General features: G+C 66.6%; 49 protein-coding genes and 1 pseudogene (2 of these 50 cut by a window edge). 21 read left to right on the top strand and 29 right to left on the bottom strand.

Features of this window, described 5'->3' with window-relative positions; translation table 11 throughout:
* Positions 1 to 1,331, top strand: the 3' portion of a protein-coding gene (locus IT182_10060; protein MCC6163680.1) for an RNA-directed DNA polymerase. It extends 250 nt beyond the left edge of the window; only the last 1,331 of its 1,581 coding nucleotides appear in the window; the start codon falls outside the window, past its left edge; it ends in the stop codon at positions 1,329 to 1,331.
* A gap of 13 nt (positions 1,332 to 1,344) precedes the next feature.
* Positions 1,345 to 1,848: a hypothetical protein gene (locus tag IT182_10055; protein ID MCC6163679.1), complete on the top strand. Its 504-nt coding sequence runs from the start codon at positions 1,345 to 1,347 to the stop codon at positions 1,846 to 1,848.
* Positions 1,849 to 2,223: 375 nt separating this feature from the next.
* Here the strand turns inward: IT182_10055 and IT182_10050 are convergent, their stop codons facing one another.
* From IT182_10050 to IT182_10020, 7 genes are read right to left on the bottom strand one after another with little or no spacing between them, the layout of a single operon-like run.
* Entirely contained in the window at positions 2,224 to 3,291 is a 1,068-nt protein-coding gene (locus IT182_10050) for a macro domain-containing protein (protein MCC6163678.1), read from the bottom strand.
* Positions 3,291 to 3,941, bottom strand: coding sequence for a DUF4433 domain-containing protein (locus tag IT182_10045; protein ID MCC6163677.1), 651 nt, complete (start codon positions 3,939 to 3,941; stop codon positions 3,291 to 3,293). The genes IT182_10050 and IT182_10045 overlap by 1 nt, the downstream gene beginning before the upstream one ends.
* The gene (locus IT182_10040) at positions 3,941 to 6,910 is read right to left on the bottom strand and encodes an HsdR family type I site-specific deoxyribonuclease (GenBank protein ID MCC6163676.1); all 2,970 of its coding nucleotides are present in this window, start codon (positions 6,908 to 6,910) and stop codon (positions 3,941 to 3,943) included. Before IT182_10040 ends, IT182_10045 begins: the two co-directional genes overlap by 1 nt.
* A complete protein-coding gene (locus tag IT182_10035) occupies positions 6,907 to 8,076 on the bottom strand; it encodes a restriction endonuclease subunit S (GenBank protein MCC6163675.1) in 1,170 nt (389 codons plus the stop codon). The genes IT182_10040 and IT182_10035 overlap by 4 nt, the downstream gene beginning before the upstream one ends.
* On the bottom strand, positions 8,066 to 9,583 hold the full coding sequence (locus IT182_10030; protein MCC6163674.1) for an SAM-dependent DNA methyltransferase: 1,518 nt from the start codon (positions 9,581 to 9,583) through the stop codon (positions 8,066 to 8,068). The genes IT182_10035 and IT182_10030 overlap by 11 nt, the downstream gene beginning before the upstream one ends.
* Positions 9,580 to 11,070: an SAM-dependent DNA methyltransferase gene (locus tag IT182_10025; GenBank protein MCC6163673.1), complete on the bottom strand. Its 1,491-nt coding sequence runs from the start codon at positions 11,068 to 11,070 to the stop codon at positions 9,580 to 9,582. The genes IT182_10030 and IT182_10025 overlap by 4 nt, the downstream gene beginning before the upstream one ends.
* A 3-nt stretch (positions 11,071 to 11,073) precedes the next feature.
* Positions 11,074 to 11,382, bottom strand: coding sequence for a winged helix-turn-helix transcriptional regulator (locus tag IT182_10020; protein MCC6163672.1), 309 nt, complete (start codon positions 11,380 to 11,382; stop codon positions 11,074 to 11,076).
* Between the two features lie 113 nt (positions 11,383 to 11,495).
* Between IT182_10020 and IT182_10015 the strand changes: the two genes are divergently transcribed.
* From IT182_10015 to IT182_10000, 4 genes are all read left to right on the top strand, one after another.
* Complete coding sequence (locus tag IT182_10015) at positions 11,496 to 12,458, top strand: hypothetical protein (GenBank protein MCC6163671.1); 963 nt, start codon at positions 11,496 to 11,498, stop codon at positions 12,456 to 12,458.
* Between the two features lie 226 nt (positions 12,459 to 12,684).
* On the top strand, positions 12,685 to 13,650 hold the full coding sequence (locus IT182_10010; GenBank protein MCC6163670.1) for a hypothetical protein: 966 nt from the start codon (positions 12,685 to 12,687) through the stop codon (positions 13,648 to 13,650).
* Positions 13,651 to 14,134: 484 nt separating this feature from the next.
* Positions 14,135 to 18,016, top strand: coding sequence for a PKD domain-containing protein (locus tag IT182_10005; GenBank protein MCC6163669.1), 3,882 nt, complete (start codon positions 14,135 to 14,137; stop codon positions 18,014 to 18,016).
* Positions 18,017 to 18,188: 172 nt separating this feature from the next.
* A complete protein-coding gene (locus IT182_10000; protein ID MCC6163668.1) occupies positions 18,189 to 18,389 on the top strand; it encodes a helix-turn-helix transcriptional regulator in 201 nt (66 codons plus the stop codon).
* Between the two features lie 251 nt (positions 18,390 to 18,640).
* Here the strand turns inward: IT182_10000 and IT182_09995 are convergent, their stop codons facing one another.
* The 5 genes from IT182_09995 to IT182_09975 form a co-directional block, all read right to left on the bottom strand.
* A complete protein-coding gene (locus IT182_09995; GenBank protein MCC6163667.1) occupies positions 18,641 to 19,348 on the bottom strand; it encodes a hypothetical protein in 708 nt (235 codons plus the stop codon).
* Positions 19,341 to 19,868, bottom strand: a complete 528-nt coding sequence (locus IT182_09990; protein ID MCC6163666.1) for a hypothetical protein — start codon at positions 19,866 to 19,868, stop codon at positions 19,341 to 19,343. Before IT182_09990 ends, IT182_09995 begins: the two co-directional genes overlap by 8 nt.
* Before the next feature lie 560 nt (positions 19,869 to 20,428).
* The gene (locus IT182_09985; protein MCC6163665.1) at positions 20,429 to 22,033 is read right to left on the bottom strand and encodes a PD40 domain-containing protein; all 1,605 of its coding nucleotides are present in this window, start codon (positions 22,031 to 22,033) and stop codon (positions 20,429 to 20,431) included.
* Positions 22,034 to 22,290: 257 nt separating this feature from the next.
* On the bottom strand, positions 22,291 to 23,274 hold the full coding sequence (locus IT182_09980) for a serine/threonine protein kinase (protein ID MCC6163664.1): 984 nt from the start codon (positions 23,272 to 23,274) through the stop codon (positions 22,291 to 22,293).
* A complete protein-coding gene (locus IT182_09975; GenBank protein ID MCC6163663.1) occupies positions 23,264 to 23,842 on the bottom strand; it encodes a sigma-70 family RNA polymerase sigma factor in 579 nt (192 codons plus the stop codon). The genes IT182_09980 and IT182_09975 overlap by 11 nt, the downstream gene beginning before the upstream one ends.
* A gap of 93 nt (positions 23,843 to 23,935) precedes the next feature.
* Between IT182_09975 and IT182_09970 the strand changes: the two genes are divergently transcribed.
* The gene (locus IT182_09970; GenBank protein MCC6163662.1) at positions 23,936 to 24,442 is read left to right on the top strand and encodes an SgcJ/EcaC family oxidoreductase; all 507 of its coding nucleotides are present in this window, start codon (positions 23,936 to 23,938) and stop codon (positions 24,440 to 24,442) included.
* Positions 24,443 to 25,333: 891 nt separating this feature from the next.
* On the opposite strand, the gene IT182_09965 is transcribed toward IT182_09970, so the two are convergent.
* Both IT182_09965 and IT182_09960 read right to left on the bottom strand, forming a co-directional pair.
* The gene (locus tag IT182_09965) at positions 25,334 to 26,212 is read right to left on the bottom strand and encodes a nucleotidyl transferase AbiEii/AbiGii toxin family protein (GenBank protein ID MCC6163661.1); all 879 of its coding nucleotides are present in this window, start codon (positions 26,210 to 26,212) and stop codon (positions 25,334 to 25,336) included.
* Positions 26,209 to 27,033 carry a hypothetical protein gene (locus IT182_09960; GenBank protein MCC6163660.1) on the bottom strand — a complete coding sequence of 275 codons (825 nt, stop codon included), beginning with the start codon at positions 27,031 to 27,033 and terminating at the stop codon, positions 26,209 to 26,211. The genes IT182_09965 and IT182_09960 overlap by 4 nt, the downstream gene beginning before the upstream one ends.
* A gap of 421 nt (positions 27,034 to 27,454) precedes the next feature.
* Here IT182_09960 and IT182_09955 point away from each other — a divergent pair, with 421 nt between their 5' ends.
* From IT182_09955 to IT182_09940, 4 genes are all read left to right on the top strand, one after another.
* The gene (locus IT182_09955) at positions 27,455 to 27,745 is read left to right on the top strand and encodes a type II toxin-antitoxin system RelE/ParE family toxin (protein MCC6163659.1); all 291 of its coding nucleotides are present in this window, start codon (positions 27,455 to 27,457) and stop codon (positions 27,743 to 27,745) included.
* A 10-nt stretch (positions 27,746 to 27,755) separates the two neighbouring features.
* Positions 27,756 to 28,055, top strand: coding sequence for a HigA family addiction module antidote protein (locus IT182_09950; GenBank protein ID MCC6163658.1), 300 nt, complete (start codon positions 27,756 to 27,758; stop codon positions 28,053 to 28,055).
* A 516-nt stretch (positions 28,056 to 28,571) separates the two neighbouring features.
* Complete coding sequence (locus IT182_09945; GenBank protein ID MCC6163657.1) at positions 28,572 to 28,808, top strand: antitoxin; 237 nt, start codon at positions 28,572 to 28,574, stop codon at positions 28,806 to 28,808.
* The gene (locus IT182_09940; protein MCC6163656.1) at positions 28,805 to 29,239 is read left to right on the top strand and encodes a PIN domain-containing protein; all 435 of its coding nucleotides are present in this window, start codon (positions 28,805 to 28,807) and stop codon (positions 29,237 to 29,239) included. Before IT182_09945 ends, IT182_09940 begins: the two co-directional genes overlap by 4 nt.
* Before the next feature lie 72 nt (positions 29,240 to 29,311).
* On the opposite strand, the gene IT182_09935 is transcribed toward IT182_09940, so the two are convergent.
* The gene (locus IT182_09935; protein MCC6163655.1) at positions 29,312 to 29,917 is read right to left on the bottom strand and encodes a DUF4411 family protein; all 606 of its coding nucleotides are present in this window, start codon (positions 29,915 to 29,917) and stop codon (positions 29,312 to 29,314) included.
* A gap of 120 nt (positions 29,918 to 30,037) precedes the next feature.
* Between IT182_09935 and IT182_09930 the strand changes: the two genes are divergently transcribed.
* From IT182_09930 to IT182_09920, 3 genes are all read left to right on the top strand, one after another.
* Positions 30,038 to 30,610 carry a sigma-70 family RNA polymerase sigma factor gene (locus IT182_09930; protein MCC6163654.1) on the top strand — a complete coding sequence of 191 codons (573 nt, stop codon included), beginning with the start codon at positions 30,038 to 30,040 and terminating at the stop codon, positions 30,608 to 30,610.
* Positions 30,577 to 33,465, top strand: coding sequence for a serine/threonine-protein kinase (locus tag IT182_09925; protein MCC6163653.1), 2,889 nt, complete (start codon positions 30,577 to 30,579; stop codon positions 33,463 to 33,465). Before IT182_09930 ends, IT182_09925 begins: the two co-directional genes overlap by 34 nt.
* A gap of 102 nt (positions 33,466 to 33,567) precedes the next feature.
* Positions 33,568 to 34,557, top strand: a complete 990-nt coding sequence (locus IT182_09920) for a PD40 domain-containing protein (GenBank protein MCC6163652.1) — start codon at positions 33,568 to 33,570, stop codon at positions 34,555 to 34,557.
* Between the two features lie 71 nt (positions 34,558 to 34,628).
* On the opposite strand, the gene cueR is transcribed toward IT182_09920, so the two are convergent.
* The 5 genes from cueR to IT182_09895 all read right to left on the bottom strand — a co-directional run bounded on the left by cueR (position 34,629) and on the right by IT182_09895 (position 38,880).
* Positions 34,629 to 35,042 (bottom strand): Cu(I)-responsive transcriptional regulator, encoded by a 414-nt coding sequence (gene cueR / locus IT182_09915; protein ID MCC6163651.1) that lies wholly within the window; start codon positions 35,040 to 35,042, stop codon positions 34,629 to 34,631.
* A complete protein-coding gene (locus IT182_09910; protein ID MCC6163650.1) occupies positions 35,039 to 37,372 on the bottom strand; it encodes a copper-translocating P-type ATPase in 2,334 nt (777 codons plus the stop codon). Before IT182_09910 ends, cueR begins: the two co-directional genes overlap by 4 nt.
* A 125-nt stretch (positions 37,373 to 37,497) precedes the next feature.
* The gene (locus tag IT182_09905) at positions 37,498 to 38,076 is read right to left on the bottom strand and encodes a hypothetical protein (protein MCC6163649.1); all 579 of its coding nucleotides are present in this window, start codon (positions 38,074 to 38,076) and stop codon (positions 37,498 to 37,500) included.
* Positions 38,063 to 38,329, bottom strand: coding sequence for a hypothetical protein (locus tag IT182_09900; GenBank protein ID MCC6163648.1), 267 nt, complete (start codon positions 38,327 to 38,329; stop codon positions 38,063 to 38,065). Before IT182_09900 ends, IT182_09905 begins: the two co-directional genes overlap by 14 nt.
* A 44-nt stretch (positions 38,330 to 38,373) precedes the next feature.
* Positions 38,374 to 38,880, bottom strand: coding sequence for a hypothetical protein (locus IT182_09895; GenBank protein MCC6163647.1), 507 nt, complete (start codon positions 38,878 to 38,880; stop codon positions 38,374 to 38,376).
* Positions 38,881 to 39,141: 261 nt separating this feature from the next.
* Between IT182_09895 and IT182_09890 the strand changes: the two genes are divergently transcribed.
* Entirely contained in the window at positions 39,142 to 39,645 is a 504-nt protein-coding gene (locus IT182_09890) for an N-acetyltransferase (protein ID MCC6163646.1), read from the top strand.
* Between the two features lie 52 nt (positions 39,646 to 39,697).
* On the opposite strand, the gene IT182_09885 is transcribed toward IT182_09890, so the two are convergent.
* Complete coding sequence (locus tag IT182_09885) at positions 39,698 to 41,233, bottom strand: aminotransferase class V-fold PLP-dependent enzyme (GenBank protein MCC6163645.1); 1,536 nt, start codon at positions 41,231 to 41,233, stop codon at positions 39,698 to 39,700.
* Here IT182_09885 and IT182_09880 point away from each other — a divergent pair.
* Both IT182_09880 and IT182_09875 read left to right on the top strand, forming a co-directional pair.
* On the top strand, positions 41,218 to 42,702 hold the full coding sequence (locus IT182_09880) for a transcriptional regulator (protein ID MCC6163644.1): 1,485 nt from the start codon (positions 41,218 to 41,220) through the stop codon (positions 42,700 to 42,702). The genes IT182_09885 and IT182_09880 overlap by 16 nt on opposite strands.
* Before the next feature lie 146 nt (positions 42,703 to 42,848).
* Positions 42,849 to 43,364, top strand: coding sequence for a YjbQ family protein (locus IT182_09875; GenBank protein MCC6163643.1), 516 nt, complete (start codon positions 42,849 to 42,851; stop codon positions 43,362 to 43,364).
* A 112-nt stretch (positions 43,365 to 43,476) separates the two neighbouring features.
* Here IT182_09875 and IT182_09870 read toward each other — a convergent pair whose 3' ends face one another.
* Together IT182_09870 and IT182_09865 are read right to left on the bottom strand one after the other, a co-directional pair.
* Positions 43,477 to 44,634 carry a hypothetical protein gene (locus IT182_09870; protein ID MCC6163642.1) on the bottom strand — a complete coding sequence of 386 codons (1,158 nt, stop codon included), beginning with the start codon at positions 44,632 to 44,634 and terminating at the stop codon, positions 43,477 to 43,479.
* 159 nt (positions 44,635 to 44,793) lie between these two features.
* Positions 44,794 to 45,078, bottom strand: coding sequence for a M23 family metallopeptidase (locus IT182_09865; GenBank protein MCC6163641.1), 285 nt, complete (start codon positions 45,076 to 45,078; stop codon positions 44,794 to 44,796).
* Between the two features lie 740 nt (positions 45,079 to 45,818).
* Between IT182_09865 and IT182_09860 the strand changes: the two are divergent.
* From IT182_09860 to IT182_09850, 3 genes and pseudogenes are all read left to right on the top strand, one after another.
* Positions 45,819 to 46,064: pseudogene (locus IT182_09860) on the top strand (ankyrin repeat domain-containing protein).
* Positions 46,065 to 46,315: 251 nt separating this feature from the next.
* The gene (locus IT182_09855) at positions 46,316 to 47,923 is read left to right on the top strand and encodes an FAD-dependent oxidoreductase (protein MCC6163640.1); all 1,608 of its coding nucleotides are present in this window, start codon (positions 46,316 to 46,318) and stop codon (positions 47,921 to 47,923) included.
* A 16-nt stretch (positions 47,924 to 47,939) separates the two neighbouring features.
* The gene (locus IT182_09850) at positions 47,940 to 49,472 is read left to right on the top strand and encodes an FHA domain-containing protein (GenBank protein ID MCC6163639.1); all 1,533 of its coding nucleotides are present in this window, start codon (positions 47,940 to 47,942) and stop codon (positions 49,470 to 49,472) included.
* A gap of 82 nt (positions 49,473 to 49,554) precedes the next feature.
* Here IT182_09850 and IT182_09845 read toward each other — a convergent pair whose 3' ends face one another.
* From IT182_09845 to IT182_09820, 6 genes are all read right to left on the bottom strand, one after another.
* Entirely contained in the window at positions 49,555 to 50,904 is a 1,350-nt protein-coding gene (locus IT182_09845) for an ATP-binding cassette domain-containing protein (GenBank protein MCC6163638.1), read from the bottom strand.
* 17 nt (positions 50,905 to 50,921) lie between these two features.
* The gene (locus tag IT182_09840) at positions 50,922 to 52,067 is read right to left on the bottom strand and encodes an FtsX-like permease family protein (GenBank protein ID MCC6163637.1); all 1,146 of its coding nucleotides are present in this window, start codon (positions 52,065 to 52,067) and stop codon (positions 50,922 to 50,924) included.
* Positions 52,064 to 53,086, bottom strand: coding sequence for an HlyD family efflux transporter periplasmic adaptor subunit (locus IT182_09835; protein ID MCC6163636.1), 1,023 nt, complete (start codon positions 53,084 to 53,086; stop codon positions 52,064 to 52,066). Before IT182_09835 ends, IT182_09840 begins: the two co-directional genes overlap by 4 nt.
* A 60-nt stretch (positions 53,087 to 53,146) precedes the next feature.
* Positions 53,147 to 54,412 (bottom strand): SDR family NAD(P)-dependent oxidoreductase, encoded by a 1,266-nt coding sequence (locus IT182_09830; protein MCC6163635.1) that lies wholly within the window; start codon positions 54,410 to 54,412, stop codon positions 53,147 to 53,149.
* 14 nt (positions 54,413 to 54,426) lie between these two features.
* Positions 54,427 to 56,247 carry a patatin-like phospholipase family protein gene (locus IT182_09825; GenBank protein ID MCC6163634.1) on the bottom strand — a complete coding sequence of 607 codons (1,821 nt, stop codon included), beginning with the start codon at positions 56,245 to 56,247 and terminating at the stop codon, positions 54,427 to 54,429.
* A gap of 423 nt (positions 56,248 to 56,670) precedes the next feature.
* Positions 56,671 to 56,967 (bottom strand): antibiotic biosynthesis monooxygenase, encoded by a 297-nt coding sequence (locus IT182_09820; GenBank protein ID MCC6163633.1) that lies wholly within the window; start codon positions 56,965 to 56,967, stop codon positions 56,671 to 56,673.
* 159 nt (positions 56,968 to 57,126) lie between these two features.
* Between IT182_09820 and IT182_09815 the strand changes: the two genes are divergently transcribed.
* Positions 57,127 to 57,671: the start of a glycoside hydrolase family 3 C-terminal domain-containing protein gene (locus IT182_09815; protein ID MCC6163632.1), read on the top strand. Its footprint extends 1,603 nt past the window's final position; 545 of the gene's 2,148 nt are visible here — the first part of the coding sequence; its start codon is at positions 57,127 to 57,129; its stop codon lies off the right edge, out of view.

The following is a 57,671-nucleotide window of genomic DNA, read 5'->3' as shown; positions in this document are numbered from 1 at the left end:
CAGCCATCAGGGCTCTGACATGGACCCATCGCCTGTCGGCAAGCCGACCCTACGTGATGAAGTCCAGTCCTCGGGCGATCGTTCCCCGCTATCGTTACGCCGAGTTGCCGCGGCTGCGGGCCCTTCGGAGGCGAGCCGCCCGGTACCTGCTGAAGACGGACATCAGCCAGTTCTACCCGTCGCTCTATACCCACGCGGTTCCCTGGGCCTTGCACGGCAAGCAGCAGGCAAAGACCGCGCTGACGACGAAGAACAAGGGCGCGCACTTGCTCGGCAACAAGATCGATAAAGCGCTGAGCGCCATGAACGACGGCCAGACGCACGGCGTGCCGATCGGGCCAGATGCATCGCTGGTGGTCGCCGAAATGGTACTTGCGGCTGCCGACGACCTCCTGGTGACTCGATGCAAGGGGCTCATTCGCGGGTTCCGCTACGTCGACGACTACGAGCTTCCTTTCGCGACGCTCCGCGACGGCGAACAGGTGCTAGCGGATATCCAGGGCGTCCTTTCCGAGTACGAGCTGGCGCTCAACCCAAGGAAGACCGGGATACAGGAGCTGCCGCAAGCTCTGGATGGTCGCTGGGCGTCTGACGTGTCGCGCTTCCGGCTTCGAGACTCTGGCCATCCGACCGCCCAGCGCAACGATCTCGTAGCATTGTTCAGCCTTGCCTTCGACGCAGCGGCCTCATACCCAGAAGATTCCGTTCTCAAGTATGCAGTCGCGCGAGTCCGGTCGCTCGACGTGAGTGCGGGAGCTTGGCGGACGTTCCAGAATTGTCTACTTGGCGCCGCATCCGCAGATTCCTCGACGCTTCCAACGGTTCTCGGCACGCTCCACCAGGTCTCCGTGGCGACAGGGAATGCCGTCAGCAAGGTGCCACTGGCAGAGGTCTGCGAAAGTATCGTGCTGCGCCACGCTCCCCGTGGGCAAGGCAGCGAGGTGGCTTGGGCCCTCTGGGCGGTCTGCGCGTGGAAGCTCTCCTTGAGCGCCGATGCCCTCAACGCCGTCAGTGGCATGGACGACGACGTTGTGGCGCTGCTGGCCATGTACGCGGAGTCACAAGGCTTGTTCGGCCCTGGCGGCATCGACAAGACGAAGTGGTCCACGTTGGCGGCCGATCCGCAGGCTCTAGGCTCTGAACATTGGCTTCTTGCCTACGAAGCCAACCGGAATGGGTGGCTTCCCGCGCCGGCTGTAGCTACGGATCCAGCGTTCGCCGGGATGCACGCAGCTGGAGTTGCATTCTTCGACGGAGCCGAGTGCGTTCCCCGGTATCCTGCTGCTGCTTCGGCGCTCCCCGGAGGAGAACTGCCGGACTTCTACGCGTAGCGGAGTGGGCGGCATGAGCATCAAGAAGGTCAGGAAGGAAGACGGCGGATTGGAAGCCGAAGCAGCCCTCTTCGGTCCGGCGCTGTTCCTCGATATATGGGCCGTGCGTGAACTCTCCAACGACCGAAACGCTGAACTCCGAGCGCGACTGGTCGCTGCCATCCGCGCGCAGGGCAGCTCGCTGCTCACATCATCCGCGTGGTTCACGGAGTTGGACACCGTCCGAGGTGACGCCAGGACTCGCGCCGCCGCATTCTTCTCAGCTCTCGGCTCGAACTGGCTGCCGATCAACCCGGTGGTGTCGGTGGTGGCTGGGCGGGAGAGCAGAGACGAACTGGGGGCGTACCTGTCGATGGAGGCCTTGGAGGGCTTCGTGATGGAGAGATGTGGCGAGCTTCTGAGAGCGGACATCGACCCGCACAACCTCACTGACGACGAGTTCTTTGACCTGGGCCGCCCTTGGCGTGGACGGAACCTCAGTCGACGGATGCGCCAGACCCGCATCTCGCGCGCCTGAAGGTGGCAGCGAGGACGCGTGCCGAAGCGGATGCGGCTGAGCAGCGACGAGATCGATCAGCGTGCGACCGGCTTTACCCTGCCCTACCGCCAACGAGTGGACGCGTGTTGCGTGTTCACAACGCCGTTTGGCGGGAAGCTACTCGTCGAGCGCCCGGCCGCACGTGGCTGGACAACGATGGCTTCGACGTCGCCCACCTGATACCCGCAATGGCGATCGGCGGGTTCATCGCGGTAGACAGACAGTGGCAGGAGATCGGTGCATCTGCCGCGAGGGAGCTCACGCCTCCAGCGATTCGGCTGTACCGCCCCGGTCAACTACCGGAGCTGGTCGATGACTTGGAGCAGTGGTCCACGTGACAGCGTATGCTGGCCGCTAGAGTCGCGACGAGGCCAACCGCTCAATCGCCAGCCCGACGAGTCTGTTGTCGAAGAGCTTCCGCTTTCGCTGACCGGCTGCGCGACCGCCCGGCCACTCGACAAGGCTCTCACGGACCGAAGGCGTCGTCGGCTCCGCGCCATTCTGCAAGAGCCAATCTACGGTTGCGAGCAACTCCATGCCGAGCGGCGACTCGAAGCCGTCGATCAGCGCCGACGTTTGCTCAAGAGCCGGCAAGAAGGGCGCGGCCTCCGGCGTGGCCAAGAACGCTTCCAAGCGTTCCCGCTTGGCATCCTCGAACCAGATCAGGTCCAGTGGGCCGGCGTCACTGAGGCGTTTCTGGCAGTGCAGGTAGCTGCCGTCGAGGCCGTTCAGAAGGTGCCTGAGTCGATCGGCGTATGGCCCGTACCTGTTCGCCTGAAAATCGAGCTTCAGCGGATCCTCGATGCCCAAGCTCTTAATCCAGCGGTCGAGGAACCACGCAAGCTTCTGTACTTCAAGATTCGTGCACTCCAACCCGAGCACGGCGTACCTTCGCACCAGCTCCGCGATGAGTGCCCGGGCCGGTGTGAGGTCCTCCACCCCTTCGCGTTTGGCGGTGTTCTGGTACTCGTTCGTTGGCGCGAACACAAGGATGTCCACGTCGGGGACTTCAGCCGCGGCCGCCTCGATTTCGCGCTTCACGAGCTCCCAGTCGAGCCCACCGTTGCCGCAACCGAGGGGAGGCAGGGCGATAGACTTGATGTCCTTCTCGTGAATGACACGAACGAGGTCGCGCAGGCCCGTCCGGACCCATTCCAGCTTCGACGGGTGCCGCCAGTGCTTCTTGGTCGGGAAGTGGACAATCCACCGCGGGCCGACCAGGCGCTGGTTGGGTACCGCCAGCACGCTTCCGACCTTGATGCGCCCGGCCTTGGCCTCACGCTCGTACTCGGCAGACGCCTCTGGGTAGCCCTCCTTGAACATCAGGGCGATGCCTTTGCCCATCACGCCGACCTCGTTCACTGTGTTGACGAGTGCATCGGCGGGAGCCGCGAGCAGGTTGCCTTTCGCGTAGCGCAGCATCAGAAGAACCACCCCGGCCGGGAGACGACCGAGAGACTAGCACCATTATCCCGCACCAGGCCAAGAAGATGCGTGGCTTCCGCCGGACCGTGGCACACGACTCCGGTCACTGCGGCCAGGGGCACGTGGCCGTGCGCCAGCGCTTCGGCTTGGTACCGCTCGAACTTGCCAGGATCGTTGGGATCACGGGCGAAATCGCGCTGCTGCAAAATCGCCCAATCGATTCGATCGGCGAGTTCTGAAGGGCTGGACGAGAACTGCGCAGCTGCGAGATACGCATGCCTGTCGGTGAAGACGAAGCTCACGTCGTTGTCCGTCAGCGCCCGGAGCGACGACACGAGGATCACGATCTCCCGCATCGGCCGAGCAGTGATGCCGTTCCAGCCGGTCTTGATGTTGTACAGCATCGGCGAAAACGGCGTGAAGTAGAACGGGACGTAGTCGTGAAGGGTACCTCCAGGCGGAATCGGAACTGCCTTCGTCGTCCTCTTCGTGATGAGCTCCGGGTTACCGATCTGAATGAATCCTGGGTCGCAGACATCCGAGCTACCGCAGTGCAGGCCATTAGCCAGAATCCACGGCACGTTGTCGATGTGCGTGATTCGGAAGATGCGGGCCCGTTCGGGCGTCAACTCGAGCGTCCCGGACATCAGTAGTACTCCCTGATGTACCGGTACGCCCGGTCGAACAAGTCCTGATCTTGGTGCAGCCGGTACTTGAACAGCGTCTTCCTCAGCGCCAGCTTCACCTCGCGTTCGCCGGCGTGCGTGGCCTGCCATCCGGGGAAACGAACGACCCGCACGATCTCGTCGATGTCGCTGACGACGCGCTCGACGATGATGGGCGTGTCCTTGTGCTTGGCCTCCTCGAAGAGCTCGGTCAGTGCGGCCTTGCCCTCGGCCTCCCGATCGAGTGGCGGCGCGCTGCGTTCTGTTGAGACCACATCGCGCGCGAGCTTCAGCAACTCTTTGAGGAATTCGACGCTCGTCAGGAGTCCCTGCTCGTGGCGTGCCTTGAGCGCTTCGAGGCGCTCGCCCAGTTCCTTGAAGTGCGGGTCATTCCCTCGCTTGCGCAGCCAGCGCGAGATCTTGATCTCGATCTCCTTGCCCTTCTTGCCTGGGTCCGGTCCGCCCAGCACAGCCTCGAGCAGGTCCGCATCGAGCACCAGCGTCTCGAGGTCGTCGCGCACGGCATCCACGTGGACGTGCTCGTGGATCAATTCGATGGTCTTGGGTCCCAGCGCGTGCCAAAGCAGGCGGCCGGTGCCAGTGGACGGCTTGACCGACTCGTACACCTGTGTGAGCCACCGATAGTCCGCTTCCTGTGCCGTCAGCACAGGGTCCGGTGAGATGGCCTCCCACAGGCGAGCGAGGTAGCTGTAGTCGGCCGCGAACTGGTCGCGGACGTCGTTGTCTGGCAGGCACGCCTGCGCGGAGATGAGACCCTCGTAGCCTGTCACCGTCCGGTCCACGCCAGCGAAGTAGCCCAAGCATCTCTGGACGGCCTCGGGCAGCCGGCTCATCAGCTCGCTGATGTTCTTGATGACTCGTGTGATGCCTTCCTCGTCGAACTGAATCGCCTGCGCTACATCGTCGAACACGCCGAGGTAGTCGACGATGAGGCCGTGCGTCTTGCTCTCGCCGTAGGGCCGGTTCGTGCGGCAGATGGCCTGGAGCAGCGTGTGGTCGCGCAGCGGCTTGTCCAGGTACATCGTCTGGAGGATCGGGGCGTCAAAGCCAGTGAGGAGCTTCGAGGTGACGATGAGAACCTTGAGCGGATCGGCCGGGTCGCGAAAGCGGTCGAGCAGCTTCTCCTCAGCGTCCCGGTCCCGGCGCCAGGGGGAGTAATCGTCCTCCCCGCTGTTCACGGTCATGACGATGTCGGAGATCTCGGGCGGAAGGAACTCGTCGAGCGCCTTCTTGTAGGCGACGCAGCTCTCGCGGTCGAAGGTCACCACCTGCGCGCCAAAGCCGTTCGGTGCCACCTTCTCCTGAAAGTGCTTCGCGATGTCGGCGCAGATGCGCTGTACCCGCTCGGGCGCCTTCACGAGCACGGCCATCCGCGCGGCGGCCTTCGCCAACTGGTCGCGATCGAGGTCGCTCAGGCTGCCAGTCAGCTCCTTGAATGCCTCGTCGATGGCGGGCTTGTCGATGTGCAGTTCCAGCAGGCGTGGCTCGAAGTGCAGCGGCTTGGTGGCGCCGTCTCGGATCGACTCCTCGAACCCGTACCGGTTCATGTAGCCGGCAGCGTCTTCCTCCGCGCCGAATGCATAGAACGTGTTGCGGTCGGCACGATTGATTGGCGTGCCCGTGAGGCCGAACAGGAACGCGTTCGGCAGTGCCTCGCGCATCTTGCGCCCGAGGTCGCCTTCCTGCGTACGATGCGCCTCGTCCACCATCACGATGATGTTGCTGCGCTCGTTCAGTACGCCACCCGCCTCGGCGAACTTGAAGATCGTCGCGATGATGATCTTCCGGCTGTCCTGCGTGAGCAGCCGCTGCAGCTCGGCACGGCTGTCGCCTTTCACGAGGTTCGGCGTGTCGGCCGCGTGAAACGTGCTGGAGATCTGCGTGTCGAGGTCGATGCGATCAACCACGATGATGACGGTGGGGTTCTTGAGCGCCGAGTGGAGCCGGAGCTTCCGTGCGGCGAAGAGCATCAGCAACGACTTGCCCGAGCCCTGGAAGTGCCAGATGAGGCCCTTCTTCGGGTGCCCGGCCACCACACGCTCGACGATCTGGTTCGTGGCCTCGTACTGCTGATGGCGCGCGACGATCTTGATGCGCCGCTTCTTCTTGTCCGTGGCGTAGGCCGTGAAGTTTGCCAGCAGGTCCAGGACGACGTGCGGACGCAGCATCGAATCGACGGCGTCACGGATGCGCGTGAGCGCGGGCGTGTCGTGGTCGGCATCGATGCGCCAGGGGCCCCATAGGTCCAGCGGCAGGCCGATGGAGCCGTAGCGGAACTCCTTGCCCTCGGTGGCGATGGACACCACGTTGGGCACGAACAGCTCCGGCACGTTCCGTTCGTAGTCGTCGTGGATCTGCGTGGCGGCGTCGAACCAGCTCTGGCTCGCGCGCACGGGCGTCTTGGCCTCGATGACGACGAGCGGCACGCCGTTGACGATCAGCACGAGATCCGCCCGCTTCTCGGTGGCGCCGGCGCGGACGGTGTACTGCGTGGTGACGACGTACTGGTTCTGTTCGAGGTCGTCGAGGTCGATGAGGCGAATGGTGACGTGCTCGCCGTCCTTGCCAAACGGCATCGAGCGCTCGCCGGCGAGCCAGGCTGTGAACTCCTCGTTGGCCTTCACGAGCCCGTCGCCGCGGACACCCATCAGGATCGCCCGCAGTCGATACAGCACATCGTCCGCTCGGTCGGGTTGCGCCGCGATCTCGGGGTTGAGCCGAATCAGTGCGTCCCGGACCTGGCTCTCGACCAGCACCTCCTGCGGCAGCCGGCCCAAGTTCTGCGATGCGAGCAAATGCCAGCCCAGACCGGACAGCGCGCCGCGATGACGCGCGAGGCCGGTGCCGACCGCCGTATGGTGCGTGACGCCGCCGCACAGGCGATCGCGGATGAACGCTTCGACGGTGTTGGATTCATTGAAGGCAGTCATGCCCTACCAACCTGCTCCAGCAGTGAGCGCTTGAGAGTATGAACGCCCGCGCGTCGGCCTCTTGCCTCGTCGACTCCGCTGCCCACCAACATCGCTGTGTCAACAATTGCCCTTTGCATCGCAATCGGCGGAACTGACAGCGGGAACTGCTTCACGACCGTCGAGTTGATCGTGTTGAGGCCACTGGTGTTCTTTGCCTGAGCGCGGAAATAGCCTCGTCCCGGTCCTGAGTTGATGGCGAGGGCTAGGTATTCCGAATCGAGCGTATCGGAGCACCGGATTCGGATGAGGTGATTCTGATGGAACACGTCCCCATCGTTAGACCTCCACACGGCGGCTCGACCGATCTCATCGACGTTAGCGTGTCCTTCGACTACCAGCAGATCGCCTGGGTGAAGTCGATAGCTGTCATCTCCTGGCAGTCTCCCCGCGCACTTGACCTCAGAGAGATCAATCCGGCCACGGAGCACATTCGCGACGCGCAGGTAGGGAATGGTTTCGGCGGCCCCTCTTCGGGAGGGGCCGAGAGTCAGGCCATATTGGACCTGGGCGTGTTCTTGAAGCTGCGTCGAGCGCGCCATGGACTGCCATGCTGACAGTTCCTGCGCGATCAAGGCTTCCATGGCCCTTTCGCCAGTACTGGCAAGATGCCGATACGCTTCGTCGGTGGACTCGATGGCACTCAGTGCGGAGGCGATTCGCCGCTGCTCGTCGATGGGCGGCAGCGGGAACTCGAACCACGTCAGGTCGGAGAAGTTGATGTACGGATTGACCGAGCCCTTCGACTGCTTGATCGCGTGCTCGTGGAACGCTTCCGTCTGCATAACGAACGGTAGCAGTTCCGGTAGGAGCGCGCGCGGGTCTTTGGATTCGAGGACGAACGTGGTGTTGGCCGTGATTCCCTCGAAGTCCGCGACTGCGACCTTGCGCAGATAGGTCCGGCGCGAGCCGTAAAGCACGTGGCCTGGCTTGAACCGCATGTGAAACGCTGGCCCGAGGTAGCCGTCCCCGATCGTGCCCCAGCGCCGGATCCGGAGGTCGTCGGTGTCCATGTGCTCGCCGGCAACGTACCGTTCGAGACCGGAGTCCTCTGGATCGACGCGGTCGCTGACCTTCCTCACGACGTCGCCGAAGGCCACGCGGGTCCAACCGGCCTTAGCCGACATCGACCACCTCTTCACCCACAGCCGCGTCGAGCGCCTCGATCAGCTCGTCCACCTGCAGCCAGAACTCGCGTCCGCTTTCCTCGAAGGCCGCCCACGCGCTCGCCAAATCGCCCTTCTCATGTGACGCCTCTGGGCGCCCGGGGTTGACATAGCGCGGTATCGCGAGCGTTGCGCCGTTCGCGAGCACGTCGTCCACCGTCGCGACCGCCGCGAAACCCGGTTCGTCGGCAAACGCGCGATACGCGGCGAGGATGCGCTGCTGGTGTTCGGGCTTCAGGAAGCTCTGCGCCCGTTCACGCGCCACGTCATGGACGGCGTCGATGAAGAGGATCTTCCTTTTCCGCTTCTTCGCCTTCATTGTCCGGCAGATGACGATGCAGGCTTCCATGGGGGAGTTGTAGAAGAGATTCGGACCGAGCCCGAGGACGCACTCGACGAGGTCCGCTTCGACCAGCTTCTTCCGCATCTCCGCTTCCTCGTTCCGGAACAGGACGCCGTGCGGAAAAAGAATCGCGCAGCGCCCGGTCTTCGGGGCGAGGCTCTTCAGGATGTGCTGGAAGAACGCGTAGTCGGCGCGGCCCTGCGGCGGCGTGCCGAGGAAGTTGCGGCCCCAGGAGTCCACCTGCCAGGCCTCGCGGTTCCACTTCTTGATCGAGTACGGCGGGTTGGCGAGGACGACGTCGAACGTGCGCAGCCGGTCGCGGTCGGTGAACACCGGGTTGCTCAGCGTGTTGCCCGTGGCGATCTCGAAGTCTTCCACCCCGTGGAGCACGAGGTTCATGCGCGCGATGGACGCGGTGACGTGAATCAGCTCCTGGCCGAAGAGGCCCAGCGTGCGCGTGTCGCCGCCGCGGCGCTTCACCTCGGCGAGCGACGAGATCAGCATGCCGCCGGTGCCCACCGTTGGGTCGTAGATGCGCTCGCCGGGCTGTGGCTCGAGCATCTGTGTCATCAGGTGCACCACCGTGCGGTTCGTGTAGAACTCCTGCGCCGTGTGGCCGCTGTCGTCGGCGAACTGCTTGATCAGATACTCGTAGGCGTTGCCCAGTTCATCCTCGGGCACGGCCCTCAACCCGAGCGAATGCTGCGAGAAGTGCTCGATGAGGTTCTTGAGCGTCGAGTCTGGCATCTGCGCCTTGTCGGTCCACGACGCGGTGCCGAAGATGCCGGCGAGGCGCGTCGGGTTGGCCGCTTCGATGGCGCGGAAGGCCGTGACGAGCGCGCGGCCGACGTCGCGTGAGGCGCTCCGCACGTCGGCCCAGTGCGCGCCCGCTGGAATGCGGAAGCGGTCGTCTGCCGTGGCGCGTGCGTAGCCCTCGTCGCCCGTGTCGGCGAGCGCCGCCGCGTACTCCTCGTCCCACACGTCCGACAGGCGCTTGAAGAACAGCAGCGGGAAGACGTACTGCTTGTAGTCGCCGGCGTCGATGAGGCCGCGCAACAGGTTGGCGGCGCCCCAGAGGTACGATTCCAGCTCCTGCTGGCTGAGATGCTCCGTGGTGCGGCTCACGACAGCCAGCCTCCCTCGATGAGCACCTCGCGCAGCCGATCTTCGGCCGCTCGTGCCTCCGCGACGGCCTGCTTGAACGCCGCGACGGCGTCGGGCAACGACGGAGTGTCCTCCCCCACCGGCGGCATCACGTAGCGCGAGATGTTCAGCGTCCAGTCCTCGGCCTCGATGTCATCGAGGGTCACGATCTTCACGCGGTCCGGCACGTCCCGGAACGCACGAGACCAGCCAACGATCTCGGTGGCGTGCTCCGGGTCGAGGAAGTTCTGCGCCCGGCCCTTGCGGAACAGGCTCGACGCATCGGCAACAAGCACCTTGCGCTTGCGCGCGGCCGGCTTGGTGCGGCGCAGCACGACCACCGCCGGAGCGAGGCCCGTGCCGTAGAAGACGTTCGGAGCGAGGCCGATGACGGCCTCGATGAGATCCCGTTCGAGCAGCGCCTTCCGGATGCGGCCCTCTGCGTCCTTCCGGAACAGCGCGCCCTGCGGCAGCACCACCGCCATGCGTCCCGTGCGTGCGGCCATCGACGCCACCATGTGCTGCACCCACGCGAAGTCGCCGTAGCTCTCGGGTGGCAGGCCGAACGCGGCGCGGCCCCAGGGATCCGCCTCCCACAGATCGCGCCCCCACTCCTTGAGCGAGAACGGCGGATTCGCGATGACGCAGTCGAACGTGGCAAGGCCGCCGGTGCTCGAATCCGTGAACGCCGGGCTGCGCAGCGTGTCCTCGCGCACCACCTGGAAGTCCTCGATGCCGTGCAGCACGAGGTTCATGCGCGCGATGGACGCGGTGGTCAGGTTCTTCTCCTGGCCGTAGATCTTTCCGAAGAACGTGCGCGCGTCGCCGCCACCGCGCTGCACGTGCTCGATGGCGCCGAGCAGCATGCCGCCCGTACCGCACGCAGGGTCATAGATGCTTTCGCCCGCCTTCGGGTCGAGCAGCTCCACCATCATGCGGACGACGGAGCGCGGCGTGTAGAACTCGCCGGCCTTCTTGCGCTTGGTTACGTCGGCGAACTTGCCGATCAGGTATTCGTACGCATCACCGAGTGCGTCAGTGGTGACGGCCTTGTTGCCGAGCGAGACTTCCGACAGACCCTCGAGCAGGTCCTTCAGGATCTCGTCGGTGAGGATTTCCCGGTTGCCCCAGTCGGCGGCGCCGAACACGCGGTAGAGCGCGTCGGGATTCGCGCGTTCGATCTCGCGCATGGCGCGCGACAGCGCCGCGCCGACGTTGGCCGCTGTCTCTCGCACGTCGCGCCAGTGGCAACCCGCCGGGACGGTGAAGCGATGCACCTCAGGAAAATCCACGGGGTCCGCGTCGCCGAAGAGGGCCGCCGCGTCAGTCGTTTCCTCGTCCCAGACATCGGAGATGCGCTTGAAGAACAGGAGGGGCAGGATGTACGCCTTCCAGTCCGTGCGGTCGACGGCGCTGCCGCGGAGGATTTCGGCGCAGTTCCAGAGGTGCTGGCGGAGGTCGGGGCTCATGCTTCAACGCCCCTCGTCGGCCGCGCCGGTCTTGGCAAACAGCCCCTGCAGCTCCGGAAAGATCGGAGCTTCCCGATTGGCCTGGAAGTACACCTGATTCCCTCGCACCTCTCGCACGACGAGCCCGGCTGCAGTCAGCTGCTCCAACTCCCGCTGCGCAGCGCCGACGGCCGTGCCCGTGTGGCGCGCCAGCTCACGCAGGTAGAACGCGTCGTCCGCATGGCCGAGGAGCCAACCGAGGACACGCCGCCGCGTGCTGCCGAAGAGCACGGCGGCCGGGTCGCGCGATGGGACCGTGACGGCTGTTCTCAAGTCGGGTGCAAACGTATCCGAAACGGGAACGAAGGTCAACAGTTCGGCTAGAATCCGCGCGTTCGCGTTCTTTCTGGGTTTCCGAGAGCCTCCTGCTGGAGCCGTCAGCCAACATGCTGCAAATCGACTACGAATCCGAAGACTTCTCGACGGGGACCGGCGTGGCCAGCGGGACAGGAACCTTAAGCCTTACGTGGGACGATCTGCTGTGGGCTGCAATGACAGTCGGTCGGCCCAATCGGCAGTACGTGTTCCGGCACGGCACCGCCTCTTGGTACGAGGCGCTGTTCCGCCTGTCATTGGTGCGAATGTCCCTCGAACAGGCCGGACCCGCAGGCCGACGACTCCGAAGGACGCAGGCCGCGCGAACGCTCGACCCGTCAGAGAAGGGCGCCGTCAACTACTTCCTCGGCCTTGCGGTGGCGAAGCTGTTTGCCGACAAGTGCCTCGACGCGCCATGGCTGCTGCATTTAGACGTGTTTCGCCCTCAACTCAATGCGCAGCTCGCCGGGCGCTCTCGTCCGGACCTGGTTGGACAGACCAGAGCGGGAAACTGGATCGCGCTGGAATGCAAGGGCAGAATCAGTCAGCCGTCGGCGACCGCGAAGCAGCGCGCGAAGGAGCAGGCAGAGCGGGTCACGGCCATCAGCGGATCGGCTCCAACCGTCAACGCAGGTTGCATCGCGTTCTTCAGGAAGGACGTCCTGCAGTTCTTCTGGCGGGACCCAACACCAGATCCTATGCGAATCAGACACCCAGTCGTCGTCGACGTATCGGCCGACAGCTGGCGGTTCTACTACGAACCGATCCTGGCGCTTTTCAGTGAGATCGTGCCGACACGAGCGGTGGGCGAGGGTCTGGTAACGGTGATCGACGAGCGACTGGACGTCAGGGTGTCAATCGACGCGACCGTGCTTCGTCTACTGCGGGCGGGGCAGTGGGCCGAAGCGAGAGCCGTGGCCGCGGATGTAGCGCCGCAGCATGACGAACTTGCTCTCCGTGCTGATGGCCTGCGTGTAGCCGCCGGGCGGACTTGGCTGGAGCGGTTCGATGACGAGGGCGCAGATCGAAGGTAGCGTCAGGCGTTTGCATGTCTCAGGACTGTCACATTGGAGCCCTTTTCCGATGCCCAAACTTGCGAAACCACGCGCTGGATCGCCAGTCACGATCAAGAGTCGCCCGATAGCGTTCTCGTACTGGCCGACCTACCGCACCAATCGACGGTACGGGTTGCACTCGCACGTCTACGCCAGCAACCCGTGGGCGCTAATCCACATCAGTACTCGAGATCGATGTCCGCCCGTGGCGCGTGACGAGGCGTTGTCGTCCCTCGAGCAGGCAGAGTTCTTCTACCGGAGTGCCGTAGGCGTCCGAGAGTGGGCCGCGAAGCCACTGCCGCTCTACTACAGCTTCATGAATCTCGCGAAAGCGTTCGCGCTGACGCAGGGTGTTCGGACGACGTTCGATCGAGCGCAGCACGGCGTGAGCGAGCAGCTTCCTCCTGGCGGCAAGGAACTCCAGGACGCGTCTCTGGAGGTCCATCCATCCCCGGGGAATCGAGGTCCCAATCTGTTCGCGGATTTCGGAGCCGCTCTGGGTGCCTCCCCCATCGCGACCAAGACCAGCTACCAGGTGCCACTGCTCTTGCCGCAGATCGTGCCTGGCCATCGAATCTGGTGTGACGCGGCTGGTGCAGACGAACGGTTCTTCGCCATCGACTCGATTCCCTTCAACCATTCCGCCACGCCGAAGCAACTGTGGGCAACCTTCCGCATCTTGGAGGACGACCTCGACCGTGTTGGAAAGACGCGGAAGGAGTTACTGAAGGAAACACGCCTCAAAGGCGCGTTCAGGGAGATCGAAGGCTGTGACGACAACGTCAGCGGCAAGTTCGCGGTTCAGCTGGAGCAGATTGCCCCCATGCCGTACTCAGGCCGGACGGCCGACAAGCTCGCCGCCCTGGTCGCGACTCTGAGGCCATACATCTGGTCAACGGTGACATCGATTCGACCGTTCCGCCGGTACTACCTGTACGCCAGTCCAGTTGCTGAGCACGCCAGCCTGCTGCCACAGGCACTGAGCATCTACGCCATCGCCTACTATCTCGGCTCGATCACTCGATACCGACCACAGCACTTCGCGCGAATCCTGGCCGGGTCGTTTGGCGAGTTCATCCAAGAGTTCTTGACCAGCCAACCGTCTCAGTTCGTGTATCTGATGGCGTCTGACTTCGCCAAGCGAGACGTCGCTCGCGCACCGCTCGTGTGAGGTGGGCGAGAGGGCGTCTCCAGAATGTCTCCAAAACGGCAGTGAAAACGGGAGGAGTGGAGGGGACGGCAGTGCACGAATCGAAGCGCTGTAACCACTTGTGCCACAAGCGGTTAACACCAGAAGTCCAGCGCCATCAGCCCGTTGCGAAAAGGCCTCTCTCCGAATTCGAATCCCTGCCTCCCAGCCAGCCTAACTCCTTGTTGCTGAGAGACTTCCAGGTCTCTTGAATTGGCGATTCTCCGTCGCTGCCCAAATAGTGCCAAAGTCCTCCTCCGTGCGGGGCACTGACGCTCCATTGAGACTCCTGCGCGCGCCTCGAGAAGCGAGCGTCGTCCCTGACTCGCCGCGTCCGGAAGGAGGAAGCCGCCAAGCCGCCTCCTGATCTCGAGGCACGCGTGTAATCCATGGTGGTCCATCCGGATGGCGGCCGGCTACCAGCGGTTGCTGAAGCCAGGAGGGTGGCCTGCTATAGGCTTTAAGAATGAACTGCCCTTCACTGCGCGGCGTCGCACTGGCACTGTCGGTCCTGCTCGTCACCGCACAGGCTGTCCGCGCGCAGGACGTACGCATCGAGAGCGTCGCCCGCGCGCCCGAGACGTCCACTGTCTTCTTCACCGCCCATTTCTCGGGCGAGGTGGACCTCGGCCCCGCTGGCGAGATGCTCAGGCCGCGCATGGCGCGCCCAGGCGGGGGCATGTTCGATGCCGTGGGGCAGGAGCCCTACGAGATCGTCTGGACCTTCGGCGACGGGACGCCCCCTGTCAATACCGGCACGCGCCCGACCGTCTCGCACGTATTCGGGCAGCAGGGCGCCTACAGCGTCACCGTCGAGGTGAAGAACGCCCGTGGGACCATCAGCACGCGGACCCGCCAGATCATGATCGACAACGTCGCGCCGCGCATCGCGCCGCTCTCCATCGTCCGGCTCGATGATGCGCCCAGGACGCTGGAGTTGACCGGCCGGGTGACCGACACGCCGAAGGACACCCTCACCTGGCACTGGGACTTCGGTGACGGGACGACCGAGGTGGGTGAGGACCTCTGGCGCGTCCGGCACACCTGGCAGCAGGAAGGCACCTTCACGGTCGCCCTCGTCGTGGTCGACGGGGACGGAGGCCGGCACCAGATGTCGGCAGAGGTGACGGTGGGCGAGCGCCCTGTCGCTCGCACCCCGGAGACGACGCGTGCAGAGGCGCCCGTCACCCGCTTCGCCGGCACGACCTCAGGCGCCGTCGGGACAACGCTCGAAGCCACGGTCAAGCCCATTGCCGGACTCTATCTGCGGCAAGCGTCGCCCGGCGTCTGCCGGTTCGCCTTCTCGGCCTGGGACCCCACGACGCTGGCGTATGCCCTCTTTCGAGCGGACCTGCGCAACCTGCGCGACGGCGGCGCGAAGTACCGCGTGCAGCCGCAGTTCACCCTCCAGTTCCATGACACGCTGGAGCGCTATCGTGCGTCCGAGCAGGCGCTCTCGGTCAACACCATGGGCGCGGTGCTGAGTGGCCTGCGCGGGCTCGCGGAGATGGTCGGCGGCACGCCGGTGGAGGCCCGCGAGCGCATCGGCGTGGATCCCGCGGCGTCGGCGCCGTCGGCGCCGGACGAACGCCAGCCACCGGCTCGTTCACCGTTCGGCCTGGATGACGTCGCGAGCTTCCGATACGCCGCGGGTACGGTCGACCTCGTGATCCACACGCACGACCGCGTCGAGGCGACCTTCGACGTCGTGCTCGAGAACACCGACGACGACGCGTCAGGCCCCATGCAGGCGCTGACGTTCAAGGGCTCCTTCAGCCTCGACCTGCAGGCGGCACGCAGCCAGGGCATCGTCTCGTACGAGGGGTGCGCCAGCACGCCCTTCACCATCCGCAGCACCTCGCCGGATGACAACGCGCGGCACGAGCGCTCGGGCGCGGAGCCGCGCGTATCGTTCAGCGCGCCGTACGACCCGCGTACGCTGGATGACACGACCTTTCAGCTCGGCTACCGGGATCCCGCCGGGCTGTTCGTGCCGGTGCCCGCCCGCATCGCGCGCGGCGAACGCCTGGCCGTGCTGGTGTCGGGCGAGCCGCTGCTCAGCGGCGTCCGCTACGAGGCTCGTGTCAAGACGGGCCCGGACGGCGTGCGTGGTCGCAACGGCGAAGAGCTGGACGACCCGTCGGGCGAGGGCTACCACGCCTGGAGCTTCCACAGCCGGCTCGTCTTCCGTCACGACGACAGGACGTCGCTCTCTCACAACCTCTCGTGCCACGTCCTGCAGACCGTTCGCGACGCTCCGCTCATCAGGAACAAGCCGGCCGTCGCACGCATCTATGCCGACTGGGCGCAGCACCCGGCCGTGCACGCCGACGACCAGCTGCAGTCGTTCAACGGGCGCGTAACGCTGAAGGACGCGTCTGGCACGACACTGGCCTCGGTTACGCACGAGTTCGTGCGGCCGGATCTCTGGGCGTCCAGATCCCTCTCTCAGGCGAAGGCCGAGCACTCGGCGAACCTGTTCGGTTGGTCACCACAGGGGCACGAAGGGCGGCAGCTGCGGGTGGAGATTGCAGCCGAGACCGCACCCGGCGCCTGGGAGACCATCTACCACACGCGGTGTCCGGCCAATTACTGGAAGCCGGAACCCAAACTGAAGATCGACTACTACCAGATGGCGATTGGCGACTGGTTTCCCTGGCCGCCCGAATCCACCATCAGGACCCTGCACACCATCTACTCGAAGGGGGAGCAATTCGCGCTCCAGGTGTTCCCGTTGCAGTCCATCCAGGGACGCTACCGCGGGACGATGGTGATGGGGCCCAGCATGCACGCGCAACTGCTTGGCGCGCGTCTCTTGTTCGAGGGCGAGCCGATTGCGCAGAACGCCGCCAACATCCTCGCGTCGGAACTGACCATGTCGTACGCGACGCTGCACGCGACGGACGCCGACCTCGTCCTTGGCTTCGGCCCGAGTCCGTTCTTGAGCGGGGGCAGGGCGGACGTGTTGCTGACGCAGGGCGCGCCAGGCGCCATCCGGAGCCTGTTCGACGATGACCCGGCGCTGCGCGATCGCTACATCTACGCGTGGGTGCACGAGGTGGGCCACTACCTGTTGCTCGACCACATCCCCTACTACACGACGACCGCGGAGTATCAGGCGCTCGACAAGATGCGCGAGTCGCCCGTCTTCCAGTACGACGGCATCGAAGGGTTCCGCATCCTGCCTCCGGGGTGGACGGGCTGGAACAAGTCGTCCACCGAAGGCAACGGCGAAGGACCGCGCATCGTTCCGCTGATGTTCCCGGCGACCGTGCCGTATCGGAACACGTTCATCGCCACGCACCATTACCACAAGATCCAGCAGCTCATCGAACGCAACAACCTGTTCGCGGCACGGCGTGTCGCAGCGCAGTCGCCCGTCCTGTTCGCCTCGACATCCCTCCAGTCGATTCCCGCACAGGCGCGCGCCGACGGCCCCAGACGGGTGGGGCTGGCGGGGCATGTCGACCAGACCAGGGCCTCGGCATGGCTCGGTCCCCTCGTCAGCGGTACGGCGCTGCCAGAGCCACAGACCGGAGGCGATTACGAGCTGTCGCTGCTCGATGGCTCCGGTTCCGTCGTGGGGACGACACGATTCGACGTCGCCGCATCCGCGCACGGAGAGGCGACCGGCGTCTTCCGGGCCACCTTGCCCTGGTCGGACACGGCGCGCAGTCTCGTGCTGTCGAAGGACGGCGCCGTGCTCGCACGCCGTGAGCGTTCGGCGCACCCGCCGATCGTGACGATCACGTCGCCGACGCCGGCTCAGCGTGTTGACGGCGACATCGTGCTGACCTGGGAGGCGACCGACGCCGACGACGAGCCGTTGCAGGCCACGGTGCTCTACAGCAGCGACGGCGGAGAAGCCGGATGGAGCACGCTGGCGATGTGGCTCGACAGCGCGAGCTTCACGGTGGACACGGCGCGCCTCGAACCCGGGCCGAACCCGACCTTCCGCGTGGTGGTCAACGACGGCTTCGACGAGGCCGATGCGCGAGTGTCGGTGCGCATCGAGGGGCGCCTGGCCGCGCTTGCCACCGTGCCTCTCGACGACGCGGCCGGAGACACGCGCCCGTCGATGCAGGTGCTCTTCAATACGGACGTGGCGCCGGACACCGTGGAGCGCGCCCGCGTGACGTGGCGTCCGGAGGCACCGTCCCGCGGGTCCAACGGGGTGACCGGCAGCGTCCACTACGACGTCGATGCGCGACGGATGACGCTGAAGCCGACCGCTGACCTCGTCCCAGGTGTGCGCTATGTGGCGACCCTGGACGGTCCCCTTGTCAGCCGACACGGGCACCCGCTGGCAGCGCCGGTGACGTGGACGGTCGAGGTCGGCGGGCGATAGGACGCCCAACCGTGCGCTGCACCGACTACCACTGAGACATCGACATGCTCCCGACCCATCGTCCACCGACGCACCCCGGTGAGATGCTCCTGAAGGAGTTCCTGGAGCCGCTGGGCGTGCCCAGGTCGAGGCCGCATCAGCGGGAACGCGTGAGCTGGAAAAGAATCTCGACATGAACAACCGCATCCGCGTCCTGCGCGCCGAAAAGCGCTGGAGTCAGGCGGAACTCGCCGAGCGCGTCCAGGTTTCGCGCAACTCCATCAACGCGGTGGAGAACGGTAAGTTCGATCCGTCCCTGCCGCTCGCTTTCCGCATCGCCGACGCGTTCGGGCTCAAGATAGAGGACGTGTTCCTCAGGGAGGACCCGCCATGACCTCCACCGACTGGGCGAGGCGGCCAAGCGGATGAACGTTCCCCCAGCGGCACCGCCGGAGCGGCGGCAGAAAGATTCACGGTCCTATGCGCGTTCAACGCTGCATCGAGCGCCAACCACACCTCACGCCGCCTGGACGAGGTAGTTGCGGAAATCGTCCCTGCCTCCCAGCCAATCCTGTTCCAGAACCGAGACCCCACACTCTGTAGAACGAGGGTTCACGGCGAAATCTTTCCGGTGCCGGTCCAGACTCACGAGCGTTGCGGACCTCGAGCCGTCGCAAGGCGTCTGAGTCGTTCAATCAGGATCCCGCGCCGCGCCTGACTCGCGGCGTCAGGAAGGAGGAACCCGCCGAGCGCCTCGAGGAAGTCGGGGTTGTCGAGCAGAGACTGGATCTGAGTGCCGATGTACTGGCGTACGTCATCGCTCGCCGAGGCGACATCGGCCACGATCTCGGGCCGTCCGTCGAGAACGGCCACGATGTCCTCGAGGTCGTGGCTGGCGACGACGTCGCCACGACCACGCCCATGGAACGCTTCGAGTTTTGTGGCGATGAACAGCGCCGGCGTGACCACTCGCACTTCGCGGCCGGCGATCTGAAGTCGGTGGGCCGTCTCGATGGCGGCCGGGTACCACCGGTTGCTGAAGCCAAGAACATGCTCGTCCACTGGCATGACATCGACGATGAGCTCGTTTCGTCGCCAGCGGCAGAGCGGCGCTCCTTTGGTCGTATCCTCGGCGAGTCCCAGCGCGCGCAGCCGTTCCGACAGAGCCGCGTACTTCGCGTATGGCGTCACGTCCACGATCACGTCGACATCCTTCGTCGGTCGGATACCGCCCGCTGCCGGATCGGTGATGAACAGCCCTGTCGTGCAACCGCCAACGAATACGAGTTCGTCGAGTACCGGCGCGAGCAGGCGCACGACCGACTCGAAGAGGATGCGGTTCGGATCAGCCATAGAGCTGCCTCCGCAGCCGCGCGCTCAGTTCCTTCTCGGCCAGCTGTCGCTCGCGCACGCGGCCGTCGCGCAGCGCATCGATCAGCGCCAGGAGCTCATGGAGAACGGGGTCACGTCGAGCCGCCTTCGGTGCGGATTTGTGAAGGGGCTCGAGGGTCACACCACGCACGTCGCCCACGGCGTCCGGCCAAACCGGCGGGAGGTCGCCGCTGTCTGCAATCTGATCACTCAGCGGAGGCGCTGCATGGGCCGTCGGCATGCCGCGGGTCGCCTCACCGCGTTGGACCGGAAACGCGTATTTCACGCCATGGATCAGGAACTCTTCGACCGCCTTCAAGAGCGGGCGCCCCGTCTGGACGTCCACAAGGCGGGATCGCTCCAGGCGCTTGAGCGATGCGTGGACCTGAGATGGGCTCAAAGCCAGGTCGCCGGCCACCTGAGCGATCGGCGGACGCTCTCCGCCGTAGCACACGAGCTTGGCGAGCACGACGACATCCTGAGGAAGGAGGCCTTGAGGCATTCGGTATTCTAGAATCTGGAATACGGAATAGCAAGGCCACCAGCGCTCACGTCGTGCCCTCGAGAGTGGTCCCCGAGGCAACGACGATGAGAGACCGGTCGGCCTTGGAATGCCGAAAGATCCACACTCTCCATGGCGTTCAAGACGGCATGGAGGCCCGCGACACCCTCACGCCGCATGGACGAGATAGTGTCGAAAATCGTCCCTGACACCCAGCCAGCCTAAATCCTTGTAGCTGAGAGACTCGCCGTTCTCTCGGTTGAGCCATTCTCCGCCGTTGCCCAAATAGTGCCCAAGTCGGTCCTCGCGCCAACTGCGCACAGTTCCGAATTTTCCGGCGGCCATGGCTCACCAGCCAGTTCGTCTGGCGACACGGGCGAATTGCGTGCTCGGCGCCAAAGGCCGAGTGAGCGTCGAGGGGCGAATCCCTGCCTCCAGGTGACGCCATCTCGCGCTGCGTCTACAACTTCAGGTGTCGCTGCCTGCCGGCGCTCTCGTCGTTGCCAAACTGATGGATCGGAGGAGTACCACGCCCGTCGGTCTTGCGCCGGCTACGAGCTTCAACGGTCGCGGAGCAGCGTGCGCCAGTCCACAATCAGCTGGATCGGGGGCACCGCTGGATCCTTGGCGCGAACCGCGGCCAGAAACCGCCTGCCCTCCACAGCGGCGGCGTACGCGTTTGCCGTCGGCGTGACCAGCGGTGTCGTTTCGACGAAGGCGGACGCGTCAAAGAGCTCGCGCGGCGTACCGAGCGCGATGTCGCCGCCCGTCCCTGCGAACGACCTGATAGTCATCCACTTGCGCTGGGACAGATACGCGACTTCGCGGCCGCCATCGATCCATTGGGGTGAGGTTCCTCCGTCGATCGAGACCTTTCTCTTCACCTGCCCTGATGGAAAGCCGGCGACCCACACTTCATCACGGCCCGACTCGTCGGTGACATAGGCGAGCCAGCGATCGTCAGGAGAGACCGCCGCGTGATACTCGTTGGCCGCGGTGTTCATCGGCAGCCGCTCGGCACGACCGTCCTGCAGGTCGTCGACGTACAGGTCATCGCGGGTGGCAGGGTCGATGCGCACGCTCACGATCCGCGCGCCATCGTTGCTCCAACTCGACGCGAACGCAGGCAGCTGGGAGCCGCCGATCTCGACGTCGCCACTTGAGTCGCGCAGCCCCTTGATCAGCAGCCTGGGCGGCAGCTTCGTCGACGTGGTGTACACGAGGCGGCGGCCGTCAGGGGACCATCGTGGTGCGAACGCGACCCCGTCGAACGTCACCTGCGTCTCGGTGGAGGCGCCGAGATCGCGAACCCACACGTCCGCACCGCCATTGACGCGACGCCGCGAGACAGCCAGCGACTCGGCGTTGGGCGTGAGTGCCAACCCGACGTACCGCGCGGGCGTCTCCACGACGGGCACCGACGCGCCTGTCTCCGTGAACAAGCGCAAGGTGGCTGGAGTTCCGCCCGGGTACGGCCACACAGCGAGAGGGCCAGCGGCCGACACCGAGAACGGCATGCGGCCCAGCTGCGTGATCGGCATCCCCGCCAGCAGCTCGATCGGCTCGCCGACGAACTCGAGCGTGCGTTCGTCGAACGACCGAGCGAACAGCTTCGAGTCTCTCCCGAAGAACAGATACCCGCCTGCGTACACGAGCGACGACGGGTGCTGCTGGACCTTCATCAGCACACGGGATGGCTCGCCGGTGAGCGAGCCGAGGCGGATCTCGCCTGGAATCGCGGCCGAATAGAAGAAGTGGCGGCCGTCTCCGATGAACTGCGGCCAGAAGTGGCTGCCCTCGTCCCTCGTCACCGGAATCACGGCGCCGCCCTCGGACGAGACCCGCGAGAGTCCCGCTAGTCCGCCCGTGAAGAGGATGACGCCCTCGGCATTCCAAGTCGCGCCGGCCATCGTCGAGACATTCGTCGCAATGGTGAGGACGCGGCGATCCGACACGCGCACCTTGAGAAGCTGGTGGCGACTGAAGATGCCGACCCACGCGCTGTCTGGTGACCAGAACGGGGTGTTGGCGTCCTCGGTCCCCGCGATCTCGACCGCACCGTCGGCGGCCGCATCGAGGGAGCGAATCCACAACCGCTTGATGCTGTCGCGCCCTACGGCGATGTAGGCCAGGCGGCGTCCATCCGGAGCGAGCGCGATCGGCACGTCGAAGCTGGAGGCATACGTCGTATCGGGCGCCGGCCACAGCGGGAAACGGAGATCGGGTGCCGGCGGCTCGGCGACCTGGGTGGGATCCGCTACCGAGAGTGTGTAGACACTTGAAGGTCGCCACCAGCGCCGCAGCCCATCCCGCGCGCTCGATCCAGGACATCCGCGTCGGGCGATCCGTGACGGAAGGACCCATCGTTGGCGTGGCGAGAGAGCGTAAATCGAACAGTAGGTCGTTCGTCGTCTGCCAACGATCATCCAGGCGCCTTCGCCAGACACCTCGACAGCGTACGCGCCAGTGGTTCGGGTACGGCCGGCACCAGATCGCGGAGCGGAACTGGCTCGTCCGCGCAGACGCTGGCGACAACCGCCGCCGGCGTGTTCCCCGTGAATGCCCGTTGTCCGGTGATCATCTCGTACGCCACCGCGCCGAACGAGAAGATGTCGGTCCGCGCATCCACGGGATGGCCGGTGAGCTGCTCCGGCGAGCCGTACGCAGGCGTGGCCATGACCGGCAGCGGATCGCTCCCTCCCGTCCGCGTGGCGATGCCGAAGTCGAGCACCTTCACGCCGACCGCCGTGAGCATCACATTCGCGGGTTTGATGTCCCGATGAATGATGCCGCGGCGATGTGACTTGTCCAGGGCATCGACGATCTGCGTGCAGTACTCGATGGCGCGCTCCAGCGGCAGTGCGCCACGGGCGAGACGCTGTTGCAGCGTCTCGCCTTCGAGATACTCCATGACGATGTAGTCGACGCCGTCCTGGCTGCCGATGTCGTGGATGGTGCAGATGTGCGGATGATTCAGGTTGGAAACGATCGCGGCTTCGCGTGTCAGCTCAGGGCGTTCCGAACTGTCATGACGATCGCGCAGGAGAACCTTGATGGCCACGGTCCGGTTCAGGCGGGCATCGGCCGCACGGTACACCTCCCCCATCCCGCCGGCCCCCAGCAATGCCTGCAGCTTGTACGGTCCGAACGTTCGTCCGATAAAGCGGCCCGGGACTGCCAGCTGTTGGTCGAGTCGCCTGGTCAAGTCAGCGCGAAGCTCCCGGCTAAGCTGCGCATCCAGAACGGCTGGTGCGTCCAGGCCATGCGCGATCAGCGACTCCACCTCGGTACGCAGGGCATCGTCGCCCCGGCACGCCGCAGCGAGAAATTCGTCTCGCTCGCTCGGACTCCGCTCGAGCGTCGCGTGATACAGGCGTTCGATCTCCCGCCACCGGTCAGGCGTCATGGGTCCGAGACAGCTCTCGCGCGAGCCAGGCCCTGGCGAGATCCCAGTCGCGGGTCACCGTGATCGGCGACACCTGCAGCACGACTGCGGTTTCGGCGATGGTGAGACCTCCGAAGAAGCGCAGTTCCACGACCCGGCTCTTGCGCTCGTCGAAGGCAGCAAGTGCGTTCAACGCGTCGTCGAGAGCCACGAGCTCGGCGTCCGTCGCGTGGGGGATCTCGGGCGCCTCGTCGAGCGAGATCCACACGGCTGTGCCACCGCGCTTCAATTTCTTTCGGGACCGCGCCACGTCGACGAGGATGCGGCGCATCAGGCGGGCTGACACCGCGAAGAAGTGGGCCCGGCTCTGCCAGCGTACCCGCCCGCCGTCGATCAGCCGAACGAACGCCTCGTTCACGAGCGCCGTGGTCTGCAGCGGATGGCCGGCTGGCTCTCGAGCCATGTAGTGATGGGCCAGTTGCTGCAGCTCGCGCTCCACGAGGGGGATCAGTTGCTCGAGCGCTCCGGCGTCTCCGTCGTTCCAGGCGCCGAGGAGGCGGGTGATCTGCGCGGTATCGCCGGTCGCCATGTCGCGTGGGTTCATCTTGCCACGGGAGCGGACCCGACGGCCGACATGATGCAATCCGCGCTCGAACGACGCTAGTACATGTTGGAGGTGAGGATGAAACGGCTTGTGCTCGTCTTGGTGTCGATGCTGCTCGTCGTAGCAGTCGCCTGGAGCCAGGGACAAGGCGCCTCAGCCGACGAGGAGCGCGCCATCAGGCAGACGCTGGGGACGTTCTATGAGGGGTGGAACGCCCACGACGCCGACATGATGGTGTCCGCCTACGCCGATGACGTGGATCACATCGATGTCTTCGGCGAGTGGCAGATGGGCAAGGCCCGCATGCGTGAAGAGCTGGCGACGATCCACAAGGGGCCCTTGCGCAACAGCCAGAAGCGGCATGTCGTCGAGAAGATCCGATGGTTGACCCCCGAGATCGCGGTGGTTCAGGTGTCATCGGTGGACCCGAGGGACCCCGACGCCGGTCTTCGCCAGACGTCCGACGAGCGTCTTCGCGTCATCACACGCGGCAATCTCGGAACCTACGTCATGCAGAAGCAGAGCGGCCGGTGGGTGGCCGTCAGTTTCACGAACGTGGCACCTCATCCAAGACCCTGGAAGTGATGCGGCGCCGGGCAGCGCGTCGCGTCTGGCGAGACTGCGTGGGTCCGCCGACCAAAGTCACGAACCGCCGCCAGCTTCGGCAAACGGAACGGCGACGTGGGACGTCTTCGCCTGCGAGATCATGGCTAGCCGATCACCGGGCAAGGTTGGAGCCGTTTGGAACCGGCACAGTGGAGGGCCATCGACCCGTTGCCCCAATGGTGCCAAACCTGGGGGAGAAGCGGGAGGAATCGAGTGGACGGCAGTGCACGAAACGGAGCGCTGTAACCGCTTGCCTTTCAAGCGGTTAACATCGGAAGTTCAGCGCCATCAGCCACTTACAGAAACGCGTAGCTCCGAATTCGAATCCCTGCCTCCCAGCCAGCCTAACTCCTTACCTTTGAGAGACTTGCGACTCTCTCGGCTTGGCGATTGTCTGCCGCTGCCCCAATAGTGCCACGTCAGCCCGGACATGGCGGCACCGACGCTCACGAGGGGCCGTTGGCGGCCCTCTGCAGCGTGGGCGACCCCACCTTCGATCTGGGTGCCCGTCTCGTGCCGGCGGACGCTCCGTCTCTGGAACTTGCGGGCGGCAAGGGACGAATCCCTGCCTCTCTACGGCGCCATCTCGCGACGTGGCCTTCAGGTACAGCGTTCTCGTCGGTTGACGGTGTTCTCGTCGCCTTCAGAATGCCCCACGGTAGCCATGAGTTCGACCGACAGCAACACTCCGAACCACGGCGAGGACGCCAGGTGTGCCGCCACGTGTCGCGACGATTGGCCTCCCCGGAGTCGACGGCGTGGCGTCGTTCGCCTTGCCGAAGAGGCTGGTCACGATCCACGGCAGGGCAGCGGCCAATTCCTCGTTGGCGGCCCGGAGATGTGGCGAAGGACTCTCGGGCGTAGCGGGGTTCACGCACGCGTGGGTCGCAACAGGCTCGGCAGTGATGTGGCGCGGAACTCCTCGATGACCGTCTCGGATTTGCCCCACGGCTCGCCCTTCAGGCCAGCTACCAGCTCGAACCAGACGCGCGCGAAGGCGTCGAGCGCTTCGGGCTCGCTATAGGCGACGCCATGCGCCAGGAGCGGCGCGATGTCCTCCGTCAAACTGCGCGTCAGCTTGCCGAGCATCCGTTCCTCGGCGTTCGCGCGCGAGACCGTGGTGCCGTCCTGCGTCATGTAGTGCTCGAATGCGGCGATCACGCGCGCGGGGTCGAGGGAGAGTTGCTCGAATCCGACGTGGAAGTCGAAGAGGTCGCGACCCTTCCGACGCTGCAGGAGCGCCCGGAGCTTCGTCCCGAACAACTCCTCCGGCTCGAACGACACGACGGACGCCCGGCCCGTGAACCACGGGTTCTCGACGGCGTAAGGATACGGGCGGAGGCCGTACAGGTGGTCGTGCTCCCGCGTGTTGACCTCGACTTTCACCTTGGCCCGGACGGCTGGTTCGGAGTCCGGTATGAAGCGATAGATGAGATGGAGCGAGTGCGCGGCGGCGTCGCGCTTGAACGGACCAAGCCACGACAACACATCGCGCAGTGCGTTGACCGTCGGGCCGATCGGTTCCGCGTGTACCTGGACGAGGTCGATGTCCTCCGAGTAGCGAAGCGGCTGGCGAAACAGCAGCTTGTGAATCGCGGTGCCGCCTCGGAACGCCAAGCGCTCAGCGAGGAACGGCTCGTTGAAGATGTCGCACAGCGCGCGACAGATGATGAGGTCCTGCTCGACCTGCCGCAACTCCCGCCACGGCGTCGTCGCGGCCCATTCCTGAATGTGGGCGCGTGGGATCATGCGTCAATCTCCACGGGCACGTTCAGATGCAGCTTCCAGGCGTGCGACTCTCCGTCTCCAACGCTGGCGGCCAGGCTGGGAACAATGCGCGCCGACGGATCGAGGGGCTTGAGCGATTTGGCCTTCTTCGCCTGCGGTCGAAGGCTGGCGGCCTGACGCGCGTAGCCGAAGTGCTCGAGGAGGTAGCCGAGACGACGGACGACGGAGTTCTCGTACGAGGTCGCGGCGCGCGCGAGTTTCTGCGGACTAGCGCGTCCGCCAAGGTCGTGCACGATCTGTGCGGCACCGTTGAGACCGGCACTCTGGTGGAAGTACCGAACGGCATCGAGCAGCAGCAGTTCAACGCCGGCGACCTTTGCGAACCCCGCATCGGTCTTCAACTGATCCAGCCACGGCTGCTGGTTGACTGCCGCGAACGCGTCCGCGGCCTGATACACGAATTCCACGCGCTGTCGCTCGATGGCCACCGGGCGTAGTTGCCTGGGGACGATTGCTTGAAACACCTGCGCAGCTTGGTGCGAGGACCCATGAAACGCCGCGGCCCGCAGGAGTGAAACCCGGTAATCCACGCCGATGTGACGCATCAGCGGATCAATCCAGCGCGCCGGGTCCGGGCCTCCGCCGACGCGGTCCTCCGGGCGCAGAATGACGAAGAAGCCCTGCTTGGGCCGAGCGAGCCGGCGCTGGCGCACCAGACGCGCTGCGGCAGCGTTGAACGCCGTTGCCGACACTCCGAGAGCAGTCAATGCCTCAGCCTTGGTCAGGTGATACCGCCCGTGCCCCAGCCGCTGATCCAGGAGCTGATCCAGCGCGTTTATCATTCCCCAATCATAATCCATAAACAGTTGATGCCGGATCTATTCGCATATGATTGGGCTTGTCTGAATCAGGCGGGTCAGCCCGCGCGCGCAAGTCCGAGCCGCCGACGATGGAGCGGGGACCGTTGCCCAAATGGTGCCAAACCTGGGGGAGAATCGGGAGGAATCAAGTGGACGACAGTGCACGAAACGGAGCACTGAAACCGCTTGCGCCTCAAGCGGTTGGAACCGGAAACCCAGCGCCATCAGCCACTTGGAAAGAGGCCTCTTGAATTCGAATCCCTGCCTCCCAGCCAAGCTTTTCCTTAAATCGCAGCGAGCCAACTGAAGTCTACCGGGCGAAGACGAGCCACGTGCCAGTCGCGGCCGGCCTCAGGGATCCGCTCCTGTGATTGGCACACTAAGTGTGCTATAGTGCTAGTCGGTGATCCGGACGCTGGCCGACGACACGACCCGGGACATCTGGAACGGCGTGAACTCGAAGGCCGCCCGCCGCATCCCGACGGACTTATGGCCGATCGTTCGCCGCAAGCTTGATCAGATCGATGCGGTGACGAAGCTCGACGAGCTCAAGGTGCCTCCCGGCAACCGGTTGCATGCCCTGACCGGGGCCTTGAAGGGGCGGCACGCCGTGCGAGTGAACGACCAGTATCGGGTCGTCTTCCGGTTCGAGGGCTCGGACGCCTTCGATGTGCGCTGCACCGACTACCACTGAGGAGATCGACATGCTCCCCACTCATCGTCCGCCGACCCACCCCGGTGAGATGCTCTTGAAGGAGTTCCTGGAGCCATTGGGCGTATCGCAGGTCGAGGCTGCGGACCGTATGAACATCCCGTTCCAGCGGCTCAACGCGATTGTCAGAGGGCGGCGCGGCGTCAGTGCGGATACCGCGTTGCTGCTCGAGGGCTTGACGCACTGGGACGCCGAGATCTGGCTGCGGCTGCAGGCGAAGTGGGATCTCTGGCACGCCGTGAAGGCCCGAGGGCAACGGCCCAAGGTGCGCGCGCTTCCGCAGAGCGCGTAGCGATTCCGAAAGATGCGCCTGCCCGTGCGCGCTCAGAGGGATGGAGGCCACTCGCGCTCCCACGCCGCATGGACGAGGTAGTTGCGGAAATCGTCCGTAACACCCAGCCAATCCCCGTTTTCGTTCCCTCGCGCGAGCAGGTCGAACGGCTTAACCGAAGAAAACAAAAGGTTTCCGCGATCGAACGCGCAGTTCGAAAGCAGCATCTTGACCGCTTTCGCCTGATCGGCCTGATTCTTCGTAAGGAATTGAGCCTGCGCAGGGTTTGCGCGAGTTCCAGAATCTGGCAGCCTTTGACCATGTAGTCGTGGCTCGCGGTGTCGTGCAGGGCCGTGTCACGGCGGACGTCGGCGAGTTCCTGCTCCCACTCGCGCGACTTGCACTGCGACAGATCGTCGGAGATGCGACCTGCGAGGCGGTCTTCGTAGGCGCGATCGATCCTCGCCCGGACGCCGATGTGCTGCTGCAGTTGCAGGATGGAAACATCAGATGTCCAATGCGATATCATCTAGCATCATGCGAACGACGGTCGACATCGACGATCCGATCCTCCGAGAGGTCAAGACGATCCACGAGAAGGAAGGCCGCTCCATGGGTGCTGTCGTCTCGGAGCTGCTGGCCGATGCGCTGGCCCGGCGTCGCACGGGACGTGAACGCCCGGCGTTTCGTTGGACCTCGCGCCCAATGAAGGCACTGGTCGATCTCTCGGATAAGGACGCCGTGTACGCCGCGCTCGACGGCGACCGGTCATGAGCTATTCACTCGACGCGAACGTGCTCCTGTTCGCGTCCGATCGATCGAGCGAGCGGCACGAGGCGGCCCGCAAGCTCCTGGAGTCGTGTGCAGCGAAACCGGAAGTGCTCTGCCTGACCTGGCCGACGCTCATGGCCTACCTGCGCATCGCCACGCACCCGAGCATCTTTGCGACGCCCCTCACGCCAGAGGAAGCGCTGGCCAACGTCAGGTCCCTCCTGGCGTTGCCCCAGACGCGGGTGGTGTCCGAGCAGGACGGCTTCATGGACGCCTACCGGCACGTCACGGCCGACACAGTCGTCCGTGGAAACCTCGTGCCAGACGCGCACGTAGCGGCCATCCTGTTTCAGAACGGTGTCCGGACGCTCTACTCGAACGATCGCGACTTCCGGAAGTTCGAGACGCTCGACGTTCGAGACCCATTTGCATAGCCGCTGGAGAGCCGACGCGGGCCAGTGGGACGTCCTCGGCCGGAAGGGCGGGCCATCCTGTCACGGACCTGCTCACTCCGTCCCCGAGAGCGCGAACCGAACCGCCAGCTCCCGCAACACTGAGAAGGTATCCTTCGACGGTACTTCGAACTGCGCGCAGACGTCGGGAAGCAGAACACGGTTCCGCGACTCCGGACGCGGCTGTTCGTTCGTCACGACGGTAGTGCCGTGGACCATCGAGTAGGCGACGAGCCAGCCATCGGCCTCGGTGGTGAACTTGGCCTTCGCGCGGTCGAAGTACTGCGTGCTGCGCTGCACCCAGAGCATCACCTCGGCGTAGGCGGAACTGACCTCCTCTGGTTGGCACAGGTACACCGTGCCGGCATCGCCTGTTGTTGACACGACGGGACGTTGCGCGCATCTCCCACGCCGTCGGCGACTTCCAGTCGGAGCGGCGGCGCCTCGTCGCCGCCACCGCGAGCATGTCGTCGCGCCCGCCACGCGTGGCCGGGAGGCCGAGTTCTCCGAGATGCTCTTTGACCGACGCCCGGGCGATGCCGAAGAAGCGGTGGAAGAAGGCGTTCGGACGCCGGATCTGAAGTGGCGGCTGACGACCGAAGAGAGGTCGACTTGGTACGAATCCAGGCCGCGTTCCACCGCGAGCACCTCCGCGGCCATCGTCTTGCCCGTGCCGCTCGTGCCGGAGAAGAGCGCACTGATGCTGACACCGCGCGCTTCGAGGACTCGCCGCACGCAGGGCGGGTGTATCCTAGGTGCCCAACCCCATTTTCGAAACGCATGGCTGCGAGCGATCCAGCGCAGGTCACCGCCTTGCTTCGTGCCTGGACCGATGGAGAGCCGGGCGCGCTCGAGCAGTTGGTCCCGCTGGTCCATCGCGAGCTGCTCGCCACTGCCCGGATCTATATGAAGCGGGAGCGGCGTGATCACACGCTCCAGCCCACGGCCCTGGTCAACGAGACCTACACGCGCCTCGTGGGCCTTCGCCGGATCCAGTGGCAGGACCGCGCGCACTTCCTGGCCATGGCCGCGCGCCTGATGCGTCGTGTCCTGATCGAACGCGCTCGTGCTCGCCTCGGGCGGAAGCGTGGTGGCGGGGCAACCCGCGTGACGCTCGATGATGACGCCTTCGCGACCGAGCAGCCGTCCTGCGACGTGTTCGCCCTCAACGAGGTGCTCGATCGCCTCGCCGCGCTGGATCCACGCCGCGCCACGGTCGTCGAGCTGCGATTCTTCGGCGGACTCACGCTCGACGAAACGGCGTCGGCCCTCGATGTCTCGCCCGACACCATCACGCGTGACTGGAACCTCGCGCGAGCATGGCTCGCCCGGGAACTGAAGGGCGTGTCGTGACGCCGCAGCGCTGGGCCGAGATTTCCGAGCTGTACGCTGCCGTGCTCGACGTGGAAGCCGACGCACGCGACGCCGTGCTCGCCGCTCGATGCGAGCAGGATCCCGACCTGCGTCGCGAGGTGGAGTCGCTGCTCTCGCAACAGGCCGACGCCTCCGTTGTCAGTCGGCTCGTCTCGACACTGGTCCCCGGGCGCGCAACGGGGGCGCGCCTGGGCGCCTATCGGCTGGAGGCGCTCATCGGCGAAGGCGGCATGGGCGAGGTGTATCGCGCGCACGACGAGGCGCTCGCGCGGGATGCCGCGATCAAGATCCTGCCCGCGGCCTTCGCCGCCGATCCCAATCGCCGCGCGCGCTTCGAGCGCGAGGCGCGCGTGCTCGCCTCACTGAATCATCCCAACATCGCCGCCATCCATGGTGTGGTCGAGGGCGACGGCCGCCGCGGCCTGGTGCTGGAACTGGTGGACGGCGAGACGCTCGCCGAGCGGCTGAAGCGGCCGCCGCGGCTGACGATGCCCGAGATCGTCGCGATCGCGCGTCAGCTGGTCGAGGCGCTCGATGCTGCGCACGGCCGGGGCATCGTGCATCGCGACTTCAAGCCCGCCAACATCACGATCACGCCGGAAGGCCAGGTCAAGGTGCTGGACTTCGGGCTGGCGAAAGCCATCGAGAAGGACGATGCGCCGTTCGGATCGGTACCCGCGGACATGCCGGCGAGTCAGCAGACGGGCGAGGGTGTCGTTGTGGGCACTGTCTGCTACATGAGCCCGGAGCAGGCGCGCGGCCTCCCGGTGGATCGACGCACGGACATCTGGGCGTTCGGCTGCGTGCTGTACGAGATGCTGACCGGCGCGCAGCCCTTTCGCGGCGACACGATGTCGGACGTCGTGGTCGCGATCCTCGAGCGCGATCCGGACTGGGATGCGCTGCCGCACGCGCCGCCACAGCTCCTTCGGCTCGTACGGCGATGCCTCGAAAAGGACACCCGGGCGCGCCTGCGAGACATCGGCGATGCGTTCGGCGACCCGGGCGGTGAAGCGGCGGCGTCGCTCGCGCAGGACGTCCAGCTCCCGGCCGTGGACCGGCGATCGCCACGTGTCGCGTGGTCGGTGGCCGCGCTGCTGGCAGCCACCATCGTCGGAGGCGTCGCCTGGCTGTCGACGCGCCGCGAGGACGTGACGCCCGTCTTCAAGAGCGCCATCCGCCTCACGCGCGGTCCTGCGCTGGAGTTCGGGCCGGCCATCTCGCCAGATGGGAAATGGGTGGCTTACCTCTCGAACGAACGCGGGCCCACTGACATCTGGGTTCGATACGTGAGCGGCGGCGATGCCACCAACCTCACGGCTGACAGCGGATTGCAGATGCCGACGCGCATCGACATCGGCGGGCTCGCGATCTCTCCCGACGGTACGCGCATCGCCTTCGACGCCGGCAGCAGGCCAGGCACGCCGTCGAATCTGTTCGATGCGTGGACGATTCCCGCCCCGCTCGGCGGCACGGCGACCAAGCTTGTCGAGCGCGGCCGGGCACTGCGGTGGTCGCCCGATGGCCGGCGCATCGTGTACGTGCGTGCTGGCGCATCGGCTGGCGACGCGCTCTTCGTGGCCGATGCCGACGGCACCAACGAGCGACCTGTCGTGGCGGCGCGCGGCATGCACATGCACTGGCCGTCATGGTCGCCGGACGGGCGATCGCTGTACTTCATCCAGACGCCGCAGACCTCCAACGCGGAGCCCGTCGAGATCCACCGGGTGTCGGCAGATGGCGGACCCGTGGAAACCGTGGTGGCCACGGCTCGGCGCGCCATCTTCCCCATCCCGACCAACGATGGGCGAGGGCTCCTGTACGCCGCGAACCCGTTCACCGCGGAGCTCGGATTGTGGTGGAAGCCGCTGCGTGCCGACGCCACGCCTCGGCAGGTCACCTCGGGCGTCGGCGAGTACCAGGACCTCGCGGTGTCGGCCGGAACCGGCGACGCCGTGGCGTCGATCGTCGAGCTGCGACAGTCGATCGTCGCGATCGATACGGACCCGCATGCCGGGGGCGCCAGCCGCGAGATCACCGACGGATCGAGTGGTGACCTGGATCCCGTGCTCTCGCCGCAGAATGATCGGCTCGTGTTCAGCTCGATACGCAGCGGCAACCGGCAGCTCTGGTCAGCGGAGCCCGATGGCCAGCGTCCGCGTCGGTTGACCACGGGCGATTCGCTGGACGAGCAGGCCACGATCTCGCCCGACGGACGCCGGACTGCCTTCGTGTCCGACCGTGGCGGACGACGAGGCCTGTGGGTGATGAACGCCGATGGTGGCGTTCCGCGCCTGCTCGTACACGCACTCGTGGTGGACGTCCCGTCGTGGTCGCCGGATGGGCAGGAGCTGGTCTACACGACACCGATCGCTGACGCACCGGGCCTGTGGGTGGTGGAAGTCGAGACGTCGACCGTGCGACGGCTGGCGACACCTGGTCCGGCGCGGGCTCCCGTGTGGCATCCCTCCGCCGACCTGATCGCCTACATCGAGGCACGCCGCCCGGAAGCAGGGCAGCCCAACTCGTCGCGTGTGGCGTTCGTGAATCGTCGCGGCGAGCCGCAGCACCCCGGGCTCACCGAGAGTCCCAACCTCTCCAACGGCTTCCTCGCCTGGTCGCCGGATGCACGCAGCCTGGCGGCGTTGATCGAACCTGGATCGACGCCATCGGCCGTGTGGATCCTCGATCCGTCCGGCGTGGCGCCACCGCGGAGTGTCGGTGCGTTTCCGATCGGTGTTCGTCTTCGCGGCGCGACATGGACGCCTGACGGCCGGACCCTGCTGGTCGGTCGCAGCCAGCAGTCGAGTGACATCGTCTTCTTCCAGCGCTGAACAGGCCGTGGGCGCCTGCTGCGGCACTTTCGACGGCTTCCTCGCCTAATCCGGCAGACGTCCTGGCGCGCATCTGCGTCAGCGCGCAAGGAGGAGCCCATCATGCGCACAGTTGTTGCAGCCGCCGGCATCGCGGCGGCCCTCGTCGTGTCCACGAGTGCCCACCGGCTTTCGGACTGGTCGGAGGCCGAGAACCTCGGACCGGCGATCAACTCGGCGTTCAACGACCAGCATCCGGCCATCTCGAACGACAACCTCTCGCTTTACTTCGTGAGCGATCGCCCGGGCGGGGCTGGCGGCACCGACATCTGGGTCGCTCGCCGCCGTCGCGTTGGTGCGGCGTGGAGTACCCCGGTGCCACTCCCGGCGACGATCAACACGAACACGGCCGAGTTCGCGCCGACCCTCGCGGCCGACGGGCACGCGCTCGTGTTCGGCAGCGAGCGCTCGGGTGGATGTGGCGGCCGGGATATCTGGGTGTCGCTGCGGAGGAACACGCGCGACGACTTCGGATGGGGACCGGCCGTGAACCTCGGCTGCGACGTCAACTTCAGCGGATTCGACGATGGTCCGACGTGGTTCGAAGATCGACGCGGCAGGGTGACGCTGTACTTCACGAGCCAGAACCGTCCGGGCGGGTTCGGCGACTTCGACATATGGGCCAGCGAGATGAACCGCGACGGGTCGTTCGGACCGGCGTACAACGTCGCGGAGCTGAACTCACCCGCGCGGGATACGCGGACCGCCATTCGGCGCGACGGCCTGGAGATGCTCTTCACCTCGACGCGGCCCGGGAGCCTGCTGGACGTGAACGGCAACGTGACGCTCGACCTCTGGGTGTCCACGCGTCCCAACACGCACGCGCCGTGGTCGGAACCGGAGCCCGCCGGCGCGATGAACGGCGCCTTCAACGACGGCGCACCCGCGCTGAGCGAGGACGCCGAGGACGTGTACTTCTACTCGAACCGTCCGGGCGGGTTCGGCGCGAACGACCTGTGGGTGAGTCATCGCGACATGAAGCATGGCCGTCGCGACAGCCCCGGCCGCGGCCACGACAGACGCGACAACGGCCCAGGGCACGGCCGTCGCTGAGACTCGTGCCCGCCGACGGAACTCGCCTGGCCGGCAGGGCTGAACGCTGTCCATGGCCCACGGGCCAATGCCTATCGGACGACGACACTGTCGTCCGACAGGTCTTCCAGGTCTGCCAGGATGGGACACTCGGGGCGCTCGTCGCCGGCGCAGCACGCCGTCAGCGTCTCGAGCGCGCCCACCATCTGATTCAGTCTGTCGATACGCTCGCGGAGCTCCGCGATGTGCGTCATGGCGATGCGCTTCACGTCGGCGCTCTGGCGCGACGTGTCGCGCCAGAGGCTCAGCAGGTCGTTGATCTCGGCCACGGAGAAACCGAGGTCGCGCGCGCGCCTGATGAAGCGGAGCCTGTGGACGTCCGCCGTGGTGTAGTCCCGATAGCCCGACTCCCGGCGCTCGGCTCGCGGAATGAGACCTGTCTGTTCGTAGTACCGGATCATCTTGGCCGAGACGCCGGACGCCTGCGAGGCCTGCCCGATGGTCATCGCGATCTCCCTGCCGCCGCCGGTGCGAGCGATGTCGCCGCGTCGGTCCCGGCGGTGGACGATGGTGCGCGGAAGCCGCGCAGTCGCAGCGCATTGCCGAGCACGAAGACACTCGACATCGCCATGGCTCCGGCGGCAAACATCGGCGACAGCAGAAGGCCCCACGCGGGATACAACGCGCCGGCCGCCACAGGGATCAGCGCCGTGTTGTAGGCGAACGCCCAGAACAGGTTCTGACGGATGTTACCCATGGTCGCGCGCGACAGGGCGATCGCCGTGACCACGCCGGTCAGGCTCCCGGACATGAGCACCACGTCTGCCGCTTCGATGGCGACATCGGTGCCCGTGCCCACGGCGAGCCCGACATCGGCGGCCGCCAGCGCCGGCGCGTCGTTGATGCCGTCGCCGACGAACGCCAGCACGCCATGCGCGTCCTTCAGCGATCGCACCGCATCCACCTTGCCCTCGGGCAGGACCTCCGCCATCACGTGATCGATGCCGAGCTGTCTTGCGATGGCATCGGCGGTGCGACGGTTGTCGCCCGTGACCATCGCGACCTTCAGGCCAAGGTCGTGCAACGCCGCGATCGCCGCTGGCGTCGTCGCCTTGATGGGGTCGGCTACGGCGAGCACCGCCGCCAGGCTTCCGTCGAGGGCTGCGTAGATCGGCGATCGGCCGAGGCCCGCCAGGTGCTCGGCAGTTGCGGCCACGGGCGTCACGTCGACGCCGAGCTGCCGCATGTACCGATCGGCGCCGATGTCCACGCGCGCGCCCTCGACCCGCGCCGTGACGCCGAAGCCCGTGATGGACTCGAACGACGCGACGGCCGGCAGCGCGATGCCCTCCGCCACCGCGGCGTCGACGATCGCTCGTGCGATCGGATGTTCCGACTTGTCCTCCACCGCGGCGATCCGTCCGAGCACGTGCGCGCGATCGAATCCATCGGCCACATGCAGATCGGTAAGCGACGGCTTCCCTTCCGTCAGCGTCCCGGTCTTGTCCACGGCAACCACCGCAGCGTCTTCGAGCCGCTGGAGCGCCTCGCCCTTGCGAAAGAGGATGCCGAGCTCGGCCCCGCGTCCCGTGCCGACCATGATCGATGTCGGCGTGGCCAGGCCCATCGCGCACGGACACGCGATGATCAACACCGCTACGGCATTCACCAACGCGAACGTCAGGGCAGGCGATGGTCCCCAGGCCAGCCACGCCAGGAACGTCAGCGTCGCCACCGCCATCACACCCGGCACGAACCACATCGTCACTCGATCGACGAGCGCCTGGATCGGGAGCTTGGATCCCTGCGCCTGCTCCACCATGCGAATGATCTGCGCCAGCATCGTCGCGTCGCCGACCGCTGTCGCGCGGAAGGCCAGCGCGCCCTGCTGGTTGACCGTGCCTCCCACGAGCGTGCCACCGATGCCCTTGGCAACCGGGATCGGTTCGCCCGTGATCATCGACTCGTCGACGTAGCTGTCGCCTTCCAGCACCGCGCCGTCGACGGGAATGCGCTCGCCAGGCCGGACGTCGATGATCTCGCCGGCGCGCACATCGGTGATGGGCACGTCGACGCTCGTGCCGTTGCGCCTGACGCGTGCGACTTTCGGCTGGAGTCGGATCAGTCGCTTGATCGCCTCCGACGTACGCCCCTTCGCGCGCGCTTCAAGCACACGCCCGAGCAGGATCAACGTGACGATGACGGCTGCGGCCTCGTAGTAGACGTTGACAGTGCCGGGTGGCAGGAGTGTCGGGGCGAAGGTGGCGACGAGCGAGAACGTGTACGCCGCCAGCGTGCCGACGGCGACGAGCGAGTTCATGTCCGGCGCGAACCGCGCGAGCGCCGGCAGCCCCTTCGTGTAGAACCGGAGACCCGGCGCCGCCAGCACCGCCGTCGTCAGCGCGAACTGGATATACCAGCTCCACTGCATGCCGATGGTCCGATGGATCAGGCCGTGTACGCCGGGGATGACGTGCGTGCCCATCTCCAGCAGGAACACCGGTAGCGTGAGGAGACTCGCCACCGTGAGGTCGCGCTGCAGCTCGCGACGCTCGGTCTCCTTCCGCTGCCCCGCCTCGTCATGGGTCGCATCGTGACTCGTGACGGGACGCGCCCCATAGCCGGCCTTGACTACCGCCGCGATCAACGCGTGCTGGTCCGCGGTTCCGCGGACGCTCGCCCGCTCCGTAGCCAGATTGACCACCGCCTCTGTGACGCCGGGCACGGCCTTCAGTGCGCGTTCGACGCGACCGACGCAGGAGGCACAGGTCATCCCCTCGATCGGCAGGCGAATCGTGGCCTCCACAGACGGTTGCTGAATTCGTTCGGCGCTCATCGCACTCTCCTGACCCTCTCACATGTCGTCTGGCGCAGGGCATCCCACGTGGGCGCCCGCGAACCAGTCTGAACCTTCCAACGATGGGAAGGTCAAGGCGCGTAACGTGCGACGAAGCTCGAGCGTCAGTCGCAGGCCAATCCTCGCCGGCACCACTGGAAGTGCTCGAACACCTCTATCCGTTCGTGGTCCTCGATCGCGATCCGCCCGCGTTGGTGGACAACCATGCCGACAGGTTCCGCGTCGGGATCAGTGAATCGATCCAACACTGCTCGAACCGTTCGAATCACTGACTTGTCGAGGAACGGTCGGCCGTCGGCGCCAAGCAGGTAGGCACCGGTGTACTCGAACGGTACTCCGGCGCCCTCATGTTCAGCGCCGTAGCGCCGCTCATCGTCGTCCAGGTAGTGCTGAAGGCAGTGGAACACGCCGGCCAGATCCTTCGCGGCTCGACGATCGCTGAACGCCACCGGTTTCAGGAGTGCGTAGAGCGGGAGCGGAACGACCGGCAGCGTCGGGCCGTCATCGAGCACGGTCTCCACGGTCACGGTGACGTCGGCGTCGTTCGTCAGGCGAGCGGAACGCGCGTCGAGCAGCAGTTCGGGCACGAGGGCGCAGACGACTGCGAACGGAACGCCGAGTACTCGGAGTCCACGTTCGAGGGCGGTCACGACAGGAAGAAGCGCGGGTTCAAGCCGTGGCATCGTCCAGCACTCTCGGAAGCAGCAACTCGGCCGCCTCCAGCGCCTGTTCGGTTCCGCGGTAGCGCAGTTCGGCGTATGCGAGGAGGTCCGGCGCAGTGGGGATCGCATCATCGTCCATCTGCGGACACGCCAGCGGCCCTGGTGGTTCGATGACGAGCAGATTGCCACCGTGAACGGCAGGCTGCGCGATCAGCGCCTTCTGAACCTCGCGATCGTCCAGCACCCGGATCGGTGCGTAGATCTCGGTCTCCACCGCGCGGAAGTAATGATCCCGACGGCCGGCGGCATCCGCACCAGTCAGTGCCCATCGCTGCTCGCGCGGGCAAGCACGTTTCGCAAGCGTTCCCACAGCTGCGTCTTGTCATCGACGCGGACCTGGAATCGCCGTTCGGCCAGCCTGGGGCGGACCGCCTCGATGTACGCCTGCACCCAGAGCGCGACGAGGGCCGGCCTGTCGTGCAGCGTGCGAGTTCCCAGCCGGCCGCGCAGGAGTCCCCTGAGCGTGAGGCCGTTCAGGCACTTCGCGACGGTGCCGAGCGCGACGTCGGCCTCGTCCGCGAGCGCTCGATAAGGTGCGTTCACGAGCGCTGGCTGCACCAGCAGTGCCATGACCGTCCTGACCCAGCCCTTGTGCGGTCGTGCAGGACCCGTTGCGCGCTCTTTCGGTGGCCGGCGGCCCTGGACGTGCACGAAGAGGTCTGGCGCGTCGAGGTGCACGTTCCCGGCAAGGTCGGCATAGTCGATGCCGGCGCGCTCGAGGACCGGCACCATGGCTGCTGCCACCAGATCCGCCACCACTTCCACCGCTGCTCCAGAGCCCGACGAAGAACCCGAACAGCCACAACGAGCGGGACGCGAGCGTGGTGCGAAAGCTCTGCTCGACGATCTCACGTACGGTCATGCACGCCTCCTGGTGAACGGGCGTTCATCGCCCTTACCTGCAGGAAGCCGGTGAACCCGCAGAGTGTGACAGGTAAGTCGTCTTCGAGAACGGTACGCTCGCGATCCGTATCCTGTGCCAGGCGTGGCGGCAGAGACCGCACGGACAGAGTGGAAGGACGAGAGATGCACATCAGAACGGAACGACCCGAGGACATTCCGGGTATCCGTCACGTGAATGAGACCGCATTCGACACGGCCGGAGAAGCGGACCTCGTCGACGCGTTGCGGCAACAGGCGCACCCGATCGTCTCCCTGGTTGCGGTCGACGAGGAGGCAGTGGTGGGACACATCCTGTTCTCGCCGGTGACGCTGCTTCCTCACGTGGACAGGCAGTTCATGGGACTGGCACCGATGGCGGTGCTGCCAGGCAGGCAGCGTCAGGGGATCGGCTCAGCGCTCGTGCGAGCTGGTCTCGACGCGTGTCGTGAGAGGGGTTTCGACGCGGTTGTCGTCCTTGGCCACGCCGACTACTACCCACGGTTCGGCTTCGTGCCCGCATCGACGTTCGGCGTGCGATCCGAGTACGACGTCCAGGACGACGTCTTCCTGGCGATCGAGCTGAGTCCCGGCGCTCTGCGCGAGCGCGCCGGGACCATCCGCTATCACGTAGCATTTGCTGCCGTGTAGAAAGTGTCGCGGGGATGGAGCCGGTCGCCGTGCCCGGCGTGTGTCGATGTACTCAGAGATATGTGGACCGTTCCCCAGCGGCGTGCAGGTCGCGGCCGATCCTCACCACGATGTCCGGCAGGGCATCCACGTCTGCTTCGGTCGTGTGGAAGTTGACGATGCAGGCGCGCAGGAGATAGCGACCGCGCACGACGGCATGGGAGACGAAGGCCTCGCCTGACATCTGCAATCGCTCCAGCAGGGCCTCGTTGAGCGCGTTCAGGTACGTCTCCGTCTCCGACGTGCCGATCGAGCCGCGAAGGTCCGTCGGGACATAGCGGAACGTCGAGATACTGAGGCTCGACGTACACGCTTCGAGTTCGGGATGCGCATCGGCGGCGGCGAAGAGCCGCGCGGCCAGCGCGCAGTCGGCGGCAATCGTCTGCCTGTAGCCGTCGGCGCCAGCCTGCTGCAGGGCGAGCCACACTTTCAGCGCGCGGAACCCGCGAGAGTTCTGGGGCCCGAGGTCCACATAGTTGATCCCGTCGCCATCGTCGAAATGGTAGTAGGCGGGATGGTAGGAGAAGGCACGCCGGAGACACGCGGCGTCGCGCGCGAGCAGGCATCCGGCTTCGAGCGGCGCGTACAGCCACTTGTGCGGATCCACGGCGATCGAGTCGGCAAGATGGAGTGCGTTCAGGTCGTGCGGCGCATCGGGCAGCACGGCTGCAAGCGCGCCGTACGCGCCGTCGATGTGAAACCATGCACCCGCCTCGCGGCAGGCGTCCGCGATTGCAAACAGCGGATCGACAGCGCCGGTGCTCACCGATCCGGCAGTCCCCGCGACCAGCATCGGCACATCGCCCGCGGCCCTGTCCGCATCGAGGGCCGCGCGCAGCGCGGCGACGTCGAGCCGCTGCTCGGCATCTGTCGCGATCCAGCGAATCGCGTCGGTGCCGAGTCCCGAGAGATCGGCAGCCTTCTGGATCCACGTGTGCGTCTCCGCTGACGCATAGACACGCAGCCGCGGTGCGCCGGCCGCACTCATGCCCGCGGCACGCACCTGCCACGCCTCGCCCGCCGCGGCACGCGCGGCGAAGAAGCCGACGATGTTGGCCATGTTGCCGCCGCTGACGAACAACCCGCCGGCGTTGTCGCGGTAGCGGAGCAGTTCGCCGATCCAGCGAATGGTCTGGCCCTCGATCTCGCTGGCCATCGGCGCCAGCCGCCAGGCGCCGACGTTGGCGTTGAGCGCGGCGGCAAGCAGATCTCCGAGCATGCCGATCGGCGCGGGTGACGAGGTGACGTAGCCGAAGAACCGCGGATGCCCGTTGAACAGCGAATGGTCGGACAGCAACCGGACCGCACGGTCGAGCAGCTCGTCTGCCGGTGTGCCCGTCTGCGGCAATGGACGCGACGCATCGAGAGCGGTGCGGACCTCGGCCGGCGTCTCGCCACTCGTCACGCGGCGTTCGCGCAGGCCGCCAAGCACATCCGCGATGCGATCGACGAGCGCATGGCCGGCTCGCCTGAACTCGCTATCGTCCATGGCGAGCGGCGTCCGTCCGGGGTGATCGGCGCGAGCGTCTGGCGATGACGATGAGGACATGGCGGCGCGGCTCCTTCGACGGCCACGATCGTACATGTCGCGCAGGCTTTGCCTGCGGCGCGTTCTCGACTATCGTCGGCGGATTGCCGCGGTATCGCTTCTCCGACTTCGTGTTGTCGCCCCGCCAGCGGGCGCTTCTGCGTGACGGTCGTCCGATCACGCTGATCCCGCGCTACTTCGACCTGCTCGTGTTCCTCGTCGAGCGACGAGGCGACGCCGTCCACCGCCGCGACATCTTCGACATCGTCTGGGCCGACGTGATCGTGTCCGACAGCGCGCTCAGCCAGGCGATCCGCACGCTGCGCCGGACGCTCGGCGACGACTCGCGCGAACCGATCTTCATCCGTACGGTCTCCCGTCACGGCTACCAGTTCGTGTTCGCCGACGTCGTCGAGGAAGACGACGATGGGCGTGGCAATGGCGCGGCAGCGCGCGCGGCTGTTGGGGAGCCCAGCGACGTTGCTGCACCGCTCCCGGTTTCGGTGGAGCGCGATGATCCGTTCGCGCCGCTGATCGCCCAGGTGACCGCCGTTCCAGGTGAAGGCGTTTCCCTCGAGGATCAACGCGACGCAGCGGAGCGCCTGCATCTGTTGGGAACGGAGGCGGTACTCGATCAACTGGTCGATCATCCGCGCGGTCCGTACGCGCGGGCGCTGCTCCGCGATACGCGGCATCTCGTGGGCGGGGCCGGTGAGGTGCCGATCGTCGGCCAGCCGCATCCGCTGGCCACGGCGGCACACGTCGTGACGATGCGGTTGCGCCGAGCGGCGCCGCTCGTCATCAGGCGTTCGATTGGCGGAGCCGTGGGCGGCGGGCTCGTCGGGGCGATCGCGGGCTGGGGCGGCGGTCTGCTGCTTGCGCTGGCACCCCACGGCGATGCACCGCTGACAGTGGCACCTGTGCTCGCGCTGATTGGCGTCATGTGCGGGCTCGTGGGCGGATCCGGCGTTGCTGCAGGCATCGGGCTGGCCGAAGCGCTTGCGCTTTCGTGGCGACTGCCGGCACTCGTGCTTGCCGGTGCGACTGGCGGCGGTCTGGTCGGCGTCATCACGCAGTTGCTGGCCCGCTGGACGCTCGGCGTCATGTTCGGCCTCGACGTTCCGGTGACCGGCGCGGTACAGAGTTTCGTCCTCGGTGCGGGAACGGCGCTCGGGTACGCCATCGCCACGCGCGATGTCGCGTCCGGGCTCGCCGCGCCGCGTGGCAGCCGGCGTGTGGCGCTCGTGGCGACCACGATGGCTGCGGGTGCGCTGGCGGCATTGGGGCTGGCGCTCTATGGGTGGCCGCTGGCCGGCGGCACCATCCACGCCATCGCACAGGCATCGGCGGGATCGCGCCTGGCGCTGACGCCGATCGGGCAACTCGTCGGCGAACCCGGATTCGGTCCCGTCACCGGCGCCATCATCACCATGGCGGAGGGCGGTTTGTTCGGCTGCGGCCTGGCGTACGGCATCACGCGGCGGTTCTGAACGCCCGGAAACCGGCCTGCTCACGGAGATCTCATCGAACCCTCACGCGATCGTGAAGACATCCGCACCTGTTGCGCCGATGCTGCGGCGTGCCACGGTCGGCAGTCGCACCCTCGCGGCTCCGCGCACCGTGCGGAGCGAGTCACATGGCCCCTGCGATCGCATCAGAGGACGTCACGCCGATCATCGAACGGCCGGTTGCCAGCTCGGCGCAGGCGGCCACGCACCTGCGGCTCGAGGTGAGCACGCCTCATCGCACGACATTCGTGGACATCACGCCACGGTTGTCGCGCTTCGTCAGCCGTTCGGGCATCCGGCATGGCGTGCTGGCGATACACACCCTGCACACGACGACGGCCATCGTGCTGAACGAGGACGAGCCACTGCTTCGCGGCGACATCATCCGCCAACTGGAGCGGTTGGCACCGGGCGACGTGCCGTACGCGCACGACGATCCGACCCGTCGAGAAGTGAACCGTGTGGCGGAGGAGCGCGTGAACGGCCACGCGCACTGCCGCGCCATCAGCCTGGGGGCGTCGCTGAGCCTGAGCGTTGTCGATGGCGCGGTGCTGCTCGGCCGCTGGCAGCGGATCCTGTTCGTGGACCTCGATGGCCCGCAGGTGCGTCAGGTTGCCGCCACGATCGTCGGAGCGGCGCGATGAATCCCGGGACACGCCTGGCGTGCGCGACGGGGCTGTCGCAGCTGATCGGCGAGCTGACCGGGTGTCGAGACGAAGATCCGATTCAGGCAGCCGCCGTGAACGGGCTCGACGACTACTGCAGCCAGGCCTCGAGGGCGGCCTTGTCGATTGACTCGAGCACGCGCATGTTCGCCGTACACCCGCCGGCGTGGTTGCGAGGCGGATTGTTGGCAGGCAGGCATCGCTCGAAGTGCGCGATGGTCAGCAACTGCGGCGCCGATCGCGGGAGCGCCGGGTTGAACAGCGACCAGTTCGCGCGCACGAGCGGATCGCAGCCACCCGCCGGCGACTGACGGAAACGCGAAATCGCCAGCGTGCCACTCGTACCGCCACTGACATAGCAGGCCGGCGCCGCCTTGTCTGCCGCCGACAGCCCGGCGGCCTTCGCCCTGGCGTCGGCCAGCTCCTGCTCGATCTTCGCCGCGGCAGCCTTTTCACGGGCGATGTTCGGCAACAGATCGGCCGCGGTCCGCGCGAGCTCCTCGTCCGCCTTCGTCATTGCCTCCAGATACTTCGGATCCTTCAGCATCGCCGCGATCTGCTTGTGCTCCGCCATGCGCTTGGCACGCGCGCCGGGATCCGTGCGCTCGTCATGGTTCTTCTGAAGGCGAGTCACGACGTCGCGCGCGTCGGCCAGGCGCTGGTCGATGCTGCGTGCGACGAGCTCCAGCGTTTCGGCCATCGTCACCGGGGCCCAGATCTCCGCGTCAGTCTTCTTGATCACGATCGTGTCGCTGCCGTAGCGCGGCATGCCGAACAGATCGCGCTCCGGCTTGGCGAGGCGCACCACATCGGTGTCGAGCTTCTCGAACTCCGGCACGCGGCTGTCGCGAGCCGCGAACAGCGGCAGCGACACTTCGTTGACGAAGAACCCCAACAGCGCCGTTTCTCCCCCGTCTTCGCGCCTGACCTTGGGGCCGGTGCCGTACTCCACGATGTTGAATGCTCCGAAGTACAGGACCGCCGGCAACGGACGCACTGTCAGCGCGGGCTCACCGGAGATCGGCAGCTCTCGGCGCGACACCGAGGCGAGCGTGCCCGATGTCTCGACGCTGAACCCGATCGGATTCGCGATGCCCTCGATGCCCTTGATGAGCTCGTTCAGGCGCAGCAGGTGCGCTTCGAGGGCCTTCACGTCGGCAGGCCGGGCACCGAGCTGCGTCCGGACGGTGGGGAACGCGGTGAAGCTCCATGGCTTCCACCTGCCGGGAGCATCAGGGACCAAACGCATCTGTGCCACGAGCGCCCCGGAGACGCACACGACAAGCAGTGACACAACGAACGGAAGCCGGCGCACGTCCCCCCCTGACAGATGCCGAAGTGTGTCGGGCATTGTACAGGTTCGCGGGAGGTCGTTCCGCGACGGAAGCGCTGAACGCTGCGCCGTCGCTCACCTGGCGCGCGGGGTGGCCGTCACGCGGGCGTTGCGCACCAGGTAGCGGCCGTCGAGTCGAATGGGCAGTGGCGTGCCGCTCATCGGCTCCGCGTTCGACCCTGGCCGCTGCGCGTGGATGTGGAGGTGCGGTTCGCTCGTGTTGCCGCTGTTCCCGACGCGGCCGAGGACGTCGCCCGTGGCGACAGCCTGATCCGGTCGAACGCCGACGGAGCCGCGCTGGAGATGGCCAAGGAGCACCCAGACGCCGCTGCAATCGAGCATCACGTGGTTGCCGGCCATGTGCGCGCGATCGGGCTCCGGCGGTTTCAGCCCGAGCGTGCGGACACGGGCGTGGTGATGAAAGGAGTTTCGCCATGGAAGTGGGGCAGCTCGAACAGGCGATCGACACCAATGACGTCGATCTCGTCAAGGCGCTGATGACGCGCAATCCGGCGCTGCATCGCGCGCCGCTCGGCTACGGCGAGGACGGGCCGCTCACGTGGGTAGCTGAATGCCGTGTTCCCTGGGGACCGCCGTCTCCCGCGCGGCTCGCCATGGCGCAGTGGATGATCGAGCACGGATCCGACGTCCATCAAGGCGGAGACGCGCCGCCCATGCGTGCGGCGCTCAACGGGCATCCCATCCCGATGATGGCGCTGCTCGTGTCGCACGGCGCCGACGTGAACGCCCTGTGGCACGGGAGCTTCCCGATCACCTTCGCCTCGTGTGAAGCGCTGGATCCCGTCGCACTCGCGTGGCTGCTCGAGCACGGCGCGAATCCGAACTGTTGCGACCATGGATACGCGATCAGCGGCCACGCGTATCAGGGCACCGCGCTCGACTACGTCATCGCCTCGTACGGGCGTTCGCTGGAACGCGTGAGTGCGTGCATCGACCTCCTCCTCGAGGCTGGCGGCACCACCAGATACGACGCACCAGGCGTGCTGTCGCTGCTCCGCGGACGGCTCGACCGTCTGTCCGACGAGATTGACGCGGATCCCGCACTCGTGAGCCGGCGCTTCCCGGAGCTCGACTGCGGCATGAGCGGTGGGCGCGCGCTCACGCTTCGGGGAAGCACACTCTTACACGTGGCCGCCGAGTACGGTACTCCGGCGGCGGCATCGCTGCTTCTCGACCGTGGTGCCGACGTCAACGCCCGTGCCTCGATCGACGAGGCCGGTGTCGGCGGACACACGGCCATCTTCCATGCGGTCTCGCAGTTCGGCGACCACGGCCTCACCGTGGCCGAGCTGCTCATCGGACGCGGCGCCGATCTGTCGGTGCGTGTGCGATTGCCCGGGCACTACGAACGACAGGGCGAGATCGTGGAGTGCACGCCTCTTGGCTATGCCGTGCGGTTCCCCGGCGATGAACTCCCGAACGCGCAGACCATCAGGCTGCTCCGAGACCACGACGCGCCGGAATGCCTGGTGCAGACGGCGGCGGAAAGTCTCAGTAAAGAGGCTGGCAGCGTTGTCCGACCAGTACTGGTGCTATACAATCCGCCGCAATTCACGCTTCGACGTGGAATCCATGCATGGCGTCTCCGGTGCAGGTCTTGTGTCTGGGAGGGGGATACTGCGCGCTGGGGCTCAGCCGCCGCCTGCGTCGTGCGGTCCGCCGCGGTGACGTGGCGCTCACGATCGTCGACGCCAACAACTTCCACACCTTCCACGGCCTGGTGGCCGAGATGCTCGCCGGGAAGATCGCGCCCGGGCAGATCATCAGCGCCGCACGCCGTATCTTCGCTCCCGCACGATTCGTGAACGCGAGCGTCGACACGATCGATACCGCCGCACGCCGTGTGGACGTCAGTCGCTCGCTCGACGGCCGCCAGTACTCGCTGCACTACGACCATCTCGTCGTGGCGGTGGGATCGGTGGACGATCTGTCGCGGTACCCGGGCATCGCCCAGCATGCGTTGAAGCTGAAGGCGTACGACGGATGTCTCATGGCCCGTCACCAGATCATCCGCATGCTGGAGCTGGCGGAGTTCGAGACCGATCCGGACGAGCGCCGCCGCCTGCTCACCTTTGTCATCGCGGGCGGCAACTTCGGCGGAGTCGAGGTGGCCGGCGAGTTGGCGGAGTATTTTCCGCTGCTCTGCCGGCGCGAGTTTCCGCTCCTGCAGCCAGACGAGATCCGCATCGTCATCGTCCACAGCGGCGCGCGGCTCATCCCGGAGCTCCAGGAGCGACACCCGCGGCTGGTCGACTACGTGGAGAAGCAACTCGCGCGGCGACCGTGCATCGAAGTGCGGCGGAATGCGCGTGTGGCAGCGGCCACCTCCTCCGAGATCGTGCTCGACAGCGGCGAATGGATTCCGAGTCGTACGCTCATCAGCTGCACGGGATCCGCGCCGAATCCCCTGCTGGCCCAGTTGCCCGCTGCGCGCGACGAGCGCGGGCGGATCATCACCGATACGCACCTGCGGGTCACGGAGATCCCGAACGTGTGGTCGGCTGGCGACTGCGCGGCGATGCCGCATCCACGCGGGGGCGTCTATCCCGCGCTCTTCTACTACGCGTACACGGGCGGCCTCCACATCGGCAGGAACATCCTGCGATCGGTCGCCGGTGCGCCGCCGAAGCGGTACACGCGGGCGGGGCTTGGCGAGGCCTGCGCGATCGGACAGCGCCGCGCGGCGGGCCATCTGAGAGGCATCGAGCTCACGGGGTTTCCGGCGTGGCTGCTCTGGCGCCTGCTGGTGCTGTACTACGTCCCGACGTGGGATCGGCGCGTGCGGACACTGCTCGACTGGATCGTCTGGCCCTTCGTGGGCCGCGACATGGTGTCGGTGGATTCCGAGGGCCGTCTCATGATCAGGTCCGTGCTCTACGAGACCGGTCAGGCCGTCGTCACGCAGGGAGACGTCGGCAACACGATGTACGTCATCCAGAGCGGCGAAGCGGAGATCCTGGTGGACGGAGACGAGGGACCCACGTGCGTCGGGGTTCTTGGTCCCGGCGACCACTTCGGCGAAGCCGCGGTGTTCAACAATGTCAGGCGCACGGCAACGGTGCGAGCGCGCAGCCGTCTGCAGGCGCTCGAGCTGCACCGCGGCGATGCGTTGTCACTGAAGGAAGCGTTCGCCACGCTCGGCGACGTCATCGGCAAGGCACCCGTGCCGAAGAATCCCGCGTGAAGGCGGGTCGACAGCCGTGTACGTTCTCAGCTACCAGGAATCTGGCACACCGCGACGCCACGCGCTGACGTCGGGCGACACCCTCGTCGGCCGGGCACCGGCCTGCGACCTGACCATCGATGACGTCAGCGTGTCGAGACACCACGCACGATTCTCGGTCACCGATCGCGGATGCAGGATCACGGACCTCGGCAGCCGCAATGGCACCTACGTGAACGGGACGGCCGTGACCTCCGCCGAGGTGGCCGAGGGCGACCGGCTCGTGCTCGGCCGCGTTCCGGTGACGGTCGAGTCCTCCGTCGCGGATCACCTGTCGCTCTCCGAGGACCATGCGTTCCTGGACTCTCCGGGCACGATTCACCTGTCCATCGCCGACGTGGAGGCCAAGGCGCGGTCGGCAGACGATGGTCGCTCGCTGCGCCTGCTGTCGGAAGTGGCGCGCGCGCTGGTGAAGAGCCCGCCTCCCAACGAGGTGTTCACGCGCGTCGTGCAACTGGCCTTCGACACGTGTCCGGCCGAACGTGCGTTTCTCGTCCTCAGGGACGCGGCGACGGGAACGCTGCAGCCGCGCGTGGCCCGGCGCCGTGACGGGACCGACATCGAGTCGGCCTCGGTCAGCCGCACGATCGTCGATCGCGTCATCGCCGATCGCGTCGCGCTGCTGGCGGCCGATGCGCAGGTCGACAGCCGCACCGCGGCGTCAATGAGCGTGCGCCTGGATCAGGTGCGGTCGTTCATGTGCGCGCCGCTGTGGCACGAGCACGACATCATCGGCGTCGTGTACGTCGATGCCTCGCGCATGCACCGGTTCACGGCCGCTGATCTCGACAGGCTGACGATGCTCGCCCACTTCGCGGCGATCGCCATCGAGCAGGCGCGCCTCACGGCGAGAGTCAACGAGGAGGTCCGTCGCCGTGAACGGCTTCAGCGGTACCACTCGCCAGCGGTCGTGTCGCGCATCTTCGAGGGTGGGGCGGAGGGCGACGCGTCGTTTCTTGCGCAGGAGCGCGACGTGTCGGTGCTCTTCGCCGACCTCGTGGGGTTCACGTCGCTCTCGGAGACGCTCTCGCCAGCCCAGACCGCGGCGCTGCTGAACGGCTTCTTCGAACGGATGGCCGAGGCGATCTTCGAGCAGGAGGGCACGCTCGACAAGTTCATCGGCGACGCGCTCATGGCCGTGTTCGGTGCGCCACTCGACCAGCCGGACCACGCGGTACGAGCGGTGCTGACGGCGCGCGCCATGCAACAGGAACTGGTACTGCTGAACGAGCGAGCTGCCGGTGGTCCGCACCTGAGGATGAGAATCGGCATCCATTCGGGCGTCGCGCGCGTCGGAGACATCGGCTCGGTGAAGCGTCGCGAGTACACGGTGCTCGGCGACGTCGTCAACACGGCGTCGCGGATCGAGTCGACGGTCGCCAGGCCGGGACAGATCGTCATCTCTCGCGCCACTCGAGATCGTCTCGCCAATCGACTGGCGGTGCGTCCGATGGGTGAGGTGTCGCTTCGCGGACGCCAGGCCACGATCGACGTCTTCGAGGCGAGCTGACTGCGACGGGCCGGGCCGGAGAGCCTGCCTCACCCACCCGACCGCGGCCAGGCACGGCTGCCGTTTGCTGGCTGGGCGGTTGTCAGCTCGCCAGGCGAACGCACGACTCGAGAAAGATCCCGAGCGATCTGACGAACGCGGCCAGCGCCTGCTCGTCGACCGCGCCGAACGCGCCGCCGCCCTTCTTGTTGAGGAGTTGGACCACGCCGATGACCGTCCCCTGACGGTCGAAGATCGGCATGCAGAGGATCGACTCGGTGCGGAACACCGGCTCGGTCGGTCCCGCCGAAGCCCGCACCTGATTGGCTCTGTCGAACGCCGGGTTGAAGTCGGGATGGCTGTAGGCGTCGGCGATGTTCATCGTCTCGCCGCTCCTGGCGACGCGGCCGGCGATGCCCGTGCCGATTGGCATCTGGATCTCCAGGGGAACGGGGCCGGTGTGGTGCGCGATCTTGGCGCGCACCATCCCGTGCGGCCGGTCCACCAGGTAGACGGTCGCCCGCTCGGCTCCGACCACGTCGCGGATCCTGATCGCTGTCGCCTCCAGCACCTGATCCACGAGCGTGCGTGTCGCCACCGCGTTGGCCACGTCCATGGTCTCGAGCAGCGCCTCGAACTCACCGGTCACGCTCTCGAGCGCAGCCACGAAGCTCGAATGGGGCAGCGTCTCGAGATGGTGCCGGAGCTCGCCCTTGCGCTGAAGACTCCCGAACGCCGTCATCAACTGCTCGGTCGTGGCCGCGATGCCGGCCGTGAACGAGGACACCCTGCCATCCTCCAGCGTGAGGATGCGATCCGCGATGTCCAGGATGCGGTTGTCGTGCGTGACCATCAGGATTGCACAGGACTGCTCGGCGGCGAGTCGCTGCAGGAGTTCGACGACCTCACGCCCGCTCGTCCTGTCGAGCGCGGCGGTCGGCTCGTCGGCCAGTACGATCGCCGGTCGCCGCACGAGCGCCCTGGCGACTGCGACGCGCTGCCGCTGGCCTCCCGAGAGCTGATGGGGATAGTGGTCCACGCGATCGGCCAGTCCGACGGCGCGGAGCATCTCGACGCACCGCTCGCGCGCCTGCCCCGGCGTCTCGTCGCCATCGAGCTGCGCGCCCATCTGGACGTTCTGGCACGCGGTGAGCGCGCCGAGCAGGTTGTGCGCCTGGAAGATGAACCCGATGCGCCGGCGAACCGTGACGAGGGTGTCCGGCGGGGCGCCATTGAGCTCCACGCCGAGCGTCCGCACGCTGCCGTCCTGAACGGATCGGAGGCCGCAGACAAGCGTCAGGAATGTCGTCTTGCCCGATCCCGACGGTCCGGTACTGATGACGATCTCGCCGGGGTGGATGTCAGCCGTGACGTCGAACAGGATCTGCCGGCGCAGGTCACCGGCCCCGAAATAGTGATTGAGATTCCTGACCGAGATCGCTGGCGTCACCATCGGCCTCGCGCGTCCTTCTAGAACGCGTCGGCCGGGTCGGCCGATCGCAGTTTGCGCATCGCCATGAGCCCCGACAGCGTACACATGACGACAGTCAGCGAGAACACGAGGACGACGCGAGCGACGGTCATCGCGATGGGAAGCCCTGTGGCTTCTCGTGCGATCGCGTAGATTCCGAGCGCCAGGAGAACGCCCACGGGCAGCCCCAGGACAGAGAGAATCAGCGCCTCCTGCACCACCACCAGGAACAGGGCGCTGTCGCGATAACCCATCGCCTTGAGCGTGGCGTACTCCGGCAGGTGGTTCGTCACGTCGGTGTACAGAATCTGATAGACGATGACGGCGCCGACGATGAGCGCGACGAGGAGCCCGGAGTCGAAGATGAAGCCCACCGGCTGCCGCTCGGCCCAGTACGCCACTTCCTGATCGAGGAACTGCTGCTTGGTCAGCACCTCCACATCTGACGGGAGCGTCGCTTCCAGTTCCGCGCGCACGACGTCGACGTTGGCGCCGGGACGCACACGGACGAGGCCGATCTGGATCGCGCCCTCCGGGGTGTGGAAGATCCGGCGAAACGTCGTGTGGCTCGTGAGAAGATGCGGATTCCCCGTGAAGTCCACGCCGAGCTCGAAGAGGCCGGTGACCTCGAGCCGCCGTCCGCCCACTTCGGCAACGAGCGCATGGTTCCGGCGGAAGGCCGCGAGAATCGGACGGTACTCGGGCCTGGTCTTCGCATCGAGCAACACGGTGTCCGCGAGACCGAGGGAGGAGAAGTCACCGTTCAGGGACGCCGGATCGAACGCGCCTTCGTCGGGGCTGATGCCGAGTACGGTGATCTGGCGAACGTGGCGCGTCTCCTCGTCCATGATGGCCGTCACGCCGGAGTTCACCGCGGCGACCGACACGACGTCGGCGTGCATCAGCGCCTGGTAGAGCCGCTGTCGCGCGAACGCGCTCGCGGCGACGACGAACTCGTACTTCGGGCTGGTGAGCACGATGTCGGCCTGGAGCGGGACGAACGCACGGGTCGCCGCCGCAAACAGCGCCGAACGGAAACCGAGCTGCATCAACTGCAGCAGCACGATGAACGTGATGCCGGCAACGGCGGCTGCGAGGCGCAGGCGCTCGCTGGTGAGCTGGTGCCAGGCGAGCCTGTTGATCATCGGCCGGCACGCGGAGCGGCGGGTGTCGACGACAGGTCGATCACGACGTTCACGCGCAGGTGGATGAGGTGGGCGACCTTCGCGCCATCATCGAGTCTGATCCTGGCTTCGACGATCCGCGTGTCGTTGAACGCGGCCGGGTCCAGGTGGACGACGCTGTTCTCCCGAACCCGTAAGCCAACGGTTTCAACCGTCCCTTCGAGCGGCGCGGGCAGGCCAAAGCCCGTGACGCGGGCTCGAAGGCCCGGCTGCAGACGCGCCATGTCGACCTCGGAGACTTCGGCGAGCACGTACATCGGCTCCGTGCTCGCGAGCTCCAGGATGCCGTTCGGGCCCACCTCTTCACCGGGCCATGCATGGATCTTCACGATGCGTCCGTCGAGCGGCGAGCGGATGAGGCTGGCCGCATGCTCCGCGCGGGCGCGCTCGCTCTCGCGAATGCTGGCGTCCAGCTCCGCCCGCGCGACGTCGACATCCACTTGACGGACTTCGGACAGCGCGACGAGCTGGTCTCCGGCCTGCTGCCGTTGCCTGGCCAGTGATTCGGCTCGGGTGCGTGCCCGGTCCAGTTCGGCCTCGGCGGCCGCGCGGTTGGCGACCAGCGTCTCATACCGCGCGAGATGCTTGCGCGCGTCCTCGAGTTCGACGGAGAGGCGATCGATCTCTGCCTGTTGCGCCGCGATCAGCGACGCCTTCGCGCCTGCGCGCACCTGCTCGAGCCGCCGCCGCGCCACGGCGACCCTGGCCTGCGCGAGCACCGATTGGGCCTCGAGCTGCACGGTGCTGTCCAGCTCGCCGATCACCCGCCCGGCCGTGACGGTGTCGCCCTCGCGAACGCGCAGGCTGGAGACGATCGACGGCTGCCCGCTCAGGCTGCGGGCGGCCAGGCGCACGACACCGTCACCGGGCTCGATCCGGCCGAGGGCGCCGATGGACGCCACGGCGGCGCCCCGCGTCGGTTGTGCAGCGGCTGTCGTGTCCTGGCGCGAGACCCGAAGAAACATCGCCAGCGCCGCCACGGCCAGCAGGACGAGTAGCGCCAGAGAGAGCGTCACACGGTTCATGGGTAGGCCTTCAGGCTAGCGCCCGGTCTCCGCGCGTCGCTGCGCGCGAATCTCGGCGGCCTTGCGATAGAGGGTGTCGGCCCCGATCTGTCGTCGCGCCCACTCGGCGATGCCCGGCATCAGCGTGGGCAGCGCCAGAATCAACCGAATCGGCCCGGGATTCAGGATGATCTCCGGTTGATCCTTCTTCACCGCACGTACGACCGCCGCGGCGACGGCTTCCGGCGTCGTCGAGCCAAGGACGCGCGGTGCCCGCAGGCCGTGCTTGCGCGATCGCGCGTACATGCCCGTTTCGACAAACCCCGGACAGACGGCCGACGCACTGACGCCCGACTCCCGATACGAGGCGCGGAACGACTGCGTGAACGCGATGAGCGCCGCCTTCGTCGACGAGTAGAGCTCGTTGTACGCGGGCCCGTACTTCCCCGCGAGCGACCCGACGTTGACGATGTGGCCCGAGCCACGTTCGAGCATACCCGGAAGTACGAGCCAGCTGAGGAACATGGGGCCGGCCAGGTTGACGCGAATCAGGTCGTCGATTTCCTGCGGGAACACCTTGTGGTACGCGAGCGTCAGCAGCATGCCGGCGTTGTTGACGAGCAGGTCGATCGAACCGAACTCCGAGATGGCGCGCACCACCAGCGCCTGGAGATCGGCCTTGTCGCTCACGTCGGCGGGAATGGCGATCGCGCGCACGCCGAGCGCCTCGACTTCCTGGCGAAGCTCCTCGAGCGCCTCGGCCGACCGTGCCGTGAGCACCAGATTCATGCCCTCGCGCGCCAGCGCGCGGGCGATGTAGGTCCCGATCCCCTTCGACGCGCCGGTGACGAGCGCCGTGCGGCCGGTCAACTCCCGGCCCAGGGTGGCTGTCCGCCGGACCCGCTGGCTGAGGACGCGGCTCAGCGTGACGCTCAGCGACGGGTAGCTCCGGATCAGGGTGTCGAAACGGTCCTTCTCGAGCCGCCAGAGCCTGGCGTCCGTCGACGCAATCGCCGACGCCGATCGCGGGAAGCCCGTGATGAGGGCCATCTCGCCGAAGACGTCGCCAGTGCCGAGCTCGGCGATCGTCTGGCCGGATGGTCCCTCAGACACGATCCGGACGGCACCGGTCTGAATGATGTACATGTCGACGCCGGGGTCGCGCTCCCGGAAGACGACAGTCCCGGCCGCCACGTCGACAGTCTCGAGCACGCTCGCGATCTCGGAGATCTCTTCGGCCGCGCACGACGCAAAGAGAGGAACCGCCTGCAGAGACGCGAGACGCTGTTGGCTACCGTCCATCGACCATCACTCCTTCACTCCTTTTCTCGCCTGGCCAGGCTCGCGGTGCCTGGCCATCGTTCGAGCGACGCCACGGCCGTGCGATAGCCGATGTCCACCAGCTTGTCGATCGAGCGCCATTCGAGCAGCTTGAATTCCTCGAGCGGCGGCTCGAAGACGAGGTCGGCAATCTGATCCTTCGCCGGACGCCTCGGCAGGGACGCCGCGCGCATCAGGATGCTCGCCATGGTCGGCACGCGGACCGGCGTGGCCAGCGGGTTGAGGCGATTGAACGCGAGTCGCCAGGGGGAGGTGAAGTCCTCGGTGGCGGCGTCGACCTGCATCGTGAACGCCGGAGACACGGCCGAGGCCAGCACGAGTCCACGCCCGAGGCCCCGCATGAAGTCCACCGGCAGATTGTTGAGCACACCGCCGTCGACGAGCACTTCCCCGTCATGGAAGATCGGTGGCCCCACCCCGGGGACGGCGATGCTGGCGGCGATCCACTTGCAGAGCGGTCCGGCGTGGTGCGCCGTCGTCACACCGCGCGTCAGGTTCGTCGACACGCAGTAGTACGTGAATGGCAGGTCCTCGATCCGCCGATCGCCGAACAGGTGCTGGAGCGCGCCGAAGTAGCGCTTCCCCCGCAGCAACGCGATCATGGGGATCGTGTAGTCGTTCAGCGTGCCCGCGTCGACGAATCTCCGGCGGGTCTCGTCGAGCACACGCGCGGCGTCCCAGCCTGACGCGTACTGGGCGCCGATGATGGCGCCGATACTCGTGCCGCCGATCACGTCGACGGCGAGCCCCGCTTCTTCCAGCGCGCGCAGCACCCCGATGTGCGCCAGTCCGCGTGCGCCTCCGCCCCCGAGTACGAGACAGGTGGCCGTGCCGGTGAGCAGCCGCGCGAGCCGCGCGCAGTCGCGCGGACTCCCCGGGTCGACGTGGTGATGGGCGACGACAGGCACGCGGGCGAGCCAGTCCCCCGTCCCACGCGGCGCCCCGCGCGCACTGTCGTACAACAGCGCCAGTTCCCTGCGCGCCGTCTGCCTGGCACTGCCGTCCTGAATCAGATCGAGGAGGCTGCCGTCGATGCTCGATGGCGACCCCGTCCCGACCAACAGCACGAGGTCGGCCTGTCGCAGGCACAGTCGCGTCCACGCGGACGCGCGAGGGTCGCCGGCGTAGACCAGATGGTCGTGACTGACTTCCTGCTCGTGCAGCCAGGCGGCCAGCGACCGACTTCCCGCATCGTCGGCCAGCCACTCGGCAGGGAGCCCGTGCTCGGCACGCAGCCGTTCGGGCTCGACGTGGAGCACGCGTCGTTGGGCAGACAGCGCGCGCACGAGCCTGCCCGCGCAGTCCTGGGCCGCTGCCGCCGCATCGCAGGGGATCACGGCGAGCGCGATCGGCTGGCTGGCGGCGCGTGCGTCGAGTGCCTGTTGATAGCGCGCGATGATCAGGCGGGCGAGTTCGAGCGTGACGGCAGGCTGGCGGTCGACGAGCCTCTCGAACCCGGCCTTGCTCAGCTTGATGAGATCGGTGTCGCGGATGGCGTACACGGTCGCAGAGCGGGGTTCGCCACTGAGGAGCGCCATCTCGCCCACCGACTCGCCGCGACCGATCTCGCCGAGCACGCGCTCCCCGCGATCGTCCTGGAGCACGGCGCGCAGGCGGCCGGACACCACCACGTACACGGCGTCGGCGTGCGCGCCCGCGGTGAACAGCGTCTCACCGCTGTCGAGCCTCACCATCGAGAGTTCTGGTTCCAGGCCCCGCAGCGCCGCGTCCGTCAGCGAGCGGAACAGCGACGGTGTCGCCTGCGCCAGGATGGCCGCCATCGAATCCTGTTGCATCAGGCCTACACCTGGGTGTCTTCGCTCGACACGGTGCGCGGGAAATCGGGCCGCCGCAAGACGTCGCGACACGACCTTCGGAGGACAGCAGCCACCAACGGAGCCCGGATTGTCCACGGAAGCCGCAACGCAAGTCAATCGACGCGGCATTGTCGGTGGCGAAACATCACCGTTCTCACACGGGCCGGGCTTCCACCTTCGCCCTCCGGGCTGCGGCGGACGGGTGCCCGGCCCGTGCTTCGGGGGTTGGCCCGGCGGCCGTCACCTCCGATCAGCTCAGCCCCGGCACCCACGTCATCGTTGCCAGCGGCACGGCCATCGCGTCGACTTGTCACCAGGGATGCGGGCTACGACCCGGAGCGTGCGACGGAGCGGCATCCACCTCCGTTGCGCGGCAGCGTTGGCAGGAGCCGCCGCCCGGCTCTACGCACCGAGGCCTGTGCCGCCGACGGGACTGACTGTCGCAATGCGATCGAAGCCGGCGATCATCGGCATGGCGGCCGCGATGGCTTGCTTGATCGCCGGCACTTCCAGCGACGCTTCCTGACTGCGCTCACTGTCCCAGACTTCGGTCACCCACAGGACGTTCGCATCACTGGTGTCTGCGGACACGATGTAGGAGAGGCACCCGGGCATCTCGTCGATGCCCGTCAACAGCAGCTCCTGAAGTGCGGCCCTGTGCTCCGGAACGGCGGTGATCTTGTTGATTTGTCCGTGCATGGCATCCTCCAACGAATGAATCCGGCGCGAGGCCAGCAAGAAGATCCCGGTGGTAGATTGCCACGGGGAGCGACGACGATGACCATTCACGGCCGGCACGCAGCATACACACTCGCAAGGGTGAGCCGGGCGCTGTGCGCGATGGCGGCAGCCTGCGCCATGGCAGCCTCGTCGCCGATCGCGCAGACACGATCGGAGAGCCGGCCATGGCTCGACCCCGATCTGCCGACCGCCCAGCGCGTCTCGGCGCTGGTCGGAGCGATGACGCTCGACGAGAAGGTCGGCCAGATGATGGACCAGGCGCCGGCCATCGACAGGCTCGGCGTCCCTGCCTATGGCTGGTGGAACGAGGCCCTGCACGGCGTGGCGCGAGCTGGCGTTGCCACGGTGTTCCCGCAGGCGATTGCGCTGGCCGCGACGTTCGACGAGCCGCTGATGCAGCGCGTGGCCACCGCCATCGGCGACGAGGCTCGCGCCAAGCATCATGAGTTCGTACGCCAGGGCCAGCGCGGTCGCTATCAGGGCCTGACCTTCTTCTCGCCCAACATCAACATCTTTCGCGATCCCCGCTGGGGCCGCGGCCACGAGACCTACGGCGAGGACCCGGTGCTCGCGGGTCGCATGGCCGTCGCATTCATCCGCGGCATGCAGGGCGACGATCCGCGCTACCTCAAGACCATCACCACGGCGAAGCACTACGCCGT

This window comes from Acidobacteriota bacterium (genome assembly GCA_020845575.1).
In the GTDB taxonomy this organism is placed as follows: domain Bacteria; phylum Acidobacteriota; class Vicinamibacteria; order Vicinamibacterales; family Vicinamibacteraceae; genus Luteitalea.
The sequence above is the reverse complement of the archived record's forward strand: the minus strand, read 5'-3'. Positions and strand labels throughout refer to the sequence as shown.

What these genes read in the sequence shown, in the direction of transcription:
- IT182_09940 (MCC6163656.1), top strand. Translation starts at nt 28,805, where the DNA reads ATGAGCTATTCACTCGACGCGAACGTGCTCCTGTTCGCGTCCGATCGA.
- IT182_09855 (MCC6163640.1), top strand. Translation starts at nt 46,316, where the DNA reads ATGGCGTCTCCGGTGCAGGTCTTGTGTCTGGGAGGGGGATACTGCGCG.
- IT182_10050 (MCC6163678.1), bottom strand. Translation starts at nt 3,291, where the DNA reads ATGCTGCGCTACGCGAAAGGCAACCTGCTCGCGGCTCCCGCCGATGCA.
- IT182_09880 (MCC6163644.1), top strand. Translation starts at nt 41,218, where the DNA reads ATGACGATGAGGACATGGCGGCGCGGCTCCTTCGACGGCCACGATCGT.
- IT182_10025 (MCC6163673.1), bottom strand. Translation starts at nt 11,070, where the DNA reads ATGAGCCCCGACCTCCGCCAGCACCTCTGGAACTGCGCCGAAATCCTC.
- IT182_09905 (MCC6163649.1), bottom strand. Translation starts at nt 38,076, where the DNA reads ATGCCACGGCTTGAACCCGCGCTTCTTCCTGTCGTGACCGCCCTCGAA.
- IT182_09840 (MCC6163637.1), bottom strand. Translation starts at nt 52,067, where the DNA reads ATGATCAACAGGCTCGCCTGGCACCAGCTCACCAGCGAGCGCCTGCGC.
- IT182_09890 (MCC6163646.1), top strand. Translation starts at nt 39,142, where the DNA reads ATGCACATCAGAACGGAACGACCCGAGGACATTCCGGGTATCCGTCAC.
- IT182_09830 (MCC6163635.1), bottom strand. Translation starts at nt 54,412, where the DNA reads ATGGACGGTAGCCAACAGCGTCTCGCGTCTCTGCAGGCGGTTCCTCTC.
- IT182_09935 (MCC6163655.1), bottom strand. Translation starts at nt 29,917, where the DNA reads ATGGCCGCGGAGGTGCTCGCGGTGGAACGCGGCCTGGATTCGTACCAA.
- IT182_09980 (MCC6163664.1), bottom strand. Translation starts at nt 23,274, where the DNA reads ATGACGCCTGACCGGTGGCGGGAGATCGAACGCCTGTATCACGCGACG.
- IT182_09845 (MCC6163638.1), bottom strand. Translation starts at nt 50,904, where the DNA reads ATGGTGACGCCAGCGATCTCGGTCAGGAATCTCAATCACTATTTCGGG.
- IT182_10045 (MCC6163677.1), bottom strand. Translation starts at nt 3,941, where the DNA reads ATGTCCGGGACGCTCGAGTTGACGCCCGAACGGGCCCGCATCTTCCGA.
- IT182_09990 (MCC6163666.1), bottom strand. Translation starts at nt 19,868, where the DNA reads ATGCCTCAAGGCCTCCTTCCTCAGGATGTCGTCGTGCTCGCCAAGCTC.
- IT182_09825 (MCC6163634.1), bottom strand. Translation starts at nt 56,247, where the DNA reads ATGCAACAGGATTCGATGGCGGCCATCCTGGCGCAGGCGACACCGTCG.
- IT182_09995 (MCC6163667.1), bottom strand. Translation starts at nt 19,348, where the DNA reads ATGGCTGATCCGAACCGCATCCTCTTCGAGTCGGTCGTGCGCCTGCTC.
- IT182_09960 (MCC6163660.1), bottom strand. Translation starts at nt 27,033, where the DNA reads ATGATAAACGCGCTGGATCAGCTCCTGGATCAGCGGCTGGGGCACGGG.
- IT182_10035 (MCC6163675.1), bottom strand. Translation starts at nt 8,076, where the DNA reads ATGTCGGCTAAGGCCGGTTGGACCCGCGTGGCCTTCGGCGACGTCGTG.
- IT182_09950 (MCC6163658.1), top strand. Translation starts at nt 27,756, where the DNA reads ATGCTCCCCACTCATCGTCCGCCGACCCACCCCGGTGAGATGCTCTTG.
- IT182_10040 (MCC6163676.1), bottom strand. Translation starts at nt 6,910, where the DNA reads ATGACTGCCTTCAATGAATCCAACACCGTCGAAGCGTTCATCCGCGAT.
- IT182_09930 (MCC6163654.1), top strand. Translation starts at nt 30,038, where the DNA reads ATGGCTGCGAGCGATCCAGCGCAGGTCACCGCCTTGCTTCGTGCCTGG.
- cueR (MCC6163651.1), bottom strand. Translation starts at nt 35,042, where the DNA reads ATGACCATCGGGCAGGCCTCGCAGGCGTCCGGCGTCTCGGCCAAGATG.
- IT182_09965 (MCC6163661.1), bottom strand. Translation starts at nt 26,212, where the DNA reads ATGATCCCACGCGCCCACATTCAGGAATGGGCCGCGACGACGCCGTGG.
- IT182_09970 (MCC6163662.1), top strand. Translation starts at nt 23,936, where the DNA reads ATGAAACGGCTTGTGCTCGTCTTGGTGTCGATGCTGCTCGTCGTAGCA.
- IT182_09875 (MCC6163643.1), top strand. Translation starts at nt 42,849, where the DNA reads ATGGCCCCTGCGATCGCATCAGAGGACGTCACGCCGATCATCGAACGG.
- IT182_10055 (MCC6163679.1), top strand. Translation starts at nt 1,345, where the DNA reads ATGAGCATCAAGAAGGTCAGGAAGGAAGACGGCGGATTGGAAGCCGAA.
- IT182_09885 (MCC6163645.1), bottom strand. Translation starts at nt 41,233, where the DNA reads ATGTCCTCATCGTCATCGCCAGACGCTCGCGCCGATCACCCCGGACGG.
- IT182_09975 (MCC6163663.1), bottom strand. Translation starts at nt 23,842, where the DNA reads ATGGCGACCGGCGATACCGCGCAGATCACCCGCCTCCTCGGCGCCTGG.
- IT182_10005 (MCC6163669.1), top strand. Translation starts at nt 14,135, where the DNA reads ATGAACTGCCCTTCACTGCGCGGCGTCGCACTGGCACTGTCGGTCCTG.
- IT182_10015 (MCC6163671.1), top strand. Translation starts at nt 11,496, where the DNA reads ATGCTGCAAATCGACTACGAATCCGAAGACTTCTCGACGGGGACCGGC.
- IT182_09925 (MCC6163653.1), top strand. Translation starts at nt 30,577, where the DNA reads ATGGCTCGCCCGGGAACTGAAGGGCGTGTCGTGACGCCGCAGCGCTGG.
- IT182_10000 (MCC6163668.1), top strand. Translation starts at nt 18,189, where the DNA reads ATGAACAACCGCATCCGCGTCCTGCGCGCCGAAAAGCGCTGGAGTCAG.
- IT182_09945 (MCC6163657.1), top strand. Translation starts at nt 28,572, where the DNA reads ATGCGAACGACGGTCGACATCGACGATCCGATCCTCCGAGAGGTCAAG.
- IT182_09820 (MCC6163633.1), bottom strand. Translation starts at nt 56,967, where the DNA reads ATGCACGGACAAATCAACAAGATCACCGCCGTTCCGGAGCACAGGGCC.
- IT182_09870 (MCC6163642.1), bottom strand. Translation starts at nt 44,634, where the DNA reads ATGCGTTTGGTCCCTGATGCTCCCGGCAGGTGGAAGCCATGGAGCTTC.
- IT182_09920 (MCC6163652.1), top strand. Translation starts at nt 33,568, where the DNA reads ATGCGCACAGTTGTTGCAGCCGCCGGCATCGCGGCGGCCCTCGTCGTG.
- IT182_09910 (MCC6163650.1), bottom strand. Translation starts at nt 37,372, where the DNA reads ATGAGCGCCGAACGAATTCAGCAACCGTCTGTGGAGGCCACGATTCGC.
- IT182_09865 (MCC6163641.1), bottom strand. Translation starts at nt 45,078, where the DNA reads ATGGCCGGCAACCACGTGATGCTCGATTGCAGCGGCGTCTGGGTGCTC.